The sequence below is a fragment of the uncultured Clostridium sp. genome (assembly GCF_900547735.1).
GTDB lineage: Bacteria > Bacillota > Clostridia > Lachnospirales > Lachnospiraceae > Otoolea.
In genome coordinates this window covers 1-56,887 of record NZ_URHZ01000009.1, presented here as the reverse complement: position 1 = coordinate 56,887, position 56,887 = coordinate 1, and the positions used below count along the sequence as shown (strand labels likewise).

General features: G+C 49.2%; 59 protein-coding genes and 1 pseudogene (1 of these 60 cut by a window edge). 47 read left to right on the top strand and 13 right to left on the bottom strand.

Features of this window, described 5'->3' with window-relative positions; all coding sequences use genetic code 11:
* The 6 genes from QZT18_RS04590 to QZT18_RS04565 all read left to right on the top strand — a co-directional run.
* A protein-coding gene (locus tag QZT18_RS04590) for a CaiB/BaiF CoA-transferase family protein (protein WP_294145048.1) crosses the window boundary here: on the top strand, positions 1-1,027 show its 3' portion. 188 nt of this gene lie to the left of the window's left edge; only the last 1,027 of its 1,215 coding nucleotides appear in the window; its start codon lies beyond the left edge, outside the window; the stop codon is at positions 1,025-1,027.
* 54 nt (positions 1,028-1,081) lie between these two features.
* A complete protein-coding gene (locus tag QZT18_RS04585; RefSeq protein ID WP_294145046.1) occupies positions 1,082-2,320 on the top strand; it encodes a MaoC family dehydratase N-terminal domain-containing protein in 1,239 nt (412 codons plus the stop codon).
* A 42-nt stretch (positions 2,321-2,362) separates the two neighbouring features.
* On the top strand, positions 2,363-3,721 hold the full coding sequence (locus QZT18_RS04580; RefSeq protein ID WP_294145045.1) for an SLC13 family permease: 1,359 nt from the start codon (positions 2,363-2,365) through the stop codon (positions 3,719-3,721).
* A 172-nt stretch (positions 3,722-3,893) separates the two neighbouring features.
* A complete protein-coding gene (locus QZT18_RS04575) occupies positions 3,894-5,057 on the top strand; it encodes a beta-propeller fold lactonase family protein (protein ID WP_294145043.1) in 1,164 nt (387 codons plus the stop codon).
* Between the two features lie 63 nt (positions 5,058-5,120).
* A complete protein-coding gene (locus QZT18_RS04570; protein ID WP_294145041.1) occupies positions 5,121-6,296 on the top strand; it encodes a 2-methylaconitate cis-trans isomerase PrpF family protein in 1,176 nt (391 codons plus the stop codon).
* 31 nt (positions 6,297-6,327) lie between these two features.
* Positions 6,328-6,924, top strand: coding sequence for a nitroreductase family protein (locus tag QZT18_RS04565; RefSeq protein WP_294145039.1), 597 nt, complete (start codon positions 6,328-6,330; stop codon positions 6,922-6,924).
* Between the two features lie 131 nt (positions 6,925-7,055).
* On the opposite strand, the gene QZT18_RS23455 is transcribed toward QZT18_RS04565, so the two are convergent.
* Positions 7,056-7,151 carry a DUF6783 domain-containing protein gene (locus QZT18_RS23455; RefSeq protein ID WP_366925794.1) on the bottom strand — a complete coding sequence of 32 codons (96 nt, stop codon included), beginning with the start codon at positions 7,149-7,151 and terminating at the stop codon, positions 7,056-7,058.
* Between QZT18_RS23455 and QZT18_RS23450 the strand changes: the two genes are divergently transcribed.
* From QZT18_RS23450 to QZT18_RS04525, 9 genes are all read left to right on the top strand, one after another.
* Positions 7,112-7,204, top strand: a complete 93-nt coding sequence (locus tag QZT18_RS23450; protein ID WP_366925793.1) for a DUF6783 domain-containing protein — start codon at positions 7,112-7,114, stop codon at positions 7,202-7,204. The genes QZT18_RS23455 and QZT18_RS23450 overlap by 40 nt on opposite strands.
* A 38-nt stretch (positions 7,205-7,242) precedes the next feature.
* A complete protein-coding gene (locus QZT18_RS04560; protein WP_294145037.1) occupies positions 7,243-8,010 on the top strand; it encodes an IclR family transcriptional regulator in 768 nt (255 codons plus the stop codon).
* Between the two features lie 378 nt (positions 8,011-8,388).
* Complete coding sequence (locus tag QZT18_RS04555; RefSeq protein WP_294145033.1) at positions 8,389-9,225, top strand: helix-turn-helix domain-containing protein; 837 nt, start codon at positions 8,389-8,391, stop codon at positions 9,223-9,225.
* 102 nt (positions 9,226-9,327) lie between these two features.
* Positions 9,328-10,851, top strand: coding sequence for a xylulokinase (xylB, locus tag QZT18_RS04550; RefSeq protein ID WP_294145032.1), 1,524 nt, complete (start codon positions 9,328-9,330; stop codon positions 10,849-10,851).
* Positions 10,852-10,958: 107 nt separating this feature from the next.
* Entirely contained in the window at positions 10,959-12,443 is a 1,485-nt protein-coding gene (locus QZT18_RS04545) for an L-fucose/L-arabinose isomerase family protein (RefSeq protein ID WP_294145030.1), read from the top strand.
* A 550-nt stretch (positions 12,444-12,993) separates the two neighbouring features.
* Positions 12,994-14,358, top strand: coding sequence for an MmgE/PrpD family protein (locus tag QZT18_RS04540; protein WP_294145026.1), 1,365 nt, complete (start codon positions 12,994-12,996; stop codon positions 14,356-14,358).
* A 192-nt stretch (positions 14,359-14,550) separates the two neighbouring features.
* The gene (locus tag QZT18_RS04535) at positions 14,551-15,111 is read left to right on the top strand and encodes an HD domain-containing protein (protein ID WP_294145024.1); all 561 of its coding nucleotides are present in this window, start codon (positions 14,551-14,553) and stop codon (positions 15,109-15,111) included.
* A gap of 23 nt (positions 15,112-15,134) precedes the next feature.
* On the top strand, positions 15,135-16,415 hold the full coding sequence (locus tag QZT18_RS04530; protein WP_294145022.1) for an aconitase/3-isopropylmalate dehydratase large subunit family protein: 1,281 nt from the start codon (positions 15,135-15,137) through the stop codon (positions 16,413-16,415).
* Between the two features lie 24 nt (positions 16,416-16,439).
* Positions 16,440-16,961: a 3-isopropylmalate dehydratase gene (locus tag QZT18_RS04525; protein WP_294145020.1), complete on the top strand. Its 522-nt coding sequence runs from the start codon at positions 16,440-16,442 to the stop codon at positions 16,959-16,961.
* A 190-nt stretch (positions 16,962-17,151) separates the two neighbouring features.
* Here the strand turns inward: QZT18_RS04525 and QZT18_RS04520 are convergent, their stop codons facing one another.
* On the bottom strand, positions 17,152-17,655 hold the full coding sequence (locus tag QZT18_RS04520; protein WP_294145018.1) for a YbhB/YbcL family Raf kinase inhibitor-like protein: 504 nt from the start codon (positions 17,653-17,655) through the stop codon (positions 17,152-17,154).
* Between the two features lie 342 nt (positions 17,656-17,997).
* Here QZT18_RS04520 and QZT18_RS23445 point away from each other — a divergent pair, with 342 nt between their 5' ends.
* Together QZT18_RS23445 and QZT18_RS04515 are read left to right on the top strand one after the other, a co-directional pair.
* A complete protein-coding gene (locus tag QZT18_RS23445; RefSeq protein ID WP_366925792.1) occupies positions 17,998-18,141 on the top strand; it encodes a DUF6783 domain-containing protein in 144 nt (47 codons plus the stop codon).
* A 9-nt stretch (positions 18,142-18,150) separates the two neighbouring features.
* Positions 18,151-18,888 carry a metallophosphoesterase family protein gene (locus QZT18_RS04515; protein WP_366925791.1) on the top strand — a complete coding sequence of 246 codons (738 nt, stop codon included), beginning with the start codon at positions 18,151-18,153 and terminating at the stop codon, positions 18,886-18,888.
* 93 nt (positions 18,889-18,981) lie between these two features.
* On the opposite strand, the gene QZT18_RS04510 is transcribed toward QZT18_RS04515, so the two are convergent.
* Positions 18,982-19,932, bottom strand: coding sequence for a DUF1848 domain-containing protein (locus tag QZT18_RS04510; protein ID WP_294145017.1), 951 nt, complete (start codon positions 19,930-19,932; stop codon positions 18,982-18,984).
* A gap of 421 nt (positions 19,933-20,353) precedes the next feature.
* Here QZT18_RS04510 and QZT18_RS04505 point away from each other — a divergent pair, with 421 nt between their 5' ends.
* From QZT18_RS04505 to QZT18_RS04480, 6 genes are all read left to right on the top strand, one after another.
* Positions 20,354-20,617, top strand: a complete 264-nt coding sequence (locus QZT18_RS04505; protein WP_294145014.1) for a helix-turn-helix transcriptional regulator — start codon at positions 20,354-20,356, stop codon at positions 20,615-20,617.
* Positions 20,589-21,041 carry a peptide deformylase gene (gene def / locus QZT18_RS04500; protein WP_294145012.1) on the top strand — a complete coding sequence of 151 codons (453 nt, stop codon included), beginning with the start codon at positions 20,589-20,591 and terminating at the stop codon, positions 21,039-21,041. Before QZT18_RS04505 ends, def begins: the two co-directional genes overlap by 29 nt.
* Positions 21,042-21,163: 122 nt before the next feature.
* Entirely contained in the window at positions 21,164-22,456 is a 1,293-nt protein-coding gene (guaA, locus tag QZT18_RS04495) for a glutamine-hydrolyzing GMP synthase (protein WP_294145010.1), read from the top strand.
* A gap of 263 nt (positions 22,457-22,719) precedes the next feature.
* Positions 22,720-22,968, top strand: a complete 249-nt coding sequence (locus QZT18_RS04490; RefSeq protein WP_294145008.1) for a type II toxin-antitoxin system prevent-host-death family antitoxin — start codon at positions 22,720-22,722, stop codon at positions 22,966-22,968.
* 6 nt (positions 22,969-22,974) lie between these two features.
* A complete protein-coding gene (locus QZT18_RS04485) occupies positions 22,975-23,274 on the top strand; it encodes a type II toxin-antitoxin system RelE/ParE family toxin (protein ID WP_366925790.1) in 300 nt (99 codons plus the stop codon).
* 76 nt (positions 23,275-23,350) lie between these two features.
* Complete coding sequence (locus tag QZT18_RS04480; protein WP_294145004.1) at positions 23,351-23,935, top strand: ATP-binding protein; 585 nt, start codon at positions 23,351-23,353, stop codon at positions 23,933-23,935.
* 109 nt (positions 23,936-24,044) lie between these two features.
* Here the strand turns inward: QZT18_RS04480 and QZT18_RS04475 are convergent, their stop codons facing one another.
* Genes QZT18_RS04475 through QZT18_RS04465 form a run of 3 tightly spaced genes read right to left on the bottom strand, consistent with a single transcriptional unit; the run spans position 24,045 to position 25,674 of the window.
* Complete coding sequence (locus QZT18_RS04475; protein WP_294145002.1) at positions 24,045-24,257, bottom strand: hypothetical protein; 213 nt, start codon at positions 24,255-24,257, stop codon at positions 24,045-24,047.
* Between the two features lie 23 nt (positions 24,258-24,280).
* Positions 24,281-24,769, bottom strand: coding sequence for an N-acetyltransferase (locus tag QZT18_RS04470; protein ID WP_294145110.1), 489 nt, complete (start codon positions 24,767-24,769; stop codon positions 24,281-24,283).
* Complete coding sequence (locus QZT18_RS04465; RefSeq protein ID WP_294145000.1) at positions 24,769-25,674, bottom strand: PhzF family isomerase; 906 nt, start codon at positions 25,672-25,674, stop codon at positions 24,769-24,771. Before QZT18_RS04465 ends, QZT18_RS04470 begins: the two co-directional genes overlap by 1 nt.
* Positions 25,675-25,890: 216 nt before the next feature.
* On the opposite strand from QZT18_RS04465, the gene QZT18_RS04460 reads away from it, so the two are divergent.
* The gene (locus QZT18_RS04460) at positions 25,891-26,253 is read left to right on the top strand and encodes a DUF4180 domain-containing protein (protein ID WP_294144999.1); all 363 of its coding nucleotides are present in this window, start codon (positions 25,891-25,893) and stop codon (positions 26,251-26,253) included.
* A 110-nt stretch (positions 26,254-26,363) separates the two neighbouring features.
* Here the strand turns inward: QZT18_RS04460 and QZT18_RS04455 are convergent, their stop codons facing one another.
* The gene (locus tag QZT18_RS04455; RefSeq protein ID WP_366925789.1) at positions 26,364-27,710 is read right to left on the bottom strand and encodes an MATE family efflux transporter; all 1,347 of its coding nucleotides are present in this window, start codon (positions 27,708-27,710) and stop codon (positions 26,364-26,366) included.
* 156 nt (positions 27,711-27,866) lie between these two features.
* On the opposite strand from QZT18_RS04455, the gene QZT18_RS04450 reads away from it, so the two are divergent.
* The 3 genes from QZT18_RS04450 to QZT18_RS04440 all read left to right on the top strand — a co-directional run bounded on the left by QZT18_RS04450 (position 27,867) and on the right by QZT18_RS04440 (position 30,135).
* Positions 27,867-28,685, top strand: a complete 819-nt coding sequence (locus tag QZT18_RS04450) for a MerR family transcriptional regulator (protein WP_294144997.1) — start codon at positions 27,867-27,869, stop codon at positions 28,683-28,685.
* Between the two features lie 71 nt (positions 28,686-28,756).
* Complete coding sequence (locus QZT18_RS04445) at positions 28,757-29,230, top strand: sigma-70 family RNA polymerase sigma factor (RefSeq protein ID WP_366925797.1); 474 nt, start codon at positions 28,757-28,759, stop codon at positions 29,228-29,230.
* Positions 29,227-30,135 (top strand): zf-HC2 domain-containing protein, encoded by a 909-nt coding sequence (locus QZT18_RS04440; protein WP_294144993.1) that lies wholly within the window; start codon positions 29,227-29,229, stop codon positions 30,133-30,135. The genes QZT18_RS04445 and QZT18_RS04440 overlap by 4 nt, the downstream gene beginning before the upstream one ends.
* Before the next feature lie 133 nt (positions 30,136-30,268).
* Here the strand turns inward: QZT18_RS04440 and QZT18_RS04435 are convergent, their stop codons facing one another.
* On the bottom strand, positions 30,269-30,850 hold the full coding sequence (locus QZT18_RS04435) for a DNA-3-methyladenine glycosylase I (protein ID WP_294144991.1): 582 nt from the start codon (positions 30,848-30,850) through the stop codon (positions 30,269-30,271).
* Between the two features lie 259 nt (positions 30,851-31,109).
* On the opposite strand from QZT18_RS04435, the gene QZT18_RS04430 reads away from it, so the two are divergent.
* The 7 genes from QZT18_RS04430 to QZT18_RS04400 all read left to right on the top strand — a co-directional run bounded on the left by QZT18_RS04430 (position 31,110) and on the right by QZT18_RS04400 (position 37,840).
* Positions 31,110-31,727 (top strand): TetR/AcrR family transcriptional regulator, encoded by a 618-nt coding sequence (locus QZT18_RS04430; protein ID WP_294144990.1) that lies wholly within the window; start codon positions 31,110-31,112, stop codon positions 31,725-31,727.
* Positions 31,728-31,732: 5 nt separating this feature from the next.
* A complete protein-coding gene (locus tag QZT18_RS04425; RefSeq protein ID WP_294144988.1) occupies positions 31,733-33,121 on the top strand; it encodes an MATE family efflux transporter in 1,389 nt (462 codons plus the stop codon).
* Entirely contained in the window at positions 33,118-33,408 is a 291-nt protein-coding gene (locus QZT18_RS04420) for an AAA family ATPase (RefSeq protein ID WP_294144986.1), read from the top strand. Before QZT18_RS04425 ends, QZT18_RS04420 begins: the two co-directional genes overlap by 4 nt.
* Positions 33,409-33,712: 304 nt before the next feature.
* Positions 33,713-35,149 carry an MATE family efflux transporter gene (locus QZT18_RS04415; RefSeq protein WP_294144983.1) on the top strand — a complete coding sequence of 479 codons (1,437 nt, stop codon included), beginning with the start codon at positions 33,713-33,715 and terminating at the stop codon, positions 35,147-35,149.
* Complete coding sequence (locus tag QZT18_RS04410) at positions 35,125-35,709, top strand: AAA family ATPase (RefSeq protein WP_294144981.1); 585 nt, start codon at positions 35,125-35,127, stop codon at positions 35,707-35,709. The genes QZT18_RS04415 and QZT18_RS04410 overlap by 25 nt, the downstream gene beginning before the upstream one ends.
* Positions 35,710-35,954: 245 nt before the next feature.
* Positions 35,955-36,596: a pyroglutamyl-peptidase I gene (gene pcp, locus QZT18_RS04405; protein ID WP_294144979.1), complete on the top strand. Its 642-nt coding sequence runs from the start codon at positions 35,955-35,957 to the stop codon at positions 36,594-36,596.
* 26 nt (positions 36,597-36,622) lie between these two features.
* Positions 36,623-37,840 carry a hypothetical protein gene (locus QZT18_RS04400; protein WP_294144978.1) on the top strand — a complete coding sequence of 406 codons (1,218 nt, stop codon included), beginning with the start codon at positions 36,623-36,625 and terminating at the stop codon, positions 37,838-37,840.
* Positions 37,841-37,849: 9 nt separating this feature from the next.
* Here the strand turns inward: QZT18_RS04400 and QZT18_RS04395 are convergent, their stop codons facing one another.
* Positions 37,850-38,665 (bottom strand): MerR family transcriptional regulator, encoded by an 816-nt coding sequence (locus QZT18_RS04395; RefSeq protein ID WP_294144977.1) that lies wholly within the window; start codon positions 38,663-38,665, stop codon positions 37,850-37,852.
* A gap of 99 nt (positions 38,666-38,764) precedes the next feature.
* On the opposite strand from QZT18_RS04395, the gene QZT18_RS04390 reads away from it, so the two are divergent.
* Positions 38,765-40,144, top strand: a complete 1,380-nt coding sequence (locus QZT18_RS04390; protein WP_294144976.1) for a prolyl oligopeptidase family serine peptidase — start codon at positions 38,765-38,767, stop codon at positions 40,142-40,144.
* A gap of 120 nt (positions 40,145-40,264) precedes the next feature.
* Here the strand turns inward: QZT18_RS04390 and QZT18_RS04385 are convergent, their stop codons facing one another.
* From QZT18_RS04385 to QZT18_RS04375, 3 genes are all read right to left on the bottom strand, one after another.
* Entirely contained in the window at positions 40,265-41,014 is a 750-nt protein-coding gene (locus QZT18_RS04385; protein WP_294144973.1) for a DUF6232 family protein, read from the bottom strand.
* A 24-nt stretch (positions 41,015-41,038) separates the two neighbouring features.
* Complete coding sequence (locus QZT18_RS04380) at positions 41,039-41,482, bottom strand: DUF4489 domain-containing protein (RefSeq protein ID WP_294144971.1); 444 nt, start codon at positions 41,480-41,482, stop codon at positions 41,039-41,041.
* A gap of 170 nt (positions 41,483-41,652) precedes the next feature.
* Positions 41,653-42,189 carry a DUF4489 domain-containing protein gene (locus QZT18_RS04375; RefSeq protein ID WP_294144969.1) on the bottom strand — a complete coding sequence of 179 codons (537 nt, stop codon included), beginning with the start codon at positions 42,187-42,189 and terminating at the stop codon, positions 41,653-41,655.
* Positions 42,190-42,781: 592 nt separating this feature from the next.
* Here QZT18_RS04375 and QZT18_RS04370 point away from each other — a divergent pair.
* From QZT18_RS04370 to QZT18_RS04315, 12 genes are all read left to right on the top strand, one after another.
* Complete coding sequence (locus QZT18_RS04370; RefSeq protein ID WP_294144967.1) at positions 42,782-43,726, top strand: hypothetical protein; 945 nt, start codon at positions 42,782-42,784, stop codon at positions 43,724-43,726.
* 539 nt (positions 43,727-44,265) lie between these two features.
* Positions 44,266-45,339 (top strand): RNA ligase RtcB family protein, encoded by a 1,074-nt coding sequence (locus QZT18_RS04365; RefSeq protein WP_294144965.1) that lies wholly within the window; start codon positions 44,266-44,268, stop codon positions 45,337-45,339.
* Between the two features lie 9 nt (positions 45,340-45,348).
* Positions 45,349-45,942 carry a peptide chain release factor H gene (gene prfH, locus QZT18_RS04360; protein ID WP_294144963.1) on the top strand — a complete coding sequence of 198 codons (594 nt, stop codon included), beginning with the start codon at positions 45,349-45,351 and terminating at the stop codon, positions 45,940-45,942.
* 322 nt (positions 45,943-46,264) lie between these two features.
* Positions 46,265-48,172 (top strand): sigma 54-interacting transcriptional regulator, encoded by a 1,908-nt coding sequence (locus tag QZT18_RS04355; RefSeq protein WP_294144961.1) that lies wholly within the window; start codon positions 46,265-46,267, stop codon positions 48,170-48,172.
* 329 nt (positions 48,173-48,501) lie between these two features.
* Complete coding sequence (locus QZT18_RS04350; protein ID WP_294144959.1) at positions 48,502-49,587, top strand: TRAP transporter substrate-binding protein; 1,086 nt, start codon at positions 48,502-48,504, stop codon at positions 49,585-49,587.
* Between the two features lie 47 nt (positions 49,588-49,634).
* A complete protein-coding gene (locus tag QZT18_RS04345) occupies positions 49,635-50,171 on the top strand; it encodes a TRAP transporter small permease (protein WP_294144957.1) in 537 nt (178 codons plus the stop codon).
* Positions 50,165-51,451 carry a TRAP transporter large permease gene (locus tag QZT18_RS04340; RefSeq protein ID WP_294144955.1) on the top strand — a complete coding sequence of 429 codons (1,287 nt, stop codon included), beginning with the start codon at positions 50,165-50,167 and terminating at the stop codon, positions 51,449-51,451. The genes QZT18_RS04345 and QZT18_RS04340 overlap by 7 nt, the downstream gene beginning before the upstream one ends.
* A 35-nt stretch (positions 51,452-51,486) precedes the next feature.
* The gene (gene leuC, locus QZT18_RS04335) at positions 51,487-52,755 is read left to right on the top strand and encodes a 3-isopropylmalate dehydratase large subunit (protein WP_366925788.1); all 1,269 of its coding nucleotides are present in this window, start codon (positions 51,487-51,489) and stop codon (positions 52,753-52,755) included.
* Positions 52,756-52,769: 14 nt separating this feature from the next.
* Positions 52,770-53,324: a 3-isopropylmalate dehydratase small subunit gene (gene leuD / locus QZT18_RS04330; protein ID WP_294144951.1), complete on the top strand. Its 555-nt coding sequence runs from the start codon at positions 52,770-52,772 to the stop codon at positions 53,322-53,324.
* Positions 53,325-53,326: 2 nt separating this feature from the next.
* On the top strand, positions 53,327-54,214 hold the full coding sequence (locus QZT18_RS04325; protein ID WP_294144949.1) for an oxaloacetate decarboxylase: 888 nt from the start codon (positions 53,327-53,329) through the stop codon (positions 54,212-54,214).
* Positions 54,215-54,399: 185 nt separating this feature from the next.
* Positions 54,400-55,356 carry a D-2-hydroxyacid dehydrogenase gene (locus QZT18_RS04320; protein ID WP_294144947.1) on the top strand — a complete coding sequence of 319 codons (957 nt, stop codon included), beginning with the start codon at positions 54,400-54,402 and terminating at the stop codon, positions 55,354-55,356.
* Positions 55,357-55,406: 50 nt separating this feature from the next.
* A complete protein-coding gene (locus QZT18_RS04315; protein ID WP_294144945.1) occupies positions 55,407-56,552 on the top strand; it encodes a glycerate kinase in 1,146 nt (381 codons plus the stop codon).
* Positions 56,553-56,689: 137 nt separating this feature from the next.
* Here the strand turns inward: QZT18_RS04315 and QZT18_RS04310 are convergent.
* A pseudogene (locus tag QZT18_RS04310) lies at positions 56,690-56,887 on the bottom strand (hypothetical protein); the annotation flags it as partial.

Below are 56,887 nucleotides of genomic sequence, written 5' to 3'. Positions count from 1 at the left end.
TCCCACCTTTAACAATGCCAACCTGAATAAGAAGGGAGTTTCCCTGGATCTGACAAAACCGGAGGGCGCAGAGCTTGCAAAGAAAATCGTGGAGCATTGTGATATTGTCGTTGCCAATATGCGCCCCGGCAAGATGGAGAAACTAGGGCTGGGCTACCGGGAGCTGGCGGCGGTCAAACCGGATATCATCATGATAGAATCCTCCGGTTTTGGCTCTACCGGGCCATACCGCAGTTATGCCGGATTTGCACCGATTTTCGCATCCTTCGGGGGACTTGCCTACCTGACCGGATATGAGGACGGTGCGCCGAACGTCATGAGCGGCGTCCAGGATATGAGGGTCGGGACCATGGCTGCGTTTATCTTAATTACGGCCCTGATTCACAGGCAGAATACGGGAAAAGGCCAGTACATTGACCTGTCCTCGTCCGAGTGCATGAGTTCCCTCATCGGTCCGGAGCTGATGGATTACACGATGAACGGCCGCTCACCGTACCGCCGGGGCAACCGGGACGATATTATGGCTCCCCACAACTGCTACCGCTGCAAGGGCGAGGATAAATGGATCAGCATCGCGGTGGCCTCCGATGAAGAGTGGCAGTCCCTTCGGAGCGCGATGGGAGATCCGGAGTGGGCAAAGAACCGTGATTATGACGGCATGTACGGCCGGTATGAACACCGGCGGGAGCTGGACCGTCATATGGAGGAATGGACCGCGGCCTATACGCATTACGAACTGATGGAACTGCTTCAGGCGGCCGGGGTGGCGGCGATGCCGTCCTTTGATGCAGAGGAAATCCTCGCGGATCCTCATACAAAAGCCAGAAATATGTTTACGGAGGTGGAACATCCCACACTCGGCAGACAGGTGGTCATGAACGCGGTGTGGAAATTTTCCGAGACACCGGCAAGGATTTATAAAGCGGGCCCGTCAATGGGAGAGAGCAACGATGAAATTTTCGGCGGCCTTCTGGGAATTCCTAAGGAGGAGAGACAGAGGCTGGAAGAGGAAAAAATCATCTGGTAAAAATGATAAAAACTGATACCGCAAAATGCGGAGGTATTCTGAAAGGAGAAGAAAATGGCAAAATTTGATGCTGCGTTTGATTGGGATCATCTGAGTGATGAAGAGTGGAACAGGACGCTGGACGAACACATTGCAAAGTTTAACGAAGGAAGGGGAGAGGTTATGCTTCCGCCTCCGTCCCACGCCATCATGGACGACGAGTATGTAAGAGGAATCAACTATAAGGTGATTACCGAAGATTTAATCCGCCACTACGCGGACGCTATCGGCGATCCGAGCCCGTTCTGGCGCGATCCGTCCTATATTGCAAGCACGCGCTGGGGAGGCTTTATCGCCCCTCCGACATTTGAAACATGCATCGCATTCGGATCCTCCTTTGGCGGCCGTCTGAGGGTGCCCGGGATTTCACGTCTGGCCGGAGGCAGCAAGCATGAATACTTTAAGCCAATCCGTCCGGGAGACAGCTTCTCGATCTATGACAAATATGCAGGATTTGTAGAAAAACAGGTGACAGATAAACCGTACCGTATGTTCATTGAGAGCGTTCCGCGTTATTATATCAATCAGAGGGATGAGGTGGTGGCGATCGAAACGCACCGCAACATCTACATGGCTACACCTCCGGGAAAACGCGGTAAAAAGGTAAAAGAAGCAAAGATGTACCAGGATAAGCAGAGACATTTTTACAGTGACGAGGAGCTGGAGATGATCCATCAGGCATACGACGACCAGCTTGCAGGCAAGAACCGACGCGGCGCCAACATCCGTTACTGGGAGGACGTGGTGGAAGGAGAAGAAATCCCAACCGTTATCAAAGGGCCGATGGATGTGGCCGATGCCTGCGCCCGCACCATGGTAAGCTGCTATCCATATGCATATGCCATCAAATGGGCTGTGATGAGGGAACACCTTCAGCATCACCCGAAGGATCCTGAGACAAATGAGCATATTCTCCGCCGTGACTGGCACTATACGGATCATGCGGCTCACATTTTCGGCTATCCGTATGCAAACTCGGCAGGCGCCCAGAATGAGATGATGCTGGTTCACGGAATTACGGACTGGATGGGAGACGACGCTTTTGTTAAATCCATGGATTCCCAGGACAGACGTATGGTATTCTTTGGGGACATGACATACGTTAAGGGGAAAGTTGCAAGAAAATTTATTGAAAACGGGGAACATCTTGTGGAAGTTAAGGTTTGGGGAGAAAATCAGGACGGAGTCGTACATACTAAATCCGATTTCATTGTAAAACTTGTTTCCAGAACGGAATATGACAGGGCTCTTTAATTACGCAGTCATTTAACCTGAAAGAACAGGGGGAGGTTACAAATGAGCAATACGATAGTATTATGGGCGTGTTTAATCGCAATTATTTTAGTCATCGTTGCCTACAACATGTGGAGGGTCAACATGGGTATCGCAGCAATGGCGTTTGCATTCATCATCGGCTGTGTGCTCCAGGGGGAGAAGGCAGCGACAATTTACAAATACTGGCCGGATAATCTGGTGTTCTTCCTGCTGGCCTGCAGCCTTTTCTTCGAATTTGCCTCGGAAAACGGCGCGCTGCTCGTATTTGGCAAAAAGCTTTTGTACCGTTTCAGGAATAACCTGAAACTGATTCCGTGGGTTATGTTTATTATCACCGCGATTCTGGCTTTCCTGGGAGCCGGTACGGCGTCTCAGGTCCTGATTGCCCCGATCAGCTATGCAATCGGCCTTCAGATTGGAATGGATCCTCTGATGACGGTCTGCGCCGTCAGCCTCGGCTATACGGTCGGAACCTACAATCCCTGGACCGGAATGGGCGTACAGATGATAGGTTTTGTTGAGAACAACGGAGTGGCAACCGAGATCGCGGTCAGGACCGCAACGGCAAACTACTGTACAACACTGGTAAAACAGTGCGTGACCATGGCCGTCTGCTACTTCTTCTTTAACTGGCTTGCGGCAAGGAAGAAAAAGGCAGCGGGAGAAGTTCAGTCGTTCAGTGCAAAAAATATTGAAATCGAAAAACCGGAAGATTTCAACCCGGTTCAGAAGAAGACATTTGTCCTTATCATTCTGTCTTTCCTGATCCTTGTAATACCAAACATGCTCAACACATGGTTTAAATTTGAGAGCCCGATGATACAAAATCTGATTCTCGTATGCCAGCCTCATTCTATCTTCTTAATCTTTGCCATGATTGCCAGTGTAATGAAACTGGCGGACACAAAAGAGGTTATCAAGAGGCTGCCGATGAATACAATCCTGCTGGTGGCAGGTGTCTGCTTCCTGATGGAGATTGCCAAATCGGCGGGTATGGTGGAAGTGATTGAAGGACTCTTCGGCAGCAGCGTTCCGAAGTTCCTGGTCGGTCCGTTCCTCTGCCTGATTGCGGGCATCCTGAGTATTTTCTCAAGTACGTGGAGCGTAGTTCTGCCGCTAATGTACCCCCTTGTGCCGCCTCTGGCCGCGGCAACCGGACTGAATCCGGTGGGACTTTATTCCGCAATTCTGTTCGGTTCCAACGCCACAGGTTTCTCACCGTTCTCGACGGCCGGTTCCATGCTGGTCGGCCTGGCGCCGGATGAACTGAGAGAGGCAATGATTCCGAGGATGATCGTCCTGGCAGTTGCCATGCTGGTTCTCACAATGGTGCTCGGCCTGTTCGGCATGTACGATATTTTCAACTTTATGGCAAGCTGAAAGAGCCGCCGGATAAAGCTTCAGACACAGATTCATATAGGACAGAGAACTTTTATATCGGGTTCGGGGTTTGCAAAGCGGACTCCGGGCCCGATGGCTTATGGGGGAATATGACGCTGAGCGGCTGCACCCGGATTCTGCCGCTATATCGATCTGTCGGAAAAGGAGGAATATGGATAAAACATTTTTTTATATCGGCAACCGGAAACCGGGGGAGGGAAGCGGTATGGCCGTCTGCTGTTTTGATGCGGAAACGGGCGCCCTTAGAAACCTGGGAAACGAACTGGAGCCGATGAAGCTCTGCATCGGCTGCACTCATATAGACGGAAAACGGAAGATTCTTTACTGTACGGATGAGGTACAGGACTATCCGGGACTGCCGGGAGGAGGCGGCGGCAGGCTGTTTGCTTTTGCAATCAGTCCCGGTAACGGCGGTTTAAAGCTCATTGGCAGCAGACCGTCCTACGGTGCAAAACCGTCGTATCTGACAACGGATGAAGATTCAAAATATCTGCTTGTGACGAATCACGGGGGCAGGACAACCGCCACTTCCACGGAGAAGGACGCCTTTGGGCGGTATCATCTGAAGGTATCACACGACGAGTCCTCCGTGGCGCTCTTTCCTCTGAACGGGGATGGGAGTATCGGAGAACCGGTCCACATTTTCCGCCTGGAAGGTTCGGGACCGAAGTTCTTTCAGCACAGCGCCCACGCTCATTCCATTGTGAAAGCGCCGGGAAAAAATCTGTATGCGGTCTGTGATAAGGGCGGAGATCAGATTTACATGTTCCGGATTGATTATGAGAATAGGAAAATGGTTCCCTGCGAGGGAACGCCATATCTCAGGTCGGCCGGATCCGCGCCCCGCTACGCCGTATTTCATCCATTACGCCCTTATCTGTATGTCAATAAAGAGTCGGAGACAATTCTGTCGTCATTCCGGTACAGTGACCAGGGAAAACTTGAGCAGATTGAAACAATTTCCACGCTGCCGGAGGGATATGATGCTCCGCCCCGTGATGCCCTCTCCCAGTCCGATATCTGTATCAGCGGAAACGGAAAAATTCTCTATGATATGCTGCGGATCGTGAATGTAATCAATGTGTATGAAATTGATGAAACAAGCGGAAAACTGATGCTGATTCAGACACTTAACACGCCGGACGGCGGTAGGGCGTTCGGCCTTTCACCGGATGGGCGCTTTATGGCAGTGGCGTTTCACGACAGCCACAGGACCGATATTTATGCGGTCGGCGCGGATGGGAAGCTGCAGGGCGTAGTCTCTTCGGCTGCCTCTTCTTCTCCGTCAACCGTGAGTTTTTTCGGCACATCATAATTTACCACATAAAAGTATAAGATAAAATTTATCAAAAATCAGATTTTCAGGAGGTTTTTAATCATGGATAAAGTATATAAACCAAACCGGCGGATTCCCTGTGTCTATATGAGGGGCGGAACCAGTAAGGCCGTGTTCTTTCACGACGGGGATTTGCCCGCCGATATGCAGGAGAGGGATCGGGTGATTTTAAGCGCTTTCGGCAGCCCCGACCGCAGACAGATTGACGGAATGGGAGGAGCCAACACATCGACCAGCAAGGTGGCTGTGATTAAGAAAAGTGAGCGCCCGGGCATTCATGTGGATTATGAGTTCGGGCAGGTAGACGTCAATCAGCCTATTGTTGGAAAGACGATGAACTGCGGCAATATTTCCTCCGCGGTGGGCCCTTTTGCCATCGACGAGGGCCTTGTGAAGGCAGTGGAGCCAGTTACGGAGGTACATATTTTTAATACCAATACACAGAAAGAAATTATTGCCCGGGTTCCGGTAAAGGACGGCAGGGCGGTGACGGAGGGAGACTTTGCCATCGACGGAGTTCCGGGAACGGCGGCGAAAGTGACGCTCAAATTCGTAGCGCCCCAGGGAGCGGCGTCCGGCAAACTTCTGCCGACGGGAAAGGCAAAGGATACCATTGAAATTGAGGGAAAGGTTTACGAATATTCTTTTGTGGATGCGGCCAATCCCGTTATTTTCGTGCATCCCGAGGATTTCGGCGTGACCGGCACCGAGATTCCTTCCCAGTTCAACGCCCTTCCGAACTGCGGAGAAATCTGCCGTATCCTGGAAATCATACGCGGAACCGGAGCAGTCACCCTTGGGTTTGCAAAGGACTTGGAGGATGCCAGAATCAACAGCCAGACATTGCCAAAGATTGCTTTTGCCACAAAGCCGGCGGATTACACCGCGGGAAGCGGAAAAGCAATAGCAGCCGGGGATGTTGATCTTGTGGGACGCTTGTTTTCCGTAGGGATGAAGATGATTGACGCCTATATGGGGACCGGGGCGATCTGTACCGTAACCGCGGCCAATACGCCGGGAACCATAGTGAATGAGATTGCGAAACTGTCTCTGGGAACCGACCGTATCATGCATCTTCGCATTGGACATCCGTGGGGGATCATGGATGCATATGCCGATCTGAAGGTGGAGGAGGACGGCACCCATACGGTGCTGAGCGGTAACCTGGACCGTACGGCCAGACGTATTATGGAAGGATATGTCTACGTCCGCGATTGAGACGATTAAAATGAAAAGCGGGAGGAAAATTATGAACCCTGTAATTACCAATATGCTGGAACGCCGGAGCGTCCGGGTGTATAAGGAGGAACAGATTAAGGATGCGGATTTAAAGACGGTACTCGAGTGCGGCTTATATGCCCCGACGGGCGGCAATCTCCAGTACAGCCGTTTTCTGGTGATACAGAATCCGCTTCTGATGGAAGAATTGAATCAGGTTATCCGCAAAGAACTGGCCTCCAGGGAGATTGTCGAGGGAGCGTATATCAATAAGGGGATTATCAGGGCGAGGAAAGAGGGATACCATTTTATTTATCATGCACCGACCCTCATAAGCGCCGTCTCCCTGCGCAGCCACGGCAACAGCATGGCGGACTGTGCCAATGCGCTGGAAAACATGCAGCTTGCCGCAACGGCTCTGGGACTTGGGGCATGCTGGAGCAATCAGCCTCACTGGCTGACTGATGTGCCGGAGGTGCGGTCAATCTTTAAGAGGCTGGGGCTTCGTGAGGAAGAAGATATTTTCGGCAGCATTGCCGTCGGATACCCCGGCTATATTGCGAAAAGAGCTGCGGCCAGAAAAGAAGGCCGGATTGCGCTCGATATGCCCCGCAGTCTTTCAGAATAGGGGACAAGACAGGAAGCGCGATGGTTCCCACATGCCGCTTTATGGCAGGCTGTGAACAGCAAACATACGGCTTCGGCTGTGGAGGATAAATGGGAATAAGTGTTTGCCAGGATCTTGCGGAAATGGTATAATTAACTGAATAAACGACGATGAAAAGTCCGTAAAGCGCTTTTCACTGTACTAGAGCGTGTTTGAAAATTCATCCCCGCCACCTGCACGCCCCACAAAGTGTGACGCACATCTGACGGAAAGCAATTTTGAAACACGCTCTAAGAGTTAAGATATCTATTTTAGAAACTAAGTCGGGAGGAAAATCAGTTGGCAGGCACAAAAAAGACAGAAACAGGTGAAAAGAAAGTAGATAATAATGTACGTGCGGTTGAGCGTGCATTGCAGATATTGAATTGTTTTTCGCCGGAACGGGTCAGCTTTTCCCTGGTTGAAATATCGCGTGAAATTGGTTTATATCCGAGTACGACGCTGCGCCTTTTAGGTACTTTGGAAAATCAGAATTATGTATACAGGCATCCCAATAACCACAGATATTATCTGGGATTCCGTCTGGCACAGTTAAGCCAGGTGAGTTTCTCCAATCTGGATTACTGCCAGATCGCGCAGCCGTATCTGGAGGCGCTGAGGGACGAGTTTAACGAAGGAGTCGGCGTATATTCCCTGCAGGGCGATTCACGCGTCTGTGTGATGCGTTTGAACAGCACTCGTCTGCTGCGACGCGACTTCAGTCTGGGAGAACGCCATTCCCTGACAAAGGGAGCTTCCGGCAAGGTCCTTTTAGCGTATCAGACACCGGAGACGATAGACCGCCTGTTAAAGGACGGTTCCAGCTCCTACACGAGATCCCAGCTTGAAAAGGTAAGGGCCGACGGTGTGGCCGTGAGCCGCGAAGAGAGGGAAGTGGGCCTTTGCTCCATTGCGGCGCCAATCTTCAATGCGAAAAAGGAAGTGGTGGCAGCCATATTCCTAAGCTGTCCGACACCAAGATTTACAAAAGAGGTAGAGGAGGCGGTAACTCCGAGAATCCGTGAGACGGCGCTTCAGATTTCACGGGAAATGGGATGCGTGATTTAAGTACGGTCAAGGCATCGTGGGTACAGGGCCGGTGAAGCGGAAGCGCGAGTAGAATGCGGCTGGGTAAAGGATGTGTTTAGAGAGCGGATATAAAGATCTGTCACGGAGTGTGGCAGGTCTTTTTTTTCTGTGGGAAAGTTCTATGGATTCTTCCACAGTATAGAAAACCTCTGGGAGGAGAGTCTCCCGGGGAGGAGGGCTCCCAGGGGAGGAGAACCCCCAGGGAGGAGAGCCCCCCCAGGGAGGAGAGCCCCTCGGTCAGGTTTGTGCTCCGGCCAGGCTCGTCCTCCGGGTGGGAACAGCCTCCCTGAAAGGGGTCCTTCCTGTTGCACGGTTCTGCCATTTGCGGTAAAATGAGCCCATAAGGGGGTGAATATTATGAACGGAGATTTCAACCATGAACTTGTGCTGCCCAACGAGGACCTGCCGTTTAAAATGTTTCTGTTTGAAGGCAAGGACGGGAGTTACCGGCGGGCCGGCCATTGGCACCGCTCGATTGAGATATTCCTGGTGATGGAAGGACGGCTTGAGTTTTACTTTGGGGAGAACAGCCTGCCTCTTAAGGCGGGAGATTTTGTGATTGTAAATTCCAATGAAATTCATTCCATTGAAGCGCCGGAGCCGAATAAAACCGTTGTGGTCCAGATTCCGCTGAGCTGTTTTTCCGGTTATCTGGAGGAGGACGGACGCACGGTATTTCTAAAGCGGGGAGCGGAGCTCGACGGGGGGCTGGCCCGGTTGATTGGAGAGATGTTTACCATCTACCAGCAGAAGCGGTTTGCTTTCGAGCTGAAGGTTCGGAGCCTGTTTTTGGAACTTTTGTATCTGATGGTTACGGAGTTCATGCAGACCGAAGAGAACCAGGAGACAATCCGGCAGAAACGCCATCTGGAAAAACTGTCCGGCATTACATCTTATATGAAGAAACATTACAGCCGTGATATTACGCTGAAGAGCGTGGCGGACGAATTTGGCTTTTCCCCCACCTATCTGTCACGGATGTTTAAAAAATATGCCAACGTCAGTTATAAAACGTACCTTTTGAACCTGAGGACCGAGTATGCGCTGCGGGAGATGATGAGTACAACTCACAGCCTGAACGACGTGGCGCTTAATAACGGATTTCCTAACAGCCGTGCCTTTGCCAAAGCATTTTCAAAGCGCTATGGCTGCCTGCCGAGCACATACAGGGAACGGATGGGCCAAAAAAGATAAAAAGGCAAGAAAGTGCTATTGTGAGGTCAAGTTTTAGTCTGGAAAGAGGAATCGGGACAAGATATAATCATAGATAGAAAAACGCAGAGAAAGGGGTATCACATGAATTATCTGATAGGGATCGACGTAGGAACGTCCGCGACGAAGACGGTGCTGTTTGATGAAACGGGGAATGCCGTCTGTTCCTCTTCCAGGGAATACCCGCTGTATCAGCCTGAGAACGGCTGGGCCGAGCAGAGGCCGGAGGACTGGCGGAACGCGGTTTTGGAAACGCTGAAGAGCGTTGTGGAAAAGTCGGGAGTGCCTGCCGCAGATATCGCGGGTATCGGCCTGTCGGGACAGATGCACGGACTGGTTATGCTGGACGAGGCAGGGGAGGTGATACGTCCGTCCATTATCTGGTGTGATCAGAGAACGGGAAAAGAGACGGAAGAAATGCTCGCTATCATGCCGAGAGAGCGCTGGACCCAAATCACGGCGAACCCTCCGCTGACCGGCTGGACGGCTGCCAAAATCCTGTGGGTGAGAAATCATGAACCGGATAACTATAAAAGGTGCCGCCATATTCTGCTTCCTAAAGATTATATCCGCTATGTGCTGACAGGGGTATTTGCCACCGAGGTATCCGACGCCAGCGGCATGCAGCTTCTCGATGTGCCGGGACGGCGCTGGTCGGACGAGGTGCTGGATGCCCTTTCAATCGATCAATCCATGCTGGGCAGGGTCTATGAATCCTGCGAGGTAACCGGCAGCCTGCTTCCGGAAATCGCCGCCCAAACCGGCCTGCATACCGGCGTCAGGGTAGTGGGAGGCGCGGGAGACAATGCGGCGGCGGCCGTGGGAACGGGAATTGTGCGGGATGGTACCGCATTTACCACGATTGGAACCTCCGGCGTGGTATTTGCCCACAGCAGTAAACTTTCCATCGATCCCAAGGGCAGGGTACATACCTGTTGCTGCGCCGTTCCAGGTGCGTGGCATATTATGGGCGTGACACAGGGAGCAGGTCTTTCCCTGAAATGGTTTAAGGATCAGTTCTGCCAGGATTATACGGCGGAGGCCAACGCACAGGGGAAAGACGTGTACGACCTTATCAACAGGGATGTGGAGACGGTGGCGGCCGGAAGCGATAAGCTGCTTTATCTCCCCTATCTGATGGGAGAGCGTACGCCGCATCTGGATCCGGACTGCCGGGGCGTATTTTTCGGACTGTCCGCCATCCATACGAAAAAGCATCTGCTCCGCGCCGTCATGGAGGGTGTTGCATACTCCCTGTGTGACTGCAATGATATTCTCAGGGAAATGGGAGTGGAGGTTTCCCGGATGATGGCCTGCGGGGGCGGAGGCCGGAGTGCGGTCTGGCGTCAGATTCTCTCCGATCTCTATGGATGCAGTGTAAAGACCGTGAAACAGGAGGAGGGCCCTGCACTGGGAGCCGCTATTCTGGCCGGTGTGGGCTGCGGCATCTACCCGGGCGTGGAGGAGGCCTGCGATGCGCTCATCGGAGTGGAAAGCAGCACCGAACCGGATAAAGACAATGTAGAAATTTATGCAGAGTACCATAAACTTTACCGGAACCTGTACCGGAGCCTGAAGACGGATTTTAAAGAGTTGGCGAAGCTGTAGGGCGAGCATGCCGCCGCTGTATCCGCAGTGATAATACCGCCGCATCCGCAGTGACGGCGCCCGCAGTGATAACATCCGAAGCAATAAAAAAGATGGAGGATATTGATATGAATAACATACCGGAAGTAAAAATAGGAATTGTGGCCGTAAGCCGGGACTGTTTTCCTGAGAGCCTTTCCGTAAACAGGAGAAAGGCACTGGTGGAGGCCTACAGGGCAAAGTATGATGCACAGAATATTTATGAATGTCCTGTCTGCATTGTGGAGAGTGAGCTCCATATGGTACAGGCGCTGGAGGATGTGAAAACCGCCGGCTGCAACGCGCTTGTAGTTTATCTTGGAAACTTTGGCCCGGAGATATCGGAAACTCTACTGGCAAAACATTTTGACGGACCGTCCATGTTTATCGCGGCGGCCGAGGAGAGCGGAAACAATCTGGTTCAGGGGCGTGGGGATGCATACTGCGGTATGTTGAATGCAAGCTATAACCTGAAGCTGCGCGGCATCAGGGCGTATATTCCGGAGTATCCGGTCGGCACGGCCGAAGAATGTGCCGATATGATTCATGAATTTGTACCGATTGCCCGGGCCGTTGTAGGTCTTTCCGGCTTGAAAATCATAAGCTTTGGTCCGAGGCCGCTGAATTTTCTTGCCTGCAATGCTCCGATTAAGCAGCTTTACAACCTGGGAGTGGAGATTGAGGAGAATTCCGAACTGGATTTATTTGAGGCGTTTAATAAACACGCGGGTGATGACCGGATACCCGGGGTGGTAAAAGACATGGAGGCGGAACTGGGAGCGGGCAACCGGAAACCGGAAATTCTGGAAAAACTGGCACAGTATGAACTGACGCTGCTTGACTGGGTGGAGGAACATAAGGGATATCGAAAGTATGTGGCGATTGCGGGTAAATGCTGGCCGGCATTCCAGACACAGTTTGGATTTGTGCCATGTTATGTGAACAGCCGTCTGACGGACCGGGGAATTCCGGTATCCTGTGAGGTGGATATCTATGGTGCGCTGAGTGAATTTATAGGGACCTGTGTGAGTGAGGATGCGGTAACCCTCTTAGATATCAACAATTCCGTACCGGCCGACCTCTATGAAGAGGATATTAGGGGAGTCCACAATTACAGCCAGAGAGAAACTTTTATGGGATTCCACTGCGGCAACACCAGTTCAAAGAAACTTTCGTTCTGTGAGATGAAATACCAGCTCATTATGGCCAGGGCGCTTCCCGAGGAAGTGACGCAGGGTACGCTGGAAGGTGATATTGTGCCGGGCGATATTACATTTTTCCGCCTGCAGAGCACGGCGGACTGCAAACTCCGGGCCTACATCGCCCAGGGAGAGGTTCTTCCGGTAGCCACCCGCTCCTTTGGAGCCATCGGAATTTTCGCAATTCCCGAAATGAACCGTTTTTACCGTCATGTGCTGATTGAGAAGAACTTCCCGCACCACGGAGCGGTTGCCTTCGGCCATTATGGAAAGGCAATCTACGAGGTGTTTAAGTATATCGGTGTGGATGCGGAAGAGATCGGATTCAACCAGCCTAAGAATATGCTGTATAAGACCGAAAACCCGTTTGCATAAGGGGTACGTTGCAGTTGAAACTGCCTTGCTTTAAGTGAGACTGAAAGAGCAGATAAAATCAACAGCCCTGTTCATTCTGAAAAATTAAAAATGGAAGAGACGCTGCATTCCTGATAAAATATTTATTTGGGGGCAGCGTTTTCTGCATTCACTCTATTGCCATCCGGTATCTCTGATATGCTTCCCCAATTGTATATGATTTCTCATTCTTTTCCCTCAAAAAATTATATAATATTCTTAGAAAATTGATATGGTTTACTTACGGGCCAAAATGCGGGGGGAACTTCTTCCCATGCGGAAACCGTCCGAAAAAACAAAAGATAAATGAAAAGAAATTTTTTAATGATGGTTATTGTATTTTACCTATTTCTGTGATAAAATTTCTATATAAAAGAAATGATTTCTGTACAATAGAAATATCTCGGGCGCTGTGATAAAAACAGTATTGAAACCTGTGATGAAACCGTTGATGAAAACTGCAATGGAGTCTTTGATTTCCAATAACCGGGAGACCGACAGTAAGAGACTTTGGTAAAGGAGGAGTTATAAGATGGAATTGACACATCAGTTTGCGGATTTTCTTGTAAAGACAAATTATGAAGATCTTCCGTCCGGTGTGGCGGATCTTGCCAGGGAGCGTCTGCTGGACACAATCGGCGCCATGCTGGCTGGCCGCTCAGGATGGAATTATGCGGATGCGCTGATTGCGGCGATGGAAAAGATCGGAAAAGGGGAGTGCGGAATTATCGGGGAAAAGCCCTGTCCGTGTTTTCCTGCCCCGCGGGCGGCGATGCTGAACGCCACATTTGCCCATTCGATAGAACTGGACGACGGGCATAAATTTGCGGGCGTCCATGCAGGTGCAGTGGTTGTTCCGACGGCTTTGGTGATGGGAGCAAAGCTGAATGCCACGGGAAAAGAAATACTGACCGCGATTGTGCTGGGATATGAGATTGTATACCGGCTTGCGGCTGCACAGAGTCCTCAGCTCATTGACCGGGGATTCCATCCATCGGCAACCTGTGATACGGTAGGCGCAATGGCAGTCACCGGTAAACTGATGAAGCTGGACGAAGAGAGGATGGCCAACGGCCTTGGCATGGCAGGCCTCCAGGCATCCGGTCTGATGGAGGCTACCGTCTCGGGGCAGCAGTCCAAATGTGTGATGGTGGGCAACGCCGCCTATAACGGTATCTGCTGCGCCTATGTGGCGGAACAGGGGCTTCCGGGAACCACAACCGTTTTTGAGGGCAGGACGGGACTGTTCCAGGCGATGAGCAAAACCATCAGCCCGGAGACGGTAACGGAAGGGCTCGGGAAGGATTATCAGATATCGGAGACCTACAATAAATTTTATCCGACCTGCCGCCATTCCCAGCCGGCCATCGAGGCCGTACTGAATCTGACGGTAAAGAATCATATTGCTCCGGAAAATGTGGCTGCCGTGGAGGTAGGAACCCACAGGGTGGCATATGAGCTGACCGGAATTATTTATGAACCAAAGAATCCGGGGGAGGCAAAGTTCAGCATTCCTTACGGAGTTGCCCTGGCGCTTAAGGAACATGGCGTTGCCGTCCGCCATCTGAAGGAAGAAGCTTATACAAATCAGGAGTATCTGAAACTGGCAAAGCTGGTGACAGTCCGTATTGATGATGAGGTCAATGCCCTGTACCCCAAAAAACGCGGCGCACAGGTTAAAATCATCATGAAGGACGGGAGCGAATACGGGGAAGAGTGCTATGACCTGAAAGGTTCCCCGCAGAATCCGGTCGGATTCGGTGAACTGGTTGAAAAGTTTGTCACCGCGGCCACGGGACTTTTGAAGGAAGAGACGATAAAAGAGGTCATTGACCGCTGTACACGGTTTGAACAGGAGACAAATCCGGGTGATTTCCTGTCCCTGCTGAACTGGTAAATATGGGAAATGAACAGAACCTGAACCGGTAAGAGCCTGAATCGGTAAGAGCCTGAACCGGTAAGAGCCTGAACCGGTAAGAGCCTGAACCGGTAAGAGCCTGAATCGGTAAGAATATGAACCGGTAAGAGCCTGGACTGATAAAAGTATGAACAGATAAAAATAGGAACTGACAGAGGAAAGGTGATAAAAATGGAAGAAAGAATCAGAGAACTGTTCCCTGAAATCGGCTGGATTCAGGACGGGGAACTTCAGGACAAGGTGGTCGCAACCTACATAGATGCACTCAAAACCGGAGGCTGGGAACCGGATGATATGGATAACATCCCGTTTACACTGCTGATACCGGACTGTCCGTTCAGTTATCTGGATCACGTGCGCGGCGTTACCCGGATTTCAAGAGCCGCCATGGACGAATTTAATGATATCTATTCGAAGAAAGACGCCGCTTTTACCCTGAATCACGACGAGTTGATTGCAGGGGCTCTGCTCCATGATGTGGGAAAGCTGATTGAGTATGAAAAAAATGAGGATGGGGTTACGATAAAATCAGAATTCGGCAAGAATCTGCGCCATCCGTTTTCGGGCACGGTGCTGGCACTGCGCAACGGCTGCTCCAGCAGAATCGGCCATATCATAGCAAACCATGCCCATGAGGGCGATGGGACGCTCCGCAGTCCCGAGGGTGTTGTAATTAACAAGGCGGATTTTATCAATTTCGAAGCGGTAAAATCATTTCTCGGCATGAAATAGCCGCAGCGGTGAAAGGGGAAAAAATGGGCAAGACAGCAATTGTAAAGATAATGGAGCGGGCTTCCGGCCATCCGGTTGAGGTCGGTGACCGCATATGGTGCAGGATTGATTTGGCCTCCGCCCGCGATTTTGGAGGAGCCAACTGCGTACTGCAGTTTGAAAAGGAGATGGGGAAGGATGCAAAAGTATGGGATCCCCATAAGATTGCATATACCTTTGATCTTCAGGCACCCTCCCATTCAGAGAAAGTTTCCAACAACCAGAAAATCATCCGTGAGTTTGCAAGACGCCAGGGAATCAGGCATGTATTTGATATCAACCACGGCATCGGCCAGCATGTTATGCTGGAGCACGGCCTGATAAAACCGGGTGATGTGGTCCTGGGAACGGACAGCCATATGAACCTTCTGGGAGCGGTCGGCGCATTTGCAACCGGTGTGGGCAATTCCGATATAGCGGCATCTTATATCAATGGGACAAACTGGTTCCGTGTGCCGGAGACGATGAAAATAGAAGTTACCGGTTCCTTTCAAAGAGGAGTGTGCATGCGGGATCTACTGACCCACATTGTCGGTGATTTGGGAGCCAGCGGTATGGATTTCCTCGCAGTTGAATTTACCGGTGAGACAATCGAACGCGCTACACTGGCCGAGAGGCTGACACTCTGTTCCATGGTCACGGAAATGAGCGGAAAAGTCCCGTTAATTATGCCGAACGGAGAAGTCCTTGAATGGCTGGCAGATAGGGCGGGGGAGGAGGTAAGAGAGCGTGCAAAGCTGCTCGCAGCCGATTCCGATGCGGAATATTGCAAGGTATTGCACTATGATGTGACGGATCTGGAACCGCTGGCATCCTGTCCGGACGCTCCGGATAACGTCCGTCCTGTGCGTGAAGTTGCAGGCACTGCGGTTGACCAGATTCATATCGGTTCCTGTTCCAACGGCCGCTTTGAAGATTTGAAGGCAGCCTATGACGTGCTGATGGCCGGGGGAGGGAAAATCAGTCCCGGTATCCGTGCTATTATTACCCCGAGCACTACGGAAGTTCAGATACGGTGCGCAAAAGAGGGAATGATTGAAAAATTTCTGGAAGCAGGCATTGTATTTACAAATCCTACCTGTTCCCTGTGCACCGCGGAGCACTACGGAGCCCTGCCGTCCGGTGACGTCGGCTGTTCCACGACCAACAGGAACTTTATCGGCAAAGTGGGGAAGGGGAGCCATACCTATCTGATGAGCCCGATGTCGGCCATGGCGACGGCGGTCAGAGGCTGTATCACCGACCCGAGGGAGATTCTCGGATAATCGGGGGAAATGGAGGAAATGAATATGAGCATTCTTAAAGGGAGAGCCTGGGTATTCGGCGATGATGTCGATACCGATTTGATATACCATAATAAATATCTGGCGGAGACGGATCCGGAAAATATGCCCCAGTATGCATTTGAGTATTATCCCGGCAAGGAGGACTTTGCCAAAGAAGTAAAGCCGGGTGACATAGTAGTCGCCGGAAAAAACTTCGGCTGCGGTTCCAGCCGCGAACATGCCGTGTACTGTCTCCAGTACGGAGGTGTTCCCTGCGTTCTGGCGGAGACATTTTCCAGAATTTATTACCGGAATGCGGTCAATAACGGGTATCTGGTTCTCTTTGTCAAAGATCTTGGGGAGGCGATTAAAAACGGCGAGATATCAGATAAAGATGAACTTGAGATCGACACTGCGACGGGGACGATCAGAGATCTGACGAATCGGAAAGAGTTTCACGGTGATGCCGTCAGTAATCTGGAAAACGACATTATGAAGGCGGGCGGATTGTTCCCGTATCTGAAGCAGCAGGCAAACCAGAAATGAAATTTAGAGCAGGATGGATTACCGGATCATGAACTATTATGACATAGACGGGATACTCCGATAACCAGCCAATAAAAGAATGGCGGACAGGGATACTCCCTGGCCGTCCTCTTTTTATTTGATAGGAATTATGCCGTTAAAGAGCCCGGCAGTATGAAAGAAGCAAAGACTGTCTTACACCGTTCTTTCACTAATTACTGTATTCGCCCTTCAGCGTATATTGTTCCAGGATATGTCCGTCCATCTGGCGGTACATATGGTTCATCAGGAATCCATTTTCCAGATCAAGGAGGCAGTCCAGGGCATACACATGAAGCTCATAGATATGTGGTGCATCCGGCGGAGCCATACCTCCGTAAAAAGCGGTAAGCTTTTTATTCTCAGGACTGCTCTGCTTAAAGTTCCAGGTATTGACACCCTGGACAAAATCAGCTGCAGTCTGGCTCTCATTCTCTTCAATCTTAGTTCTTGTTATGTTTGCGGCGGCCCAGTGAATCCAGGAAAAACCTCCATTGACCTGAAATGCGTCTTTATCTTCCAGGAGAAGTGCAAAACTCTTTGTTCCTTCCGGGGCATCCAGAACTTCGAACGGAAGCGAATAGGTCGACATCCCGAATTCGTTGAAATGGGAACCGCGTTTACCGTACTTGTCCTCAATAATGCCGTTAACAATTCCGTGACTGATGACTTTCATATTGTTCCTCCTCTTTCTATCATTTGATGTATTAAGTATACAAAATAATGGAAAAAATGTAAATTACTTATTTTATTGTAGTTAGTATCCGTATTTATATTTTTAAAGCGCACGTTGAAAGAGTAAATAAAAAATCCGGGACGGGAATTTGACACGATGGAAATTTAATAAAAATGCAGTAGTAAAACGGAGGAAACCAGCATTTTATATCATAACATGAGAAAGAAAAACAATTGCAGGTGTAACATAGGAGATGCACATACATGAATGGACGGTGCTCTGTTAGTGTGATAAAATAAAGGAAGAAATTCTGCAGATTGATGTCAAAGAGCTAGAGCGTGTTTGAAAATTCATTCCCGCGATCTGCACGCCCCACTTCCCGGCATATTTTGTCCCGATTCAGTCAGCGTAGCCCACTACGTCTCCTTCATCGGGGCAAAATCTCCTACAAAGTGTGACGCACATCGATACAGGGAGGTGATTTGAATTATTTACGTGACAGGAGATACACACGGTAACTGGATGAACAGGCTTAGAACGGGGAGTTTCCCGGAACAAAAGGAAATGACAAAGAGTGATTATGTTATAGTTTGTGGAGATTTTGGCATATGGGATGGAGCAAATGCAGAAAAACATAATCTCGATTGGCTTGAAGGTAAATCATTTACAACATTATTTGTTTCTGGTAATCACGACAATTATGATATTCTGGATGCTCTGCCAATAACGGAGTGGTGCGGCGGTAAAGTTAATTTTATTCGTCCGACCGTCATTCATCTGATGCGCGGCCAGGTTTACAATATAGATGGAAACAGATTCTACACATTCGGCGGAGCTAGCAGCCACGATACAATGGATGGTATCTTGGATAAGGGAGACCCGAAAATCAAAATATGGAGGAGAGATGATTCAAAAATGTTTCGTATCAATCATGTTTCATGGTGGGAACGTGAGTTACCGTCAGAAACAGAGATGGAAGAAGGCATGGAGAATTTGAAGAAGGCTGCGAATGAGGTTGATTATATTATTACCCATAGCCCATATAACTCTCTCCTTCAACAAATGGATGAAGGCAGCAGTTTGTATCACGCGGATAAATTAACCGATTATCTACAGGGTATTAAAGAGATTGTTAGTTATAAACATTGGTTTTTTGGACATATGCATGTAAACCAAACGTACCAGAGGGAACATAGCAGCTGCTTATATGAGCAGATAGTGAGAATAGTATAAAACCATCGATTGTTATGGCATAGAGGCGTTGGTCAGGTTACTCCGGTACGCTTTGCCGGCACATATTGACTCATCTTTTCAATCAGTTTATCTTCAATCGGGAGGGAGTCTGGAAAACAGATCAAGTTGTCTGTTTTGCAGGCTCTTTACCTTCCGTTCCGTTACCTTATCAAGTTCCGTGAGGCGGCCGCAGAGCAGAGGGGAATGCTCGTCGTACATCCGGCCGCGTTTTTCCAGGGTTTGGCTGCTGTGATTGGCATAGCAGTAAATACAGCCGTTTCGGCATGTATTGTAGAGACCCAGGTCAATACTCGCGGCACAGCCGCATTCGGGACGCTGGTTCTTATCCTTCTCCACGTTGAGGGAACAGCCCAGAAGGCTTGAAATCAAACGGCCGTCGATGCAGCAGCCATGGGCGATGCTGCAGGAAGATAAATCGATCTTTTCCGAACATGTTTCCATAATCATGCCAAAGGAGCGGGCAATGGAGGATAACTCCTTTGCAAGTTCCGAAACTGCGCTGTCCGGAAGTTCCCGGATGCCGTACTTCTTTGCCGGACCGGCAATGGAAGAGTAGAGGTCTATAAAGCTGATGACGCACCTTTCCGTACAGCCCTGCAATGCACCGGCCAGGGAGGCAAAACGGTCCAGGTGCCATGAGAACGTATACGTTTCATTAAGAATAATGGGATCATAGCGCCAGATTACCCGCCGCTTTCCAATGAGCTGGGAGAGGGTATGGAAGGTAGAAATGCGTTCGGAAACGGGAGGAAGATTCTTTTCAAGAGCCTCTCCGTACGCATTCAGAGTATATTGGAAATAGTACATGTAGTCCTGCAGTTCCTGTAATCTGTGAATCATCGGTTTAGGGTTTTTGCTCCAGAACACAATGCAGTCGACAACGTCGGGACTTAAGCTGACTTTGCTTATCTGGTGAGAATTAAACGGATTCTGTACAAGGGCGTATTGCTCTCTGAGCCGATTCATAAACCAGCCGGAAAAAAAGGCAGGAATATCGGTTCTTCTGCTGGCGCTGATTATCATGGCAGCCCTCCTTAAAAATAATATCGAACAAATGTTCTGATTGCATTATAGCCCATGTCACTGAAGATTGCAAGAGAAAAATACTACAAAGTAGATTTGGCAGAAAGATCAGTTACTGTCCACAGGTAGTATTCCGCGAGGTGTTTTTTGTGAGTGAAGCGTAGCGAATGTCACAGACAGTGGGCCCCCTTGGGTCAAACCCGAGGGTTGCGGCACGAAACGAACGGGAACAGAAAAAAAGTTATGGTTTACACTTCAGCCGGAAATCGGATGCATTGCATACAATAACACGCTTAGAGACGTAGAGAAACGGTAAAAAACAATAAAAGAATTATAGTTAAAAGTAAGGTTGACATTACATTGAACAGCTTTTATACTGTAAGCAGTATATGTAAGGTAAACATTACATAGGAGGACAGCAGTGAAAAACAGAATCAGGGAATTGAGGGAGAAAAAAGGCATAACCCAGGAGCAGCTTGGGGAGATGGTCGGAACCTCAAGACAGGCAATCAATGCAATAGAGACAGAAAAATTCGAACCGTCGATCTGGCTTGCCTATGGCATAGCGCAGGTGTTCGGCTGTTCCGTTGAAGAGGTATTTTTATTTGCGGAAAGCCGGAAAAAATCAAGAGCCGACTGCAGCAGAAGGGAGAACCATGGCGATCAGGCAGATTCGGAAGAATGATGATGAAATATTGAGGAAAAGGTGCAAAGAGGTCAAGGCAGTGGATGATAAAATCAGGGAGCTGCTGGATGATATGATGAATACGCTGCATCATACGGAAAATGCGGCGGCCATGGCGGCCAACCAGGTAGGGATCTTGAAACGGCTGGTTGTCATTGATTACTGCGATGTATGCCTGAAGCTGGTCAACCCGAAAATAATCGGCAGAAGCGGGGTGCAGGAGTGTATTGAGGGCTGCCTCAGCTTCCCCGGCCGATTTGCAAAGACGATCCGCCCGCAGAAAGTAACGGTTCAGGCCCTGGACGAAAACGGCATGGAGATCATCGTGACCGGAGAAGGGGAGATGGCAAAATGCTACTGCCATGAGCTGGAACATCTGGACGGAGAGGTCTTTTTAGATAAGGCAATTGAAGAATTACACTGAGAATATGAGCGGTAACTTAAGAAAATGAAGGAAAAAAGTTCCCTATTCAGCCATTATCAGTTATAATGAAAAAACAGGAAATTTGTGAAATAAAAAATTAAGCATACAAAGGAGACGAAATCATGAAACAGGACATGATTGTTATTCTGGATTTGGGCAGCACGGAGAACACGGTAATTGCCCGTCAGATCCGCGACATGGGAGTTTACAGTGAGATTCATCCCCACGATATCACCGTGGCCGAATTAAAGGCACTGCAGAATGTAAAGGGAATTATTTTGAACGGCGGAGAAAACCGCGTCGTGGACGGTGCGGCCGTAGACGTCGGCCCGGAGATTTACAACTGTGGATATCCCGTAATGTCAATCGATCATCCGACCGCGAAATGTGAACAGCAGCTTTCAGAACTCCCGTCGGAAGAAGTGCTGAGAACATTTGTGTTTGAAGCATGCAAGGCAGAGCCGAACTGGAATATGAAAAATTTCATCGAAGATCAGGTGGAATTAATCAGAAAACAGGTTGGTGACAGAAAGGTCCTTCTCGCTCTTTCAGGCGGAGTAGATTCCTCCGTTGTAGCCGCCCTGCTGATCAAGGCAATCGGACAGCAGCTTGTATGTGTCCATGTCAACCACGGGCTGATGCGTAAAAATGAGTCCGAGAGCGTTATTGAAATTTTCAGGGACCAGCTTCATGCGAACTTAATCTACGTCGATGCGACGGAGCGTTTCTTAGGAAAATTAGAGAATGTTTCGGATCCGGAGCAGAAGAGAAAGATTATCGGCGGAGAATTTATCCGTGTATTTGAGGAAGAAGCAAGAAAACTTGAGGGAATTGATTTCCTGGGTCAGGGAACAATTTATCCCGACATCATCGAGAGCGGAACAAAGACGGCCAAGATGGTAAAATCCCATCACAACGTGGGCGGCCTTCCGGAAGATTTGAAATTTGAACTGGTGGAACCGTTAAAACAGTTATTTAAAGACGAAGTGCGCGCCTGCGGCGTGGAACTGGGACTTCCTGCCGGTATGGTTTACCGCCAGCCGTTCCCGGGACCGGGACTCGGAGTCCGCTGTCTGGGAGCCATCACGCGCGACCGTCTGGAGGCGGTGAGAGAGTCGGATGCCATCTTAAGGGAAGAATTTGAGAAGGCGGGGCTGGACAAGAAGGTATGGCAGTATTTTACCGTAGTTCCTGATTTCAAATCCGTCGGCGTAAAACACAATGCCAGAAGCTTTGAATATATGGTTATCCTTCGTGCCATCAACACAATTGACGCCATGAGCGCAACGATCGAGCGCGTGGACTGGGATGTGCTCCAGAAGATTACGGAGAGGATCCTGGCCGAGGTGGAGAATGTGAACCGGGTATGTTACGACATGTCCCCGAAGCCGCCGGCAACGATCGAATTCGAATAGATAGTAAAATCGCTACAAACCAATATTTATAAGGTCTGTAGCGATTATTTTTTTGTTCTGATTCTATTTTAATATATCCTCTGGAGCTGGTTCTGTACCATCGGAGATAAGAGTTAGTGTTAACAAAGTTAGTTGAGATAAGAACGATAAAACAACCAGAATAAATTGAAAGTGCTGTAAAATTTTAAGTTGAATTTTACAGCACTTTTGCATATAATAAAGATGTAAACAGAAACACTATTATCAGAGAAGGAGTTGATTATATGTCTAGTATTTTACCAGTATCTGATTTGAGAAATTATAATGAAGTTCTCAAAAATTGCCAAGTCGGAGAACCGGTTTTTTTAACCAAGAATGGCAGAGGAAGATTTGTAGTGCTTGATATTGAGGACTACGAGAAGGACAGAGCAGAGAAAAAATTGTTGGCTAAGCTGCAGGAAGCGGAAGAGGCTGTTGCAGATGGGACAAGGTGGTTGAGCCTTGATGAATTGAAATCAGCTATGGAGGAATAACACTTGATGAAGTTAAGGATTAACCCTCTCGTAGTAACTGATCTAAAGGTAATTAAAGATTATATTGCAGAGGATAATGCAGAAGCAGCCAGAAAGACGGTAGACGAAATTTATAAGAGTTTTGAAAACTTACAGCAGTTTCCAGCAATAGGAGCAGATTTGTCAAAGAGAGTGAGTTTCAAGACAAATTATAAATACCTGGTTCATGGGAACTACATTACCCTCTATCTTGTCAAAAATGACTATGTAGAGTTATATCGTGTGATTTATAGATACCAGGATATAACGAGCATATTGTTTCGATAGATTTGAATTTGTAGGATTGAGAAAGTAGAATTTTAGGAAATTAAGATGGACGATAGACTTTTATTTGATGCACTTAATGAAAGTGGATCAGCTGGAGCGTATTGTGAAGTTCGCTTTTGACAATGTTGGGCGGACATTCTCCGCTGCTTCCATTTCTAAATATCTGAAAAGCGAAAATCGGGCTATTGATAACGAAACGGTTTATAGCTACCTAAACAAGCTGGAAAACGCCTATATCCTCCACCGCTGTTCCCGCTTCGATGTACAGGACAAGGAAATTTTGAAAACACAGGAAAAATTCTATCTGGCTGATCCCGCGCTGCGTTACAGCGTACTGGGCTATTCTGCGGACAGTGCAGCGGCCATGCTGGAAAATATTATTTATCTGGAACTGTTGCGCCGCGGATATGAAGTATATGTTGGAAAAATGGATAGCGCCGAAATAGATTTCATTGCCGTTAAGCAGGAAAACAAGCTGTACATTCAAGTGACCCAGGAAATCGGTTCCCTTGAAACCGAAAAGCGCGAATACGGCCGACTACTTGATATTCGGGATAACTATCCTAAGTATGTACTGCGTACAGACGTATTTGCAGGCGGCAATTATGAGGGAATCAAAACCATGCATGTTGCTGATTTCCTACTAAGTGGTGAATACTAAAAGGAAAATTGAAATAAAAATAGGAAAATAGGAAACAGAGAGCCGTGAAGCCGTTCGTTCAGCAGCCTTCACGGCTCTCAATTGATCTTATGGCAACTGTCACGAGCCGTTATTCTTTTAACAATTTGTTAAAAACAACCGTCCGCTCCTTCATCGATATCTTGCCGACTTCATACCCGTATCCGGTTAACTCCTTTTTGGAATTCAAAAAAGAATGGTCTATCGGCAAGCCTGCAATCTTTTCAATCTCATCAAAGGTTAACTTAAACGATTCGTTTCCCGTCTTTTTCACATATTCCCATAAAGAATTATATTTACTCATATAACCCCCTTTCGATCCTGCACTTATGAAAGGCCGGACAAATTATGTACCATAATGTACTCTTCATCATTTTCTCTTACAGCTTCAAACCCGAGGTTCCGATACATCTTTACCGCATAATTTGCTTTTTGTACGGACAGTGAGACTCGCTCATATCCGTGTTCCTTTAAGCAGCCAAGCATGCTTTTCATCAGGGCGGTTCCGATTCCCAGTCCCCGGTATTCTCTGTACAGGGAGATGGCAAGAGAGGGGGCTCGGCCGTCAAGGTGGCCGTAATCGTCCATAATGCGTACCCAGACGCAGCCAGCCGATTTTCCCGATATCTCTGCGACGAATCCCAGGTCGTCTTCATAGTCACCAAAGTGCTCAACATACAGTTTCAATTCGGGACAGGCGGTTACCGACTTTGGCGGCGGTTTTGCACCGTCGGGGACGAAGATGGCTTCGTATAAAAAATCATTCAACAGCGGATATTCATTTTCTTCCATCCTGCGTATCGTATAGTCTGTCATCAAATCTCCACTTCCGTTGAAAACGCCACAACCGCGCGTCCAAAGATCTGAACCTGAACCGGTTTTCCGTCCGATATGGAAACCTTGACTTCCATGCCTCCGGTTCTTCCGATTGCCTCACCCTGCACAATGTGAAAGGAAAACTCGTCTTTTGCCGCATCGGCAAACCCGAGATGCACCAGATAGGCCCCGAGCGGTCCATTGGCATTGCCGGTTACCGGATCTTCCGGGATGCCGCCTGCCGGGGAGAACATTCGGCCGTGCACCATCGGATCTTCATTGGGGGTGAGCGTAAAAACGTAATACCCGTTACATCCGACTGCACTGCTTAAACGTGCCAGCGCGGGTAAATCCGGCTGCAAACCGTGGAGACGTTCCAGATCACGGATCCGTATCATCAATTTCGAATGTCCGGTTGATGCCACTGCCATGGGGACATCTTCGGTAAGCTGATCCATAGTAAGCCCCAGCGCCGCCATAATCTGTTCCTGATACTCGGCGGACAGCGGTTCTTCTATCTTAATTTCTCCCTGGGTCATGGCAATCCGGTAATCGTCATTCTCACGGTAAATATCGACGGGAAGCGTTCCGGCTCCCGTTTTCTGGAATACCCGGTTATGGCCCTGCATGTTCTTTTCCAGCGCATTGGCATAATGTGCCGCAATGGTAGCGTGGCCGCAGATCGGCACCTCCCTTGTCGGCGTGAAAAAGCGGACATGCATGTCACAGTCTTCACAGTTTTCCGTGAAAATGAATGCGGTTTCCGAATTGTTCAGTTCCCGGGCGATCTGCTGCATTTCCGAAGGGGTAAGCCCGTCGGCATTCGTGATGACTCCCGCCGGATTTCCGGTGAATCGTTTTGTTGTAAAAGAATCAATTTGATATAAACGGTAGATTTTTCCCATGTAGGCGTCCTCCTGATATGGTCTGCGGTTCGGCAGTGAGATGGTGATTATTCATTACTGCTATTATAAAGCCGGGAAGGAGGCACTGCAAGAACGTTCTTTGGAAGATAGGGAGATGATTTCGGCGGATGTTCAAATTTGACAAAACCCGTTAACTATGATATCGTCTTAAACTAACAGAAATTTGTACTGCAAATCTAATATGAGGAGGAACTAATGAACGTCGAAACTATAAAAGCAAACGGAACAAACATTGCAGTTGTTTCCAGCAATGAGAAAATAATCACAGACACGCAGACAGCGCTCGATTTTATCATGAGCGTAAGGTATGAGACAGATGCGGAACGAATCGTGATAAATAAAGAGGCACTTGCAGAAGATTTTTTTATTCTCAGCACGGGAATAGCAGGTGAGATTCTTCAGAAATTTATCAACTACCATGTGAAAGCTGCAGTTTACGGCGATTATTCCCAATATACGAGTAAGCCGCTGAAGGATTTTATATACGAAAGCAATTGTGGCAAAGATATCTTCTTCACGGCGACAAAAGAAGAGGCGATCGAAAAACTGAAAAAATAAACAAAGCAGTAAAGAACGGCAGGCATACCGGATGACGGACATGCCTGCCGTTTTTTGCCGTATTCCCGGAGATAATGCAGTTACTCCGGTTATCCCGCGGCAGCAGAAGCTCAATACCGGTACCGTTTTTTGTACCGGAAAAACATAAATGCGGACAGGAACAGCGCCATCAGCTCCGCGGCCGGGTTTGCCAGCCAGGCGCCGTTGATTCCCAGTACGGCCGGTAAGATGAGCATGGCGGCCACCATGAAGACAAAGGAGCGGGTGAACGCCAGGAGGGCGGAGATAAAACCGTTCGACAGCGCGGTAAACATGCTGCTGGCAAAGATATTGAAGCCGATAAACAGCAGCGCCAGGGAACAGATCCGATTGCCTGTGACGGCGAGTCCGAAGACGGGGTTATCCGGCCGGACAAAAACAGATACCAGGGGTCTTGTGGCCGCGATTGACAGCACCATGGCTAAGACCGAGACAGCGCCGATAATCTTTAAACTCGTCGTGATCAGGGACTTGAGTTTCAGTTGATTTTTTTCACCGTAATAAAAGCTGATCATCGGGGCAACCCCATAGGCGTAGCCCGTATAAATGGAACCGGCGAACATCAGCACGTACATGATAATTGTAATCGCGGCAACGCCGTCCTCGCCGGCATATTTCAACATGATCCAGTTAAACATCAGGGTCACGATTCCCGTGACAAGGGAGGTAGCCATTTCGGAGGAACCGTTGGACGCCGCATGTAGGAGAACTTCGGGCCGGACAACCGGTTTTTTAAAGTACAACATGTTCTTTTTATCCGAAAAGATAAACAGTCCGGCAACGGCCGTCACCGAATAGCCCAGGCCCGTTGCGATTGCCGCCCCGCTGATCCCCATATCAAATATGGCTATAAATACGTAATCCAGCACAATATTCAGGATACCGCCCGCCGCGGTACAGACCAGGGAAACCTGGGATTTCCCGATGGCGATCATGTAGAGCGTAAAGTTATTCATCAGAAGGATCGGCACCGTAAATAAAAGATATTGCCCCAGATATTCGGAGCAGTAACCGGAAACCTCTGGAGACAGCGACATACTGCCGAAGATGGGCTGCATCACAGCGCGGCCCGCGAGGTACATGATCAGGCCGACAGCCACATTGACCAGGATTAAAAATGTAAAGTCCTGCCTGGATTCTTCCTGCAGCCCGGCTCCCATTTTTTTCATAATAACGGCGCTCCCGCCGGTTGCCAGCATCGTGGAGACGGCAGTCACCAGAGTGATGGCGGGCGCAGTCAGGTTGATGGCGGACAGGGCTCCCGTCCCGATGAGGTTTGAGACAAACAGGCCGTCCACCATGGTGTAAAATGACATAAATACCGTCATGACAATGGTCGGAACGGCGAATTTCATAATATTCTTAAGCGTCACAGGTTTCTGGTAGACGTTCTCAGCCGGTAAGTTCTTGTTATTCACGATTATTTCCTCCGTATTTGATTGTTGCCGGTTGGCACATATAGTATAATAGACCGTACAGTTACTGTACGGTCAAGAGGAAAATTGAATTTCCGGAAAAATGATGGAACGGGCCGACGTTTGATGTCACAGCCCAAGGATAAAAGGAGAGGGAAAATGTCTAAAAATCAGAATACGCAGTTCACAATCGGTCAGTTTGCGGCCCTGCATGGAATCAATAAGAAGACACTCATGTGGTACGATGAAATTGGACTGTTTAAACCTGCCGCAATTAAGAAAAACGGATACCGGTACTATACGTATTACCAGAGTTCCGTGCTGGAGACAATCCTGATGCTGAGGGAGCTGAACGTTTCCATCGGGGAGATACGCGAATTCATGGAACTGCGTTCGCCATCCCGGCTAAAAGAGCTTCTGGAAGAAAAGATCAAAGAGGTGGACAAAACGGTCAATCATTTAAAACAGCTTCGAAAGACGCTGACGGCCCGAAAAGAGGAGATGAGTTTTCTGCTGTCCCTGGATCTTTCGGATATCACCGTTGTGGAAAAAGAAAAGCGTTATATAGCAGTTGTGGATACCCCGCAGGGAATGTCTTTTGAAACAGAAATTGAGATGGTCATCGAGGAGGCGGGAAAATATCAGTTGTCGAGGCTGCATGACGCGGAATACGGCTCCATGATTTCCGTGGAAAATCTGTACGGCGGTAAGACAGACGAGTATTCCGGGATGTTTATGAGGATCCCCAGCCCGCTGGAACGGAAAGGACTCCGGATACAGCCGGCGGGCAGGTATTTAACGGCATATTACAGGGGAAACTGGGACGGACTGGCCGGGAAATATAAAGAGCTGCTGGCATATGCGGAGGAAAAGGGACTTAAATTATGCGGCTATGCCTATGAGACGGGAATTAATGAGCTTGTGATTAATTCGATTGATGAATATGTGACGCAGATTGAAATTTTGACGGAAAATTAATTTAAATAATTTGTAACGAAACGGGGAAAATCCGGATAAATAAGGTGAAAGGGGGAGCTGCCGTGCATGACATGGATGAGATTTATCATAAATATGCCGGAATGGTCTATAAGTTTCTGCTTGCCAGGACGGGAAACCGGGATTTGGCGGAAGAATTGACACAGGAAACATTTTACCGCGCAGTTTATTCCCTGAAAACCTATGACGGCACTTGCAGGGTTTCCACCTGGCTGTGCCAGATTGCAAAACATGTCTGGATGCAGGAACTGGAAAAACGGAAAAAACACCAGACGGACGAACTGCCGGACGACCTTATCTTTGATGGCGCCGGGGCTGAGGAAACGGTGCTGATGGCGGAGCAGAAGTTATCCTTAATGAAAAAACTCCATCAGGTGAAAGAACCGGCAAGAGAGGTGATGTACCTCCGGATCTTCGGTGAGCTGAGTTTCAGGGAAATAGGCGAGATACTGGGGCAGAGTGAGACCTGGGCCAGGGTTACGTTTTACAGGGGGAAGAAGGAATTGCTGAAAGGAGAGAAGACATGAAGCGCGAAATCGATTGTAAAATTATACAGGATCTGCTCCCACTTTACGTTGACGGGCTCACCTCCGATTCCAGTAACCAGGCTGTTAAGGAACATCTGGAAGAATGCCGGGAGTGCCGGAGCATTCTGGAAAAACTGGAGACGCCAATCGGGGAACCGGACGGAGCGGAGGTTAAGGAGCTGGACTTTTTAAAGACACTCCGTAAGAAGAATAAACGGATAATCCGGGCGGCGGCAATTCTTCTTGGCGTTATACTGGCGGCAGTTCTAGCCGCCGCAGTGAGAATATTCGTGGTGGGAATGCCGGTAAGCCCCGAATCCATTACTTATGAATGCAGCTATGATGAGGAGAAAGGAGAACTGACCGTCCATGGAGTTATCAACCTTCATATGACGGAGTTCAGCGGCCTGACCGTGAAAGAAGATCCCGCCTATGCGGGGGTAATGAACCTGGAAGTACGCGGCGCAGATCGCTTCTCTTACGATAAAAAGTATCGGACGGAGTTTACCGGCACGGTGAAAATCCCGGATGACGGTAATAACTGGAGGGTGGATTTGGTCGGACCCAGCTATCAGAGAATTACCGTTTGGGACAGTTTCCGTTTTGAGGATTTGCCAGAAACGGACAAACAGGAATATCTGGAAGGAGAAGTACATGTGACCTCGGAAGAAGTGAGAAAAATAAAGCCCGGGATGACGGCCGGGGAAATACAGGAACTGTTGGGGACAACGGCCGCCTGCTACGAAGGCGGTTCTCTGGATTATTCCCTGGGATACATTGTGGATGAGGAGTACCTGATAGAAATTATTTTTTCCACCCTGAATGAGGAGCAGCCCTGCGGGATGACGGGAGACGAGATACTGGCGTCTAAGGTGCCGAAGGGAGAAAGCAGATTCGGGCAGTGAGGTATGCCATGAGTTGTACGGAATGTAGGCTTTGCCAACACTTTAAAAGGAGTCCGTCTTGCCGGACTCCTTCCTGTGTCTGATGCAGTTTTCCTCCCGGAGAGGGGATTTATCCTATTTTCGCGCTGCTGTTTCAGCGCTGTGTTTTCAAAAGCTCTTCATAAACGAAACAATCCGTTATATGGTCATTGACCATCCCTATGGCCTGTATGAATGAATAAATTGTGGTGGAACCCACGAACTTAAATCCCATCTTTTTCAAGTCTTTGCTGATTTTGTCGGAGAGCGGAGTGTTGGCAGGCATCTCCTCCATGGTTTTCCAGTGGTTGGTAATGGGCTTGTGATCCACATAGGCCCAGATAAACTGATCAAAACTTCCGTATTTTTGGACGGTTTCCAAAAAGGCCCCGGCGTTGTTTACGGCGGCATTGATTTTCAGGCGGTTCCTGATGATCCCCTTGTTTTCCATCAGTTCCTGGATTTTATCTTCGCCGTAATGAATGATTTTTTCAGGGTCAAATCCGTCAAAAGCCGCCCGGAATGCCTCTCTTTTATTCAGAACCGTAATCCATGAAAGACCTGCCTGCATGGATTCCAGGGTCAGCATTTCAAACAGCTTCCTGTCGTCATGTTCGGGACGCCCCCATTCATTGTCGTGATAGTCAATATAGATGGGAGTGCTGCCTGCCCAGGAACATCTTATTTTTTCGCACATAAAGTGTCTCCTTTCATACCATAAGGCGATTTGGCCGATGTGTACTCTGTATTTCTATTTTTCTGATCAGCGCCTTTAACAGAGGCGCCTTTTGTATAGTGACATCTTATCACAGAATCGGCCGGCCGTATATTGCAATCTGCAAAGGAAAATGAACGGCAGAATATCGCAGGAGAATGTTTCTGATAAATATTGACCACCTGGTCTATTTGTGGTATTCTATAAAAATAGACCAAGTGGTCAATGTTTGGAGGCAGATATGAAACGGGAAGAAAAAAATTTAATGACACGCCGGAAAATCATGGACAGTGCAATGAAAGAATTTGCCGATAAGGGTTACGGCTTAAGTTCGGTCAATACCATCTGCAGTGACGGGGATATTTCGAAAGGAATCCTTTACCACTATTTTAAGGACAAGGATGAAATCTACCTGATGTGCGTGAAGGAATGTTTTGACGGACTCACCCGGCATATGAAGGAACATATGCAGGGCGGTTCGGATGGGATGCAGGAGAGGCTGAACCGGTATTTTGAGGAGCGGTTTGCCTTTTTCGCCGGGAATCCGGACTGCCAGCGTATCTTCTGCGACGCAGTGATTATGCCTCCCTCCCATTTAGAAGGGGCAATCCGTGAAATCAAGGCAGGGTTCGACGGGTTTAATATGGAAGTCCTGAATGAGATTTTGTCGCAGGTGAGGCTTAGAAAAGACGTGACGAGGCAGGAAGTGATAGACACATTCAGCCAGTACCAGGATTTTGTCAATGCGAAGTACCAGATGGCGGGAGCCTCCGGAATCGATGTTACGGAGCGTGAAAAGAGCTGCAGCCGTGCGCTGTCAATCCTGCTTTACGGCGTTATCGAGCGCGGTGAGGAGTGAGAAATATGGGGCAGGTAAAAGAATCGGTCTTATCCGAATTAGAGCCGTCAAAGGCAATTGTCAAACTGGCGGTCCCGGCGACGCTGGCATTGTTGGCAAAAGCAGTTTATAACATCGTGGACACCGCCTATATAGGAATGCTGCATTCGGACATTGCCCTGGCGGCCGTGGGGGTTACGCTCCCTCTGCTGCTGATTATGGTATCGGTGGAAAATATTTTCGCAGCCGGAGCGGCAGTTCTTGCCGGGAGGCAGCTTGGGGCAAACGACAAGGAGGGAGCCAACGTCACGGTCACCACGATCGTGGGGCTGTCCATTGTGATCGGCCTGTTTCTCTGTGTTGCGGGGATTATTTTTATGGGGCCGCTGCTGCGCTCCTTCGGGGCATCGGAGTCCGTCCTGCCGCAGGCAAAAGAGTATGCGCTCTGGATGTTTATCGCCGCTCTGGCCAATCTGCCTGCACAGAGCATGAACTGCGCGGCCAGGGCGGAATCGTCGGTTAAAATATCGTCCATCGCCGTTGTGACAGGCGCCGCGCTGAATGTGGTCCTGGATCCCGTTTTCATGTTCGACTGGGGACTGGGGCTGGGAGTGGGAGGCGCTTCTCTGGCGACCACGGTTTCACAGTTTGTCACGTTTATCATACTGGCTTGGTTTTATATGAGCGGGAAATCAATCATCAAGATACGCCCCGAGTATTTTAAAATGAACCTGCAGCTTGTGCGCACCGTAACACTGATTGGGGTGCCGACCGCCGTGATCCAGATCTGTCTTGCAGCCGCGACATCCCTGACGAACATCGCCGCCAAACCGCTGCCGGATTCAGATTTGATTATCGCGGCCTATGGTGTCGTCCAGCGTCTTGTGCTGATTGGCTGCTATATGGTCATGGGATTTATGCAGGGATATCAGCCCGTTGCCTCCTTTGCATTCGGCGCGGGCAATGAGAAACGGTTTCATGAGTGTGTCAGGTTCTCCCTGAAGGGCGCCCTGATTCTCACGGTGGCGGTGGAGGCGGTTTATATATTGCTCTCCAGACAGCTTATCATGCTTTTTAACGGAAATCCGATGGTAATCGATTATGGGGCAAAACTTCTGATTTCCCAGGTTGCCCTGTATCCGGCCTTCGGCCTTTGCTACATGATGACGATTACATACCAGACGATAGGAGCTTCCCGGTTCGGCCTGTTCCTTTCCGTAATCAGGCAGGGATTGTTTTATATTCCGTTTATCCTGATTTTGCCGCGGATGATGGGAGTGATGGGGATTTACTTTTCCCAGCCCGCCGCGGACTTACTGACGATTGTAATCTGTATCTTTGCAATTAAACCAATGAAACGGACGGCATCCCGGAGTATGGGAGGGGATGCGGCAAAAGGAGAAAATGGCAAATGAGATCGTCTATTATTACAATAAGCAGGCAGTATGGCAGCGGGGGACGCCGCATCGGCGTGCTCCTGGCCAATCATCTGGGGATTCCTCTGTACGACAAGCAGCTCTTTACCGAATCCTCCAGACGCAGCAATATCCATGAGAGTTTTTTCGTCAACGCGGAGTCGGATGGGAGCCGTTATTTTGCCCATGCATTCGATTCTGCCGTTGGGGGAGGGCATCTGCCCCTGAATGACCGTGTTTTTATAGAACAGACGCATACGATCAGGGAGCTGGCGGAGCGGGGATGATAAAAAAAGACTTTGCCTCATTTCGAAAAATATGCTATAATGAACCAAACAGCGAGTAGCTTTACTGCGTAAAACCAGTTGTAGCCTACTTGCTGTTTTTTTACGTGATAGGAGTTTCCTATTACCGTCAGTTAAAAAAGCGTGTGGCCCTCAGGCATAAATCCAGCTTGTGCGGCCGCTCTCCGTTTAAGAGTCCGGCCTGCCGGGCTTTTTTTCTTTGCCGGCGGCGCAGAGAGCGCGGTTACGCCGCTGAACAACGACCGGCCATGCGGACAAAAAATTTAGCAGCAGGAGGTTTTTTATTATGGAACAGAAGTCCAACTCTTTTCTGGAAACAGAAAAAATCAGTAATTTAATGCGGAGATATGCGGTACCCTGCATCATCTCCCTACTTGTAGCCGCATTGTACAATATTGTCGATCAGATATTCATAGCCAATGCGGATTATCTCGGCTCATATGGAAATGCCGCCAATACGGTGGTCTTTCCGCTTACCGTCGTGGCGCTGGCCATCGCGGTCATGATAGGGGACGGCTGCTGTGCGTTCGTCAGTATCTGCCTGGGGTCGAATGAAAAGGAAAATGCCCACCGCAGCATTGGTAATTCCATTGTGCTCTGCGTGATCGGCAGCGTTGTCCTGACCGCAGTCTATTTCATTTTCCAGGACCAGATTCTTGAGATGTTCGGGGGGCGCGTCAATGAGGAGACGTTCCGCCACTCAAAAGAGTATTTCACCTATATTTCCATAGGGATTCCGTTCTATATGTTCGGGCAGGCGCTGAACCCGATTATCCGCTCGGACGGGAGCCCCATGTTTGCCATGGTTTCAACACTGGCCGGCGCGGTTGTGAATCTGATTCTGGACCCTGTTTTTATCTTTATTTTCAGATGGGGCATGATGGGGGCGGCCGTGGCTACGGTAATCGGACAGGTGCTGACCGCCGTGCTGGCCGTCGGATACCTGTGCGGCATGAAGGCGGTGAGGCTGAAAAAGGAGAGTTTCAGGCTAAACGGCAGGCTGATTGCAAGATTTCTGCCTCTGGGCATATGCAGCTTTCTCTCACAGATTTCCCTGGTGGCGGCCATGGCGGCGATCAACAACATGATTCAGAAATACGGGGCAATGGACGCCGTGTTCGGACAGGAGCAGTTTGCCCAGATTCCGATGGCAGTGGTGGGAATTGTCATGAAATTTTTCCAGATTGTCATCTCGATCTCGGTCGGCATGGCGGCGGGCTGTATCCCGATTGTAGGATATAATATCGGGGCGGGACGAAAGGACCGCGCGAGGAGCCTGTTTACCCATCTTTTGGCAGCGGAAGCGGCGGTGGGGGCTGCTGCATTTCTGATTGTGGAGCTTTTGCCGAAGCAGTTGATTGCCATTTTCGGCGCTGCCAACGAGAGCGTGTATTATACGGAATTTGCAGTCAAATCATTCAGGATTTATCTCTGTATGATGATCCTGGCCTGCGTCAATAAGGCCACATTTATTTACCTTCAGTCCCTGGGCAAAGCGTTTATTTCCACAATGCTTTCCATGGTGAGGGAGGTGGTGTTCGGAGTGGGATTTGCGCTTTTGCTTCCCGCCTTCCAGGGACTCGACGGGGTGCTGTATTCGATGCCGGCGGCAGATCTGCTCACATTTTTTATCTCGGCGGCCGTGATACGGTACACTTATAGGACACTGAAAACAACGGAAAAAGTGGAGGTGGTTTCATGCAGAACAGAATTATCACAATAAGCCGGGAATTCGGCAGCGGAGGAAGAACAATTGGGAAGATGACCGCGAAAAAGCTGGGAATTCCGTGCTATGACCAGGAGCTGATAGAGAAGATTGCAAAGAAGAGCGGTTTTACAAAAGAGTTTGTTGAAGAAAAAGGGGAACATTCCCAGCACGGCGGCTGGTTTGCCAACGCCTTTACTGACAGGGGGATGAACGGCATCTCCAGCCAGGACTATCTGTGGGGAATCCAGAGGGATATTATTCTGGAACTGGCTGAAAAGGAATCCTGCGTAATTGTAGGGCGGTGCGCCGACTATATTTTAAAGGATACGGCGGACTGCCTGAAGGTATTTATCCATGCCGATATGAAAGCCAGGGCCGGCCGGATTGTGGAACAGTACGGAGAAAGCCGGTATTCCCCGGAAAAACGTCTGAGAGATAAGGATAAGCGGCGGAGCGCCTACTATCAGTTTTATACGGATTTGGAATGGGGGGCGGTGAAAAATTACCATATTGCGCTGGACAGCGGAGTGATTGGGATTGAGAAGTGTGTGGAGATTCTGGCAGGTTTGTATTAGAAAAAGAGGTGAGTGACAGAAAAATCTGGAGTTCGGAGTGCTGCGCCGCAAAACAGGCGGAGCGCTCCGGACTCTTTTTGAGCAGGCGGAGAATCCGGCGGGCAGGACTCTTTTTTAAAATTGTGCAGATAATGCTTGACCCTTGTGTAACACAAGGGTTTATAAATGAATTAACAGTCAAATTTCTGTATCGTTCTAAAAAACAATGAAACAAAGAAAAACAATTAAACAAAGGAGAGTACATCATGAAAGTATTGGTCACCGGATTTGATCCCTTCAACAATGACTCTGTAAATCCATCCTGGGAAGCGGTCAAGCTGCTGAAAAACGAAATTGCAGGCGCAGAGATTATAAAGCTCCAGGTTCCCACCGTCTTCCACAAATCTATCCGGGTCATCCGGGAGGCGATGGATCGGGAACGGCCCGACGTCGTTTTGAGCGTGGGGCAGGCCTACGGACGCGGCGATATCACACCGGAGCGGGTTGGAATTAATTTAAGCGACGCCTCTTTTCCCGACAATGAGGGGTATCAGCCCACGGACGAGCCCGTTTTTGCCGACGGAGCCGACGGATATTTTTCAAACCTGCCCGTCAAGGCCATGGTGGAGGGAATCCGGGCCAAGGGGATCCCGGCCAGCGCATCCACTACAGCGGGAACCTTTGTCTGTAACCACGTACTGTATGGCGTTCAGTATCATATCCACAGGGATTTTCCCGGTATCCGCAGCGGTTTTATCCACATTCCCTGCCTGCCGTGCCAGACCGTGAGCATGCGCGGCATGCCCAGTATGAGCCTGGCCGACGATGTTATCGCCCTGGAGGCTGCGATAGAAGCGGTTGTAACTCATGACACGGACATAGACGCAGTGGGCGGCTCTGTCAATTAAAAACAGGATCGAAAGAGAGGATAGAAATGGATTTGTCGAATATTTGGGCGTCCCCGTTGTTCTGCTTTGCAGTTTTTGCCATCATCTGGGGCGTTGGGGATATCGTGTCTTATCTGACTAAGGGCTTTTTTCCGGGACTGATTATCGCCTCCGCCATATACTTATTTGGGTTTCTCAGCGGAATCATTCCCTCCAATATCATCGGCCCGGGCGGAGAAGCGCTGGGAAATGCGGTGATCAACAGCACGCTGATGACCAGTGTCGGAGCCTTTGTTATTGCACTGCTGCTTGTAAATCTGGGTACGACGATTACGATCAGCCAGTTTATTTCCGAGTGGAAAACGGTGGTAGTTGCGCTTTGCGGACTGGTGGGTCTTGCGGTGGTCTCCTTTACCGTCAGTTCCCTCCTGTTTGGTGAGAAATATGCCCTGTGCGCCGCCTCCCCCATCGCCGGCGGCGCCATCGCTTCGGTTATGACGCAGCAGGCGGCTGAGTCGGCGGGGTTCCCGGTGTTCGGTGCGTTTGCCATGCTGGTCAACGGTTTCCAGGGCTTTGTAGGGTCGCCGCTCTCCACCGTCTGCCTGAAGAAGCAGGCCTCAAAATTTATTAATTCAGGGAAACTGCCCGAGCTTGCCGATCATAAGAGGAGCCGGTTCAATTTCCGCATCATCCCGGAACTGCCCGTAAAGCTTCAGACGACCTTTGTCATTATTGCCAAGGTGGCCGTCGTGGCAATCATTGCAAATCTGCTGTGCGTGATCGTGCCGTTTATCAATGTCAATATTATGTACCTGCTGTGCGGAATCGTCTTTTGTGAGATCGGTTTTCTGGATCGCCAGTCTCTGGCAAAAGCAAACGCCAGCGGTTTTTTGACACTGGCGCTGGTGGCGGCTTGTGTTTCCTCTTTCTCCTCCGTAGATGTGGAAGGTCTTCTTAACATGATCATTCCGATTATCGGCTGTCTTCTGGTCGGCGCCGCCGGAGTCACGGCGGCAGGCGGAATCGCGGGAAAACTCCTGGGATGGGATCCCTTTATCTCCATTGCGGTTTCCCTGACCTGTATGGTCGGTTATCCGGCTACCCAGATCAATACGGAGGGAGTTTGCAAAATGCTGGATTGCGACGAGGCGGCGGCCGCCCGGATTCAGGACTATCTCATGCCGAAAATGATCGTGGGCGGTTTTACAACCGTCACAATCGCCTCGGTGGTTTTTGCCGGAATCGTTACTCCTATGATATTCTGATAGGATATTCTAAAGTCCGGGCTGCGGAGGGAGCTCGTCACCCAGAAACAGCTTTACCTCGTATTCCCACTGGATCAGTCCGGTGAAAATGATATCCAGAACCACCGGACGGTTCTCCGGCTGCCCTGGGTCCGCCGCCAGCCTGCGCAGTTCCTCCACGGTCTTCCTGTAATCCCGTGTGGAGCAGGATGCACAAAGGTATTGTCCTGCGGGCAGCGTAGTCACACAAGAATGCCGTTCCGCCCGGATGCACTGGGCGAACAGGGTGCAGGATTCTCCCAGAAGCAGGGCGCCTGCGGCATTTTCAAAGCGGAACTGTCCCCTGACTTCAGGGGCGATCAGCCCCTCCACAGTGTCGTGCAGCAGCATCAGGTTGTCCAACGTGGGGGCATGGAGTCCCCGGGCCAGAAAAACGGTACGGGCTGGCAGGTTTTGCACCGACGGTGTGAGGGACGGCCTGACAAAGTCCCGTGTGTTCCGCTTGGTACTGTAATTGTTGAGGGTATCCTTCAGATGGCCCCTGACAAAGAGCAGGTGTTCTATCTCCTCGTCCACCTTTTTCTGAGCCAGTCGGAGCGTGTACGTCAGGGCGGGGATGTCGTCTTCTGAGAACAGCTTTTTGATGGCGGGCAGAGAGAAATTGACGGAGCGCAGATAATGTACAATCTGTACCTTTGCGATCTCCGTGTCGGAGTAATAGCGGTAGCCGGTCTGCGGGTCCACCTTGAACGGGACGATCAGCCCAATCCGATCATAGTGCCGGAGTGTCTCTACGGTTACTCCGGCCCGGCGTGCCGTTTCCCCAATTGGATAACAGGCATCCATAAGAATCCCTCCTTTCGATGTAAATTAATTCTATTTTATCACATCCAACATTCCACATCCAAGGAGAAAAGATAATTACCTGTATAAAGGAGCATTAACATGAACAAACAAATTTTACGTATCCGGCCGGTGATTTTACTGCTGATTTTTTCCCTTTCGGCCTGCGCGCCCGCCGTACCGGAAGACTCAGGCACCGCGGCCCTCTGGACCCGCCGTTTTGATGAGCAGGCATTAGTTAAACGGGCGGAGGACTATGTCACAGAATTCCAAAACGGTAAATTCGGGTTATTTCTCATCGATGCTGCCGATGAACTGGCGCACCGTTACCCGGAGGAGACGCTTGGCGGACTCTGGACGTCTTATTTAAACAGTGCCAGAGCATTCCGAAGGCAGGAGACGCCGGAAGTTTCGTATGATACGGACCGCTGCCGGGTAGATGTGTATTCCGTGCATGCGAGGTACCAGATTCACTCTACCTTTATTTTTGATGAGGAGGAGACAATCTCGGATGCTTCGTTTTCTCTGGAACCGTTGACGGTCAAACCGGAATCGGGTGATACGTGGCATGAGACTGCAATTTCTTTAGGTTATGATAAAGAGAAGCCGCTGAATGGAATGCTTACCCTGCCGGACGATGTGGAGAAGCCGCCGGTTCTGATTCTTTTACAGGGATCCGGAAAAAATAATATGGATTCCCTGATTGGCGCTTCCGACAACCGGTTTTTCGCCGATTTGGCCCATGGTTTAGCCGGGCTGGGGGTTGCTTCCATCCGCTATGATAAGAGATCCTACGCATATCCGGAGGATGTGACTGATATCGGGACGGAATATCTTTACGACGTCAAGGATGCGGTGCGTTTTGCAAGGGAGGATGAACGTGTGGACGGGAACCGGCTCTATTTGGCCGGCCATAGCCAGGGCGGAATGCTATCCCCAAAGATAGTGTCCGATAATCCGGAGTTTAAAGGTTTTATCTCGATGGGAGGCACACTGCGCCGGATGGAAGAGTTGATTTTGGAGCAAAACAAGGTGATGAATTCCGGAAATGAAGAGTTGAGTTCGGATGAGAAGGAAGAGGCAGACGCTGAGATAGCGGATTTGGTGGCAAAGATTAAAGGGCTGGATGCAGAAGCGGATGCTTCTACCGGGGTTCTGCTCTATGGATACCCGGAAACGTATTGGAAGAGCCTGAATGAGATCGACAGCCTGGGACTTGCGGAGAAACTGGCATCGGAAGAATTTCCCATGCTGATTCTGCAGGGGATCAATGATTTTCAGGTGACGTATGATACCGACTATGCGCTGTGGCAGGAGACGGCGGCCGAAAATCCCAATGCGGTCTGCATTGCTTACGAGGGCTTGAGCCATGTTTTCATGCCGGGCAGTATGGAGTTTGAACGGACCGTATATGATCCGCCGGCGCATGTGGATGCCGCTGTCATTCGTGATATGGCGGACTGGGTTAACCGGCAGAATTAAAAGTTTCCTGTACCTTCACCGGCGCGTTTACCTGCAAAAAGCAGCTTTTAGTAAAAATAGCTGCTTTTTCGCGTGTATTTAGGACACTGCGGGTGAGTTTCGAATGTTTTAAAATTGAACTTAATAAACGGAACTCCTGATTTCGGTTATAAGTGAATCGAGGCCTAAATCGTTGCAGTCATTAATTAGGCCTGCCAGGACAAATTTTTTAAAGGATGCCTTAAGTCCATCCTGATCATTTGCTTCAATCAGCCGGGCCGCATCGTTGATGAGGTTTAAAATTTCACTGTTTGTGTCCGTTTTTTTAATATAGCTCTGATACAGTTTCTGAAGTTCGGAAACCAACTGGCTGTTTTTTGTACCCTGGCCGCTGATTCCCATGATGCCGGGGGTTTCTTTCACCGGTTCCTCTTTTACCGGTTCCTTCACTGCGCTTACTATTTTGCCGTCCGTATTAAAATTTATTTCATGGCCGGGAGGATTGATTCCCCAAAAGCTCTCTTTTAAAGCATCGTAAAACTGGTCAATAAAGTCATCGCTGCCGGTAGACAGGGAATAAATTTCCCCGGAGTAAAGTTCCAGATGGATCCATCTTTCCGTATTGCCGGACCTGTAGTGAAGCAGCCAGGCAGCCGCTCCAACAGCCAGAATTGACAGCATAACCAGCGTATTTATCATTCCGGGACCTGATAAGGCGATGAAAAGCAGAATCAGGGCCAAGCCGGATGGAAACGGCATTTGTGGAAGTCCGCCGGTCCATATCCGGGAAATTCCGGACAGGGGCAGAGCATTGTTTTCCCAGGTTATGAGGTTGTTTTTTATATCGATTTGTGTAACTTTGTATTTGTAAAATTTATTTTGAACTGCCATAGGGTAAAACCTCCATATTCGGCATTAATTTCTGTCTATTATGGTTGCAATTAAAACAGGGCTTGCAATGATGCCTGTTCCAACCGTTTCAGCGCCTTCGTTTTCGACGTAAACGCTGTACGTACAGCCTTTGCCGGCCATTAAATCACAATCGCAGACCGACAGTGTAAATGTATTAGCTTCCATTTCCGTTATATCACGGCAGTATAATACTCCGGTGCTGAGCGGTATGGAAAATGGCTGGCATTTTTCCTGCTTCACTATCTGGAAGCGAAGGCAGATCTTCGATTTGCTGGCAATAATATTGCAGGAAAAGCTGAGCTGCACCAGAAGTTCTTTATAACTGGAAGCATTCAGAGTAAGAGAAGCCACATGGAATGTGGCTCTCTTTTCTGTGCCTTCCGGTATAATAAGCCCGCCGAAAACAGCGCTTTTAATCTTTATATTGTTTCCACCCTGTAGTTTCATGCCGGAACTGAGGCAATGATTTGTATTAGGTAAAGCGGGTGGTCGAATCATTGCCCCCTGTTGGCTGGATGGCCGGGGAGAGCAGTTACATGTTTTTGAACGCGGATAACAGCCGCGTCCGAATAAACCGTAATACATAGCCTCTCCTTCCTGCCATTTAAATCATTTTATTAGTTGCAGCCGTTGTCGACAACGATTGCGGACAGTGTTGCGTTATTAATAGAAGTAACGCCGAGTGTAGCAACACCGGCAACCGTAGCAACTACACTGTAAGTGCAGCATTCCTGGTCACAGATATCGCAGTCACATACAAAGAACGAGAAAGCATCGCTGGATGTGATGGCAACAAGTCTGGAGAATGTCCAGACGGGACCTACTGGAATAGGAACCAGCTGGTTTTTGCACTGTTTGAATATCTGCAGGTTAAGAGTTAAAACGGCAGCTGTTGTAACAATGTTGCTGGCAAATTCAAACTTGATACATGGTTTGCGGAATCCTTTGGTATCTACGGTTACGGTAGAAACAGTAAAATTTGTTCCTGCAATCGTAGCTAAAGGCAGCGTAACGGCGCCTGGGCATCCGCATTTTAAAGTCGTTCTGTTCGGGGCAAGCGGTCTGGTTTTTTCACACTCGCAGTAGCATTTGCAGTCACAATCACAACACTCTCTATTATCATACTCGCAATTATTGCAGTTTGTATCGCTCATAATGGAACCTCCATAAAAATCTCTATTTTTTTACCTCTCTGGTATAATATAGTATATTGCCAAACTCTAAGGATGTTACATTTTTTGGTCATGCATGAAGATTGCCTTGTTCAGGTACCCGAAAAATTGCCGGAGCAGTTGCCGGAACAGGAGGAACCGGGAAGGAAAATAATGACTTTGAAACTGACTTTGTTCCTGTTCAGCATAATAAAATCAGGGACGGAGGGAATCTTACGGATTTTTTAAGGAAGAAAATGACGCTGTTATTTTTTCCGGCAATGTGTTATGATTAGCCGGAACTGAAGACACAGGCTACGAAAGGGATGATACGATGATTTGTCCAGAATGCGGACACGAGACATCAGGGAATTTCTGCAGCAATTGCGGAGCCCTGCTGAAAACAGGAAAGTCTCCGGACACTCATGAAAATACATATAGACGAAGAGCCAGGACTCAAAACTTTGAAGAGCCCAAAACTGCGGCCGGCAGAGATGAAACTGCGGCGGCAGCAGACCGAAGCACGGCGTATGGCAGGTATTCGGATGACGGGGCTGGTGTGAATGACAGAGCCGGTGTGAATGACAGGTCTGGTGTGAATGACAGGACTGTACCGATTGACAGGTCTGCTATAAATGACAGATCTGCTCTGTACGACAGTTCTGAAGACAGCGGATACAGGAGCCGGGTTTATGATCCATCTTCCAGGCAGCCCGGGGAACCGGGGACGGCCAGGCGGAATGCGGAGCGGCAGGAACGCGATAATGCGGAGAGCCGTGCAGAGAGGCGGGCAAATTCCAGAAAGAAGGACAGGCCTAAGAAAACATCTTCCTCAAAGGATTCGGGAAAAAGCGGTCCGGGTAAAAAGGAGGTGCGCCTTGAGCAAAAGGAGAAAAAACTCAGGGAAAACAGAATCAGCAGCCTGGAAAGTGAAGTGGAGCGGCTGACGGTACAGGAACGCCTCAGGGACAGACGCAGATGGGAACAGGATGACGACAGAGACGGTGATTCCGGTCCCGACCTGGGTGAGATGGCGGCTAAAGGAGCAGCGGGCGTTGTCATCATTGCCGCCCGTGTGATGCAGCTTGCATCATTCTTCATGATGGGAATCATGGTACTTATTATGGCGCGCTCTTTTCTGAAATACAGTGAGGGGCTTGGAGAGATTAACGTCATAGCGGCCGAGCATAATTATGGACTGGCGCTTTATGTGGGGATTGCAGGTGTTTCCCTGTTTATGGGAGTTATATGGTGCCTGTGGATTCTTTCCAGAAAAGGCGCAGGCGGAGGTTTCAGGCTGAAAAAATATGATACCGGAAGAGGATTAATTCCATTTATTATCTGCGGCGCCGCCGTATTCGCGGCGGGACCGGCGCTGACGCTGCTTCCTCCTGTGGAGGGTGTTGTGGGTCAATGGCAGGGGATTGTCACGGGGGCAAAAGCCGTCCTGACGGCAGTCAACGTACACCGCGGCACACTCTTATTCTGCAGCGGGGCGGGAGCCGTGATGTCGCTCATAAGGAGAATTCTGCTGGTTTAATGATGAGAATGAAATGCCGAAAACAGCGGCAGAGAATTTCCGGGTCCGGAGTGCAGCGCCATAAAGAGGGCGGAGCGCCCCGGACCTTTTAGGAGAGACAGCTGTAAAACGGCTGTGGACGGTAACCACAGAATACGGCCCGCGGACATGAACTGAGTCAGTGCCGATTCTGCCATAGATTCTGCCATAGATGCTGCCATAGGAAAAAATATACTTGACGCATCCCATGTATCTGAGTTATAGTGATTAACAGAATACGATGAAAGCTCGTTTTGCGGATCGTTCATTGTTATCAATAAGGGGACGGAAAGTCCTTCATAAGTAAAGGAGTGGTTGTTATGTTGGCAAATTTTAGTTTTGAGGTGAAGACAAGATAATAATTTTTTTATTGGCAGGGACTGGCGTACAGGGTATTTTTTGACGCACGGCTTGTTGTCGTGTTTTTTTTGTACCTTTTTTCAGGGTGATTCCGCAAAAATGGCCCGAAAACGCCCTGAAGGCGCCGGAGAACCTGTCGGCTTATGAAGGAGAATTGAAATTTGAAAAGTGAAAATTGCATATTAATCAGCAGCGGCAACAATTGGATTGAACAGGCGGCAAAGGACCAGTTGGAGGGAGTATCGCGTCTTCCGGGAGTAGTAAGGACTGTGGGGCTGCCGGATCTGCATCCGGGAAAATCACCGGTGGGAATCGCGGTTCTAAGCTGCGGCAGGTTTTACCCCCACCTGATTGGAAATGATATCGGCTGCGGGATGAGTCTTTTTGACACGGGCGTAAAGCTTAAGAAATTCCGTCAGGATAAATGGGTATCCAGACTCAGCTACATCAGGGAACTGAGGGATATACCCGCCGAAAATCCATATGAAGAGGAGTGCCCTATCCTGGATTTGGGAACGATTGGTTCAGGTAATCATTTTGCTGAATTCCAGTGCGTGGATGAGGTGTTTGAGAAAGAAACGGCGGAACGGCTGGGTCTGCAGAGGGACCGGGTGCTCCTTTTGATTCACAGTGGTTCCAGAGGTTACGGGCAGGAGATTTTAAAGCGTTATTTCCGGCCGGAGGGCCTGGAGGAAGGAAGTGCGGAGGCTTATGCCTATCTGGCGGAGCATGAACGGGCTCTTTTGTGGGCGGCCAGAAACAGAGAGGTTACGGCGTCAAAACTTCTGGACTGCGTGGGAGTGAATGCCCGGCCCACAAAACTTCTGGAGTGCTGCCATAACTATCTGGAACGGACGGAGGAGGGCTGGCTGCACCGGAAGGGAAGTGTTTCGGCAAAACAGGGGGCCGTTGTGATACCGGGTTCAAGGGGGAGCAGAACTTATCTCTGTCTGCCGTCGGAGAATACGGAAATTTCTCTTGGTTCCCTGTCACACGGGGCCGGGCGCAAATGGGCCAGAAGCATCTGCAAAAGCCGGATTGATAAAAAGTACGACCGGGACTCCATCCGAACGACGGAGTGGAAAAGCCGCGTGGTATGCCACGACACAAACCTGCTGTTTCAGGAGGCGCCGGAGGCGTACAAGAATGTGGAACAGGTGATTCAGTCATTAAAGGACTGGGGACTCATCGAGGTGGCGGCCGCTTTCCGTCCCCTGATTACGTATAAAGGGTAGGTGGCGGATATGAGAATTCAGTTAAGTTCCGGGCAGGGCCCGGCAGAATGTGAACTGGCGGTTGGACTTCTCTACGAAGCGCTGAAACGGGAATATCCCGACATAAAGCTGATTGACTTTGTGCAGGGAAAGAGAAAGGGCGGATTTACATCCATCCGTTTTGACACCAGCCGGGAGCTGCGCGGGTTGGAGGGCAGTGTGCTGTGGATCTGTAAAAGTCCGTACCGGCCGGATCATAAAAGAAAAAACTGGTATGTGGATATCAGTGTCATAGAGGAAGAGAAGAGAATTACAGAGGAAAAACTGGTGCGTTATGAGACATTCCGAAGCGGTGGAAAGGGAGGACAGCACGTAAATAAGGTGGAGACGGGGGTCAGGGTGATCCATATCCCCACCGGAACCGCCGTGGTGTCCACACAGGCCAGGAGCCAGCATATGAATAAACAGCTTGCCATGAACCGGCTTTGTGAGATCCTGGCCGAACGGAATCTGGACTGCGACAGGAAGGAAAAGAACCTGGCCTGGATGGAGCACAACCGGCTGGAACGGGGGAACCCGGTCAGGACGTATGAAGGGATGGAGTTTCGGAGGAGGAAGCAGTAAAAGGCCCAAAATTATAAAATAAATGAAAAAATTAATGGTAATTATTGGTAGAAGTTGACGGCCGGGAATGTAAAAATTATCTCGGCATGTCCGCCTTTCTTTAGTTATCAGGAGTTCTTATGATAATTCGATGAAATATCACACGATAGTTGACTTCTCGTTTTATTTTTAAAAGAATTCTCAATCATATGAAAGTAGTGTATAATATATTGGAAAATACATTCGGTTGAGAAAAATTTGCAGAGATAAGATGTCCCTGTGTATAAACATTGTGGGATACTGATTATACCGGCTGCGATGAAAGAGAAGGGCGGGGGAACGAATGATAAGGATATGCTGCATTACCTATAAAGAAGTAGATCGGATGGTGAGGGAGGTTCTGGAATCCTATCAGGATGATGAAGTTGAATTCACCGTTGTGGAAGGGCTGAGAACAGAGATTCTTGAAGAGGAGAAGAGAAAAACGATTGAGTGTTCGGACGTTGCGATTGCGACGGGGGCGAATGCCCAGATCGCCGCAGCCGCGTTTCATGTTCCGATCGTGCAGTATCATATCACGGAATTCGATTATCTAATGGCTGTTGAAAAGGGATTTAAAATAGGTAAATCACCGGCGGTTGTCACCTATAAGCAGCCATTGTCGAAAAATATGCAGGAGTACTTAATGATGGCCGGCCGAAAGGTCGAGAACATCGTCTACGAAGACACGGAGGAACTGCGGGAAGCGTTGGCGTGCAGTGATTCGGATGTCATTGTCGGAGCAACACATGCGGTCGAGGTGGGAAAACAGTTGGAGAAGGAAACAGTGCCGATTTATCCCAGTTTCAACTGTATCCTGGACGCAATAGCGGAAGCGAAAAAACTGGCCAGAGAATTGGAAAAAGAGAGAAAAAAGAATCAGTATATCAATGCTCTTCTTCAGTGCAGCGTCAACGGGATTTTTCTCGTTGACAGCCTTTGCCGGGTCATTGACTTTAATCATAAAGCAACGGAGCTGGCTGGAGTAGAACGCGAAAAGCTTAAATATTCCTATCTGGATCAAATTCTGCCCAGGCTAAAAATGAATGAATTCGTCTGGGGCAGCCAGCAGGAGTCTATAAAAATCGTAAAGCTGGGGGATCAAGAAGTATTCTGCAATATTGTACGCCTGGAAAACAGGCATTCTCAGTTTGACGGTGCAGTCATTATCATGTATTACCTGGAGGAGTTAAAACGTCAGATCGGACAGCGTGAGAAGGAGGAGAAGCAGAGAAAGGAAAAAGGATTCCATGCTAAAAGGAGTTTTCCGGATATCATAGGTTCCTCACCGGCCATTCGGATTTGTATTGAAGATGCCAGGGTTTATGCAGGCAGTGAGTCAAATCTGATGGTTTACGGGGAAACGGGAACCGGAAAGGAGATTTTTGCCCAGAGCGTCCATAACCAGAGCAGAAGGAAAAACGAGGCTTTTATCGCCGTGAACTGCGCGGCTTTACCGGAGAACCTTCTGGAAACAGAATTATTTGGGTATGATGAGGGAGCGTTTACCGGAGGCAGAAAGGGCGGGAAGAAGGGATTGTTTGAACTGGCAAATCACGGGACGTTGTTTCTGGATGAAATAGGAGAGCTTTCCCCGGCGCTTCAGTCGCGGCTGCTCCGCGTACTTCAGGAAAAGGAAATTATGCATGTCGGAGGAGAACGTATTATCCCGGTGGATGTGCGTATTATCGCGGCGACTAATAAACGTCTGGAGGAAATGGATGAGGCGGCGTTCAGAAGGGATTTACTATACCGCTTGAATGTTCTGATGCTGGTCATACCGCCGTTACGGGAACGTGAGACGGATGTAATAGAGCTTTTCAACTTCTTTTATAAAAAGAAAAGTGATGTTAGTATCGGCCAGATTGAGCTTACCGATGAGGTGAGGGAAATTCTTATGCTGTACCATTGGCCGGGAAATATACGGGAACTTCAGAATGTATGCGAGAGGTTCTGTCTCTACCTGAAACAGTCGGCAAGGTATAACGATGCTCTTTTGAAAAAGTGTATGATCCGCGCGGTAGGTGAGGAGAATCTGAAGAAAAATATTTTGGATTTGTACGATTATGAAGAAAAGGGGGTCAGTGCAGAGGTGGTCGGGGCATTCAAAAGGATATTTTCATACAATCGGGAACAGATTGCAAAGCTATTGGGGGTCAGCAGAACCACCATTTGGAGGCTGACGAAAGAGGAAGGAAAAGAAACCACATAATTGTGATCTTAAAAGGTCGGGTATGGCTGTTGGAGTATTTTACTCCACGGGCGTATCTGGCCTTTTGACGTTTTCGCAAGGAGGGAAAATGTTTCAAAAATCAGTGGAAAATAGAAGTTGAAACATTTTTGATAATCGTCATGAAAAGAGGAGCCATAGAAATGAGGACAGGGCGGGAAAAAAGCCTGATTTTACAAGGAAAAATCATCGGAAAATATTTTGTCCGCTGTGCTTGATTTGGCACGGAAGTTGCTAACTATATAAGTGGGAATCGAAATTCGGTGAACATGCAACTGTAAATGGGGACAATAAAAAATGGAGGGATTACAATGAAAAAAAGTACGAAGCGTTTTTGTGCAATGATTATGGCGGCGGCAACAATGATGGCCTGCGTATTGTCAGGCTGTTCAAAAACACCGGTTTCATCTGCTGAGACGGGCAATCCGCCTGCAGAAACAGAAAAAACAGAAAATCTTGATAACAGTGCAGAGAGTTCGGCTAAAGCTTATCCTTCAATGCAGATTGATATGGCTTGTAATAATACGAATTCTCCCGATGAGAGCCTGCTTTTGAAATTTGGGGAGCTTGTTGAGGAACGCAGCGGAGGACAGATAAAAGCAGTTGTTTTTTCCGGGACATTAGGTTCGGAGCTGGAAATCGTAGAACAGATACGTTCCGGGACAGTTCATATGTATGTTTCCGCAACTCCGACGATCTCAACGTATGCTGCGGAATACAATACTTTTTCGGTGCCATATGTTTATTCCGATGAAGAGCAGGTTATGAAGTCCTGGAAGGGTTCTATAGGAGAAGGACTGCGGGCCAATTATGAAGCCGCGGATCTTTATACTTCGGCCGACACTCTGTTTATCCGCGGAATGAGGGAACTGACTTCAAATAAAATAGTGAAAACCGTGGAGGATGTCAGAGGATTAAAACTCAGACTGCCCAGCACGGCGGAGTGGGTTACCGTATGGTCAAAGATGGGGGCGAATGTTGCAACGATTTCTTCTTCAGAGGTATTCAGTGCGCTTCAGACGGGAGTTGTGGATGCACAGGAGAATCCGATTATTTCCAATTATAACAAAGGACTTCAGGAAGTGCAGAAATATACAATCATGACGGATCATATCGTGGATCTGCTTCCTGTTGTGTACAGCAAAAAGTGGTTTGACGGACTGGATGCAGATACGCAGGAACTGATCCGGGAATGCCTCGACGAGGCAACGGTGTGGGCAAATGGATATTCTATCGACTTAACGGAGTCCAACCAGAAGGAAATGGAAGCCGCCGGAATGGAATTTATCGAGGTAGATACCTCCAGCTTTAAAGAAGTGGCCTTATCCTGTCTGGAGGAGCTTTCCAAAAACTGGGCGGATGGAATATACGACCAGTTGATGGAGGATATTAAATAAATCAAACAGGGCATATGGAATTTAACGGGGAGGCAGGAGGAGTTATATTGAAAAAATGGATACATATTTTTAATCGTTTCTATGATTTACTGGGCCTTGCTTTTCTTTCGGGACTGATTATCTGCTGCTGGCTTCAGGTAATTGCACGTTTTATGAACAATGTAACAATTGTCTGGACGGACGAGCTGGCAGGATATATGATGGTTGGCTGCTGTTTCTTTGGTGCGGGAACGGCAATGAGGACGGGAGGCCATCTGGGCGCATATTTTCTTCGGGATCGCCTGAAGGGGAGAACCTGCGGCGTAATGCTTTTATTTAATGCGGTGATTGTTATGGCAGTGCTGCTGATATTTATTTTCGGCGGTAGAGAGGAAATTGCACTGGTTGGAAATAATGTGGCAACGTCCATGCCGTGGCTGGGACAGAAGTGGCTGTATATTCCTTTGATATTTGGAAGTATCTATATGTTTGCCTATTCTTTGCGGGATGCGGTAATTGCAGTAAGAATCATCAGGACAGGTGACATCACAGGATTTCAGGCGGGATGCAGCAGTCCATTCCCATCGGAGGTGAGTAAATGCTGATTGTACTATTTGTCGGAGTATTAGTTGTACTTATGTTGTGCGGGGTTCCGGTAGCATTTTCAATGGCCGCCACGGCATTTGTATCGGCCGCGTATTTGTGGGGATTTGAGGGAGTTCCGCTGCATATTTTGATTCAGCAGACAGTGTCGGGAGTGAACAGCTTTACATCACTGGCGATCCCGCTGTTCCTGCTTGCCGGGCAGCTTATGAATGGCAGCGACATTACAAACAGAATCTTTGATTTTTGCCAGAGCTGTGTAGGCAGTCTGCGCGGAGGTCTGGGACATGTGAATATACTGTGCAGCGTGATTTTTGCCGGTATGTCAGGAACCGCCGCAGCAGATGCGGCCGGTCTCGGCACTATGGAAATTAAGGCAATGACGGACGCAGGGTTTGACAAGGAATTTTCGGTTGCCGTCACCGGCGCATCGTCACTGATCGGCCCGATCATTCCGCCGAGTGTGCCGATGGTAATGTATGGCGTAATAGCCGGAGTTTCCGTATCCAGCCTGTTTATCGGAGGGATTCTGCCGGGAATTCTGATGGCGCTTGGAATGATGGTTATGGTTTATATTTATTCGGTAAAACGGAATTATCCCCGCGGTGAACCATTCAGCATCAAACGGTTAGGGAGGTCATTCAGGCATTCTATTTTATCACTGATGACCCCAGTAATTATAATTGGAGGAATCTGGTCGGGAATTTTCACGGCTACGGAGGCTTCGGCGGTCGCCGTACTTTATGCATCTGTGCTGGCGCTGTTTGTATACCGTGATATGAAGCTGTCACAGTGGATTGGTTTACTCAGGAAGAGTGTTTTGGATTGTGCCTCAATTATGCTGGTTCTGGGCTGCGTTTCTCTTTACGGATACGTTCTGACCCGTACGAGAATACCGGTCCTGCTGGCTCAGAGTGTCATAAGCATGACGACGGACAAAGTTCTTGTTACGGTGATACTGCTTGTGTTTTTGCTCTTTATAGGCTGTTTCATGTCCACAACCGAGTGTGTGCTGTTATTTACGCCCATATTCCTGCCCTTGATGCAGCAGGTAGGGATTAACATTACCGTATTTGGAATTGTTATGTGTCTGGTTCTGATGATAGGGCAGATTACGCCGCCTTTTGGGACGTGCCTTTTCATCCTTTGTAAGAATGCGGGCCTGGGCATGGATGTTGTGGTGCGGCATACGCTTCCGCTGACAATTCCAGTACTTATTACTGCAATTCTGTGCCTGATTTTCCCGGGACTGGTTACATTTCTGCCGGGAGTATTTTCTTGACAAAACTTTAAAGCATTATCTTGGAGGAAATGCAAATGACGGGAATGACAATGACCCAGAAAATCCTGGCAGCCCACGCCGGTCTCAGCGAAGTAACGGCAGGCCAGTTGATTGAGGCAAATCTGGATTTACTGCTTGGCAATGACGTTACGACGCCGATTGCAATTGCGGAGATGGAGAAGATAGGCAGTCCATCGGTATTTCATAAAGAGAAAATCGCGCTGGTCATGGACCATTTTGTCCCCAATAAGGATATCAAGTCGGCCCAGAATTGCAGGTACTGCCGCGAGTTTGCCGGAAGGAATGAAATAACAAATTATTTTGATGTGGGTGAGATGGGAATCGAGCATGCGCTGCTGCCGGAAAAAGGGCTGGTAAAGGCCGGAGATGTTGTGATAGGAGCCGACTCCCACACCTGCACCTATGGAGCGCTGGGGGCATTCTCCACGGGCGTCGGAAGCACCGATCTGGCAGTCGGCATGGTGACGGGAAAAGCATGGTTTAAGGTGCCTTCGGCAATAAAGATTGTCCTGACGGGGAAACCGTCCAAATGGATCAGCGGGAAGGATATAATTTTACATATTATCGGTATGCTCGGCGTGGACGGAGCCCTTTACCAGTCCATGGAATACACGGGGGACGGTGTCGGATATCTCTCAATGGACGACCGTTTTACCATCTGCAATATGGCGATTGAAGCGGGAGCGAAAAACGGGATTTTTCCGGTGGACGGTGCAGCCGTGGAGTATATGAGAGAGCATTCGGCAGGGGATTTCAAAAAATACCGGGCGGACGAAGACGCCGTATATGAGGCGGTTTATACAATCGACCTTTCGGAGCTGAAACCTACGGTTGCCTTCCCATTTTTGCCGGAGAATACAAAGACGATTGATGAGGCAGGAGATATTCCGATTGATCAGGTGGTAATTGGATCCTGTACCAATGGAAGAATGGAAGATATGAGGGCAGCCGCAAAAGTGCTTAAGAACAGGAAAGTGGCCAGGGGGGTCCGCTGCATCGTAATTCCGGCCACACAGGCCGTCTATCTGCAGGCAATGAAAGAGGGGCTTCTGGAGATTTTCATCGGGGCGGGAGCCGTTGTCAGCACGCCGACCTGCGGACCGTGTACCGGCGGCTATATGGGAATTCTGGCAGAGGGAGAACGGTGTGTTTCGAGCACAAACCGGAATTTTGTAGGCCGTATGGGGCATGTAAGTTCAGAAATTTATCTGGCAAGCCCGGCTGTGGCGGCGGCCAGTGCGGTTACCGGCAGAATCAGCGGACCCGGCGACCTGGGATTATAATGCGGGAGGATGCGATGAAAGTAGATGGACACGTATTTAAATATGGAGACAATGTGGACACGGATGTAATTATACCGGCCAGATATTTAAATGCAACGGACGGAATGGAACTGGCCCGGCACTGTATGGAGGATATCGACAGGGAATTTGTGAACCGGGTAAAAGAAGGAGATCTTATCGTGGCAAATAAAAATTTTGGCTGCGGTTCCTCCCGCGAACATGCGCCGCTGGCTATCAAATGTGCAGGGGTGAGCTGTGTTATCGCGGAGACCTTTGCCCGCATTTTCTACCGTAATTCGATTAATATAGGTTTGCCGATTATAGAGTGCCCGGAAGCGGCAAAAGAGATTGAGGCCGGGGACGAGGTGACGGTAGACTTTGACAGCGGAGTGATAACGGATAAGACAAAGGGGACGGTTTATCAGGGCCAGGCATTTCCGGAATTTATGCGGAAGATTATGATGGCAGGCGGGCTGATAGGCTATACCAATCTTCAGATAAACGGGCATGGAACAATGCCGGAGAACGGTAAAACTGCCGGGAATATTAAAATACAGGAGGATAAATAGATATGTATGCAAACAGTAAAAACAGCGGCGCCCGCGTTTTGAGGGAGCGTTTAAAAGATCCGAAAATTATCGTTGCCCCGGGAGCTTATGACTGCCTTTCGGCCAGGCTGATTGAGCAGTGCGGGTTCGAGGCCGCATTTATGACGGGATACGGGGCGGCCGCATCCATACTGGGAGAGCCGGACTACGGCCTTATGACGATGAATGAGATGGCAAATGTATGCGCAAACATGAACGCATTCCTGAATATTCCATTAATCGGCGACATTGACACGGGATACGGCAATCCCCTGAATGTTTACCGTACGGTGAAAGAGTTTGAGAGAGCGGGAATGGCGGCGGTTCATCTGGAGGATCAGGTTTTTCCGAAGCGCTGCGGCCACATGGAAAATAAAGCGGTCATCTCCATGGAAGAGCATGTGGAGAAAATCAGGGCGGCCGTGGAGGCGAGAGACGAAATGATGATTATCGCCAGAACGGATGCCAGGGCGACCCATGGAATTGACGAAGCAATCCGCCGTCTTACCGCGTACCGCGATGCAGGCGCTGATATTGTCTACGCCGATGCGCTGCGCAGTGACGACGAACTGAGGGCGGTCGGTTCGATTCCCAACGTCTATAAATTTACTAACCAGACGGAAAATGGAAAGACGCCGCCACGGACTGCAAAACAGTTGGAGGAGATGGGATTTAATATTGTAATCTTCCCGGTCGGAACGGCTTTTGTCGCAGCCAAGGCCATGAAGCGGATGCTGGAGCAGCTTAAACAGGAAGGAACATCCGCGGGCTGCGTGGAGCAGATGACAACGTTTAATGAGTTTACCGGTATCGTAGGCCTGCCGGAACTCCAGAAGAGGGAAGCAAATTTTAAAACATATGAATTCCGATGACAGGGAATACAGGGGACGAAAGAAGACAGGATACCGATGAATATAAGAAACTGAAGAATATAAGAAACTGAAGAATATAAGAAACTGATGAATATGAGAAACTGAAGAATATAAGAAACTGATAAACATAATAAACTGATAAATGATACAAAAGAATATTTTACGGAAAGGAGAGATCCGTTTATATGAAAATCGTGGTATTGGACGGATATACGGAAAATCCCGGAGATTTGAGCTGGTCCGGTTTTGAAGAGCTCGGTGAAGTTACCGTATATGACCGCACTCCGGCGGAACTGACGGCGGAACGGATTGGGAATGCGGATGTAATCCTCACCAACAAAGCGGCCGTTACGGAAGAAATTATGGATGCCTGTCCGGGAATCCGGTACATTGGCGTCCTGGCAACAGGATACAACGTGGTGGATACGGAGGCTGCGAAGAAAAGGGGAATCATTGTCACGAATATTCCAACTTACGGTACGGATACGGTAGGGCAGTTTGCCATCGCCATGCTTTTGGAAATCTGCCACCATATCGGTTATCATGACAGATCGGTCCACAAGGGAAAGTGGGAGAACTGCAGAGACTGGTGTTATTGGGATTATCCGCTGATCGAACTGGCGGGAAAGACCATTGGAATCGTCGGCTTCGGCCGTATCGGGCAGGCCACGGGCCGCATTGCCGCGGCGCTTCATATGCGTGTGACGGCTTATGATGCATATCCGAATGAAAGCGGAAAGCGGCTGGCGGAGTATGTGGATTTAGACAAGCTGTATGCGGAATCGGATGTCATCGCCCTCCATTGTCCTCTTTTTCCTTCCACAAAAGAAATGATTAACCGTGAGACAATCGGAAAAATGAAAGACGGAGTGATTATCATCAACAACTCCAGGGGAGGACTGATAGCCGAACAGGATCTGGCCGATGCGCTGAACAGCGGTAAGGTATATGCGGCCGGGCTGGATGTGGTTTCCACGGAGCCGATCAGAAAGGACAATCCCCTTTTAGGGGCGAAAAACTGCCTCATTACGCCGCATATGAGCTGGGGAACGAAGGAAAGCCGGAAAAGGCTGATGGATATTGCAGTCGAGAATCTGAAGCAGTTTATAGAAGGCGCACCCGTCAATGTGGTTAATGGCTGAGGAGAAACGCTTCAGAGATACGATGACTGATCGGGAAGGAGAATGCCATAGTGAAATTTCTGTTTGCGTCGGACTCCTTTAAGGGTTCGTTATCTTCGTCACAGTCGGCAGCCATTCTGGAACGGGAGGCCAGGCTCTGTTTCCCGGACTGTGAATGCATCAGCCTTCCGGCAGCGGATGGAGGAGAGGGGACACTGGAGGCCGTACTTCAGGCGGCGGGAGGAATTCTTGTACGGAAGGAAGTGCGGGATCCGCTTGGCAGAAATGTCTCGGCATCCTATGCCGTGCTTGACGGTGGGCGTGCGTTTATCGAGATGGCGGAGGCGTCCGGCCTGCCTCTCCTGAAGCCGGAGGAGAGAAATCCACTGCTGACCGGCACGTATGGGACGGGACAACTGATACTCGATACGCTGGAACGGGGATGCAGACAGATTACGGTGGCAATCGGCGGCAGCGCCACGAATGATGGAGGCATGGGAGCCCTGCGTGCGCTGGGAGTCCGGTTTCTGGATGAGGAAGGAAACGAGCTGGAAGGAACGGGCCGGGATTTGAGCCGGGTGAAACGCATTGATCGCGAGAATATCTGTCCCCTCATCCGTGGGGCGAGGTTTACCGTGATGTGCGACGTGAAAAATCCCCTGACCGGAAAAGACGGCGCGGCCCGCACGTTTGGACGTCAAAAGGGCGGAAACGAAGAGGATATTGAATTCCTTGAGACCGGTATGGAGCGGTATGGAGAAATTCTGACGGAACTGTGCGGCTATAACATTGCCGCTGCAGAGGGGGCCGGTGCGGCCGGAGGCCTTGGAGCGGCCCTGGCCGTATTCCTGGATGCGGAAATGAAACCGGGAATCGAGGCGGTGCTGGATCTGATTGATTTTGACCGGAAACTGAAAGGAGTGGATCTCGTAATAACGGGCGAGGGGAGGATGGACTGGCAGTCATCATTCGGAAAAGTCCCAAGCGGAGTTGGCGAACACTGCAAACGGCTGGGGATTCCGGCGGTTGCGGTTGTCGGAGGTATGGGGGAGGGGGCGGAAAATATTTATGAACATGGAATTTTGAGCATAATTCCGACCGTCAACGGAGCAATGGATGTGGATGAGGCTATGAAACGGGCGGAGGAGCTTTATGCCGATGCTGCAAAGAGAATGTTCCGGCTTTTGAAAGTTGGGATTTCTTTAAAAGATAAATAACAACGAAAAGCACGCTTCGCGAACTTTACATTGCCACTCAATAAAAATTCAGGACACCGGATAACTTTTGATATCTGGTGTCCTGATAACGTCTTTTTAAACGGAATGCCCAATCCGTTCAATTACGGTTAATCTTTTTATCGCCCAAAACTAAAATGACGCCTCATAAGTTGGCGTAACTTCTCAAAGCGTGGCCCTGAAAACCGCATGAAATGAGGATTTAATTGAGGAATGAGAACACCGCCGGGACGGTTGGGGTTCGGGATGGTGAGAGGGAGGGATGAGTCTTCAGTCCCGGTTTGCAGGTTGTCGCGGGTGGGGAATCCGGGCAGAAA

Excerpts from the sequence above, each read along its gene's own strand:
- QZT18_RS04585 (WP_294145046.1), top strand. The coding sequence starts at position 1,082 with ATGGCAAAATTTGATGCTGCGTTTGATTGGGATCATCTGAGTGATGAA.
- QZT18_RS04580 (WP_294145045.1), top strand. The coding sequence starts at position 2,363 with ATGAGCAATACGATAGTATTATGGGCGTGTTTAATCGCAATTATTTTA.
- QZT18_RS04575 (WP_294145043.1), top strand. The coding sequence starts at position 3,894 with ATGGATAAAACATTTTTTTATATCGGCAACCGGAAACCGGGGGAGGGA.
- QZT18_RS04570 (WP_294145041.1), top strand. The coding sequence starts at position 5,121 with ATGGATAAAGTATATAAACCAAACCGGCGGATTCCCTGTGTCTATATG.
- QZT18_RS04565 (WP_294145039.1), top strand. The coding sequence starts at position 6,328 with ATGAACCCTGTAATTACCAATATGCTGGAACGCCGGAGCGTCCGGGTG.
- QZT18_RS04555 (WP_294145033.1), top strand. The coding sequence starts at position 8,389 with ATGAACGGAGATTTCAACCATGAACTTGTGCTGCCCAACGAGGACCTG.
- xylB (WP_294145032.1), top strand. The coding sequence starts at position 9,328 with ATGAATTATCTGATAGGGATCGACGTAGGAACGTCCGCGACGAAGACG.
- QZT18_RS04545 (WP_294145030.1), top strand. The coding sequence starts at position 10,959 with ATGAATAACATACCGGAAGTAAAAATAGGAATTGTGGCCGTAAGCCGG.
- QZT18_RS04540 (WP_294145026.1), top strand. The coding sequence starts at position 12,994 with ATGGAATTGACACATCAGTTTGCGGATTTTCTTGTAAAGACAAATTAT.
- QZT18_RS04535 (WP_294145024.1), top strand. The coding sequence starts at position 14,551 with ATGGAAGAAAGAATCAGAGAACTGTTCCCTGAAATCGGCTGGATTCAG.
- QZT18_RS04530 (WP_294145022.1), top strand. The coding sequence starts at position 15,135 with ATGGGCAAGACAGCAATTGTAAAGATAATGGAGCGGGCTTCCGGCCAT.
- QZT18_RS04525 (WP_294145020.1), top strand. The coding sequence starts at position 16,440 with ATGAGCATTCTTAAAGGGAGAGCCTGGGTATTCGGCGATGATGTCGAT.
- QZT18_RS04520 (WP_294145018.1), bottom strand. The coding sequence starts at position 17,655 with ATGAAAGTCATCAGTCACGGAATTGTTAACGGCATTATTGAGGACAAG.
- QZT18_RS04510 (WP_294145017.1), bottom strand. The coding sequence starts at position 19,932 with ATGATAATCAGCGCCAGCAGAAGAACCGATATTCCTGCCTTTTTTTCC.
- def (WP_294145012.1), top strand. The coding sequence starts at position 20,589 with ATGGCGATCAGGCAGATTCGGAAGAATGATGATGAAATATTGAGGAAA.
- guaA (WP_294145010.1), top strand. The coding sequence starts at position 21,164 with ATGAAACAGGACATGATTGTTATTCTGGATTTGGGCAGCACGGAGAAC.
- QZT18_RS04490 (WP_294145008.1), top strand. The coding sequence starts at position 22,720 with ATGTCTAGTATTTTACCAGTATCTGATTTGAGAAATTATAATGAAGTT.
- QZT18_RS04485 (WP_366925790.1), top strand. The coding sequence starts at position 22,975 with ATGAAGTTAAGGATTAACCCTCTCGTAGTAACTGATCTAAAGGTAATT.
- QZT18_RS04480 (WP_294145004.1), top strand. The coding sequence starts at position 23,351 with ATGAAAGTGGATCAGCTGGAGCGTATTGTGAAGTTCGCTTTTGACAAT.
- QZT18_RS04475 (WP_294145002.1), bottom strand. The coding sequence starts at position 24,257 with ATGAGTAAATATAATTCTTTATGGGAATATGTGAAAAAGACGGGAAAC.
- QZT18_RS04470 (WP_294145110.1), bottom strand. The coding sequence starts at position 24,769 with ATGACAGACTATACGATACGCAGGATGGAAGAAAATGAATATCCGCTG.
- QZT18_RS04465 (WP_294145000.1), bottom strand. The coding sequence starts at position 25,674 with ATGGGAAAAATCTACCGTTTATATCAAATTGATTCTTTTACAACAAAA.
- QZT18_RS04460 (WP_294144999.1), top strand. The coding sequence starts at position 25,891 with ATGAACGTCGAAACTATAAAAGCAAACGGAACAAACATTGCAGTTGTT.
- QZT18_RS04450 (WP_294144997.1), top strand. The coding sequence starts at position 27,867 with ATGTCTAAAAATCAGAATACGCAGTTCACAATCGGTCAGTTTGCGGCC.
- QZT18_RS04445 (WP_366925797.1), top strand. The coding sequence starts at position 28,757 with ATGGATGAGATTTATCATAAATATGCCGGAATGGTCTATAAGTTTCTG.
- QZT18_RS04440 (WP_294144993.1), top strand. The coding sequence starts at position 29,227 with ATGAAGCGCGAAATCGATTGTAAAATTATACAGGATCTGCTCCCACTT.
- QZT18_RS04435 (WP_294144991.1), bottom strand. The coding sequence starts at position 30,850 with ATGTGCGAAAAAATAAGATGTTCCTGGGCAGGCAGCACTCCCATCTAT.
- QZT18_RS04430 (WP_294144990.1), top strand. The coding sequence starts at position 31,110 with ATGAAACGGGAAGAAAAAAATTTAATGACACGCCGGAAAATCATGGAC.
- QZT18_RS04425 (WP_294144988.1), top strand. The coding sequence starts at position 31,733 with ATGGGGCAGGTAAAAGAATCGGTCTTATCCGAATTAGAGCCGTCAAAG.
- QZT18_RS04420 (WP_294144986.1), top strand. The coding sequence starts at position 33,118 with ATGAGATCGTCTATTATTACAATAAGCAGGCAGTATGGCAGCGGGGGA.
- QZT18_RS04415 (WP_294144983.1), top strand. The coding sequence starts at position 33,713 with ATGGAACAGAAGTCCAACTCTTTTCTGGAAACAGAAAAAATCAGTAAT.
- QZT18_RS04410 (WP_294144981.1), top strand. The coding sequence starts at position 35,125 with ATGCAGAACAGAATTATCACAATAAGCCGGGAATTCGGCAGCGGAGGA.
- pcp (WP_294144979.1), top strand. The coding sequence starts at position 35,955 with ATGAAAGTATTGGTCACCGGATTTGATCCCTTCAACAATGACTCTGTA.
- QZT18_RS04400 (WP_294144978.1), top strand. The coding sequence starts at position 36,623 with ATGGATTTGTCGAATATTTGGGCGTCCCCGTTGTTCTGCTTTGCAGTT.
- QZT18_RS04395 (WP_294144977.1), bottom strand. The coding sequence starts at position 38,665 with ATGGATGCCTGTTATCCAATTGGGGAAACGGCACGCCGGGCCGGAGTA.
- QZT18_RS04390 (WP_294144976.1), top strand. The coding sequence starts at position 38,765 with ATGAACAAACAAATTTTACGTATCCGGCCGGTGATTTTACTGCTGATT.
- QZT18_RS04385 (WP_294144973.1), bottom strand. The coding sequence starts at position 41,014 with ATGGCAGTTCAAAATAAATTTTACAAATACAAAGTTACACAAATCGAT.
- QZT18_RS04380 (WP_294144971.1), bottom strand. The coding sequence starts at position 41,482 with ATGAAACTACAGGGTGGAAACAATATAAAGATTAAAAGCGCTGTTTTC.
- QZT18_RS04375 (WP_294144969.1), bottom strand. The coding sequence starts at position 42,189 with ATGAGCGATACAAACTGCAATAATTGCGAGTATGATAATAGAGAGTGT.
- prfH (WP_294144963.1), top strand. The coding sequence starts at position 45,349 with ATGAGAATTCAGTTAAGTTCCGGGCAGGGCCCGGCAGAATGTGAACTG.
- QZT18_RS04355 (WP_294144961.1), top strand. The coding sequence starts at position 46,265 with ATGATAAGGATATGCTGCATTACCTATAAAGAAGTAGATCGGATGGTG.
- QZT18_RS04350 (WP_294144959.1), top strand. The coding sequence starts at position 48,502 with ATGAAAAAAAGTACGAAGCGTTTTTGTGCAATGATTATGGCGGCGGCA.
- QZT18_RS04340 (WP_294144955.1), top strand. The coding sequence starts at position 50,165 with ATGCTGATTGTACTATTTGTCGGAGTATTAGTTGTACTTATGTTGTGC.
- leuC (WP_366925788.1), top strand. The coding sequence starts at position 51,487 with ATGACGGGAATGACAATGACCCAGAAAATCCTGGCAGCCCACGCCGGT.
- leuD (WP_294144951.1), top strand. The coding sequence starts at position 52,770 with ATGAAAGTAGATGGACACGTATTTAAATATGGAGACAATGTGGACACG.
- QZT18_RS04325 (WP_294144949.1), top strand. The coding sequence starts at position 53,327 with ATGTATGCAAACAGTAAAAACAGCGGCGCCCGCGTTTTGAGGGAGCGT.
- QZT18_RS04320 (WP_294144947.1), top strand. The coding sequence starts at position 54,400 with ATGAAAATCGTGGTATTGGACGGATATACGGAAAATCCCGGAGATTTG.